Raw genomic sequence first — 57,671 nt, 5'->3', positions numbered from 1 at the left:
GCCCGCCGTCACGGGCTGACCCCCTCGACCGGCCGCAACTCCTCGACCGGCCGCAACTCGACCGGCCGCAGCGTCCTGAGCCCGTATCCGCTCCCCCGGCGGACGTTCACGGCCGCGCCATCACATCCATCACATCCATCACCCCGGCTCAGCGCATCCGCCCCCGTGGTTTCAGGGCCACCGGCGGCAGCTCCGGCGCGGGCAGCGGAACGCCGTCGTAGCCCTTCACCTCGCCGAAGCGGTTGCCCTGCGTCCAGTCCCTCCGCGCCTCCTCGATGTCCTCCTGGGAGCGGCCCACGAAGTTCCACCACATCACCAATTCCTCCTCGAACGGTTCGCCACCCAAGAGCATCAGGGACGCGTCCGACTCGGCGCGCAGCGGAAGGTCGGTGCGGCCGCAGCCCAGGTAGAGCATGGAGCCCGGCAGTACCGGGACGCCGTCGACGTGGGCCTCGCCGGACATGGAGAGGACCGCGTACTCGAAGTCCCGTTCCAGCGGGAGGCTTACGTCGGTGCCGGGGGCCAGGGTGAGATCCGCGCCGACGATCGGCGTGTACGCCGTGCCGGGCGAGCCGGCCCCGTCCAGGTCGCCCAGGATCAGCGTCGCGGTCAGGCCGAGCGCGGTGATCCGGGGCAGCTCCGCGTGGTGCTCGAAGCTCGGCGCCGTGTGGCGGTCGGCGTCGGGCAGGGCGACCCACAGCTGGGCGCCGTGCAGGAGGCGCGCGTGCGGCTTCGGGCTCTCCTCGGAGTGCGAGACCGCCCGGCCCGACGTCATCAGGCCCAGCTCGCGGGGGCGGATGGTCTGGAGGCTGCCGGTGGAGTCGCGGTGCAGGACCTCCCCGTCGTGCAGCCAGCTGACCGTCTGCAGGCCCATGTGCGGGTGGGGCGGCACCTGCATGCCGGGCTCGTCCGCGATGTCGTCGGGGCCGTAGTGGTCGACGAAGCACCAGGCGCCGACCATGCGGCGCCCGAGGTTGGGCAGCAGGCGCCGGACTTCGGTGGACTCGCCGAGCCTGACCCGCCGAGGGCTGAGGAGTTCCCGTACCGGTTCCGCGACGACGAACCCCCGGCCGCCGCACCGGCTCGGAACCGCCTCGCGATCAAGATTGCTCATGCCGCACAACCTATCCCCGGGGACGCCACGCGTCAGTCACCCGTCGGTGCCTCGCCGCATGGCCGTACCAGTCCGGCCATGCGGCGAGGATCCTGGCCGCCGTCGCGTACTCCTTGGCGTCGAAGAACTGCCGCGCGCGCTCCCAGCGCTCCACCGCGTTCCCATGCTCGTAATAGGTCATTTCCATCGCCTGCCCCCCTGTAGTTGAATGTTCCACGGCCGACGCCGCACCACATCTGCGGATGGCCGCCGCGCCGAGCGGAGACTTCACCCAGGTGTGACCTCCTGGTCACCCGGGAGTTCATGGCCGGGTTCCGGCCGACCGCCGGCCCACCGACTGACTAACTAATGCGCATTAGCTCCCCCTCACCCTAGCGATTCGCCGCAACCCCCGTAAGAATTGCGGCGACTTCGACCACAGGGGAGTGATGAGCATGAAGAGGCGCAGCGTTCTGCTCGCGGCACTGGCGTTCACCGCCGCGTCGGGTGGTACGGCGATGGCGGCGGGGAAACCGGCCGCGAAGGGAAAGCGCGTGGTCGTCTATTACCAGACGCAGTACGCGAATGGCACGTATGTGTCACCGCTCGCGCTCACCGAGCACAACACCGGCGTGACGGATGTACTGGTGGCCGCGGTGCATCTCAATGACCTCAACGGGCCTTACGCACCGGTGCATTTGAACGACGATCCGCCGGGCGCGGCCAGGTTCGACCGGATGTGGCGCGCGATCTGAAGACCCTGCGCGGCCAGGGCGTACACGTGCTCGCGATGGTCGGCGGGGCGGCGCCCGGCAGCTTCACCCGGCTCGACAACGAATTCGACACGTATTACCCGCTGCTGCGGGACTTCATCCGGCGGTACCAGCTCGATGGCGTCGACCTCGATGTCGAGGAGCAGATGTCGCTGGGCGGAATCGAGCGTGTCATCAGCGCGCTGCGGGCCGACTTCGGCGCGGATTTCCTCATTACGCTCGCGCCGGTGGGCAGCGCGCTCAGCGGCGGCGGAAATCTCTCCGGTTTCGACTACGACGACCTTTACCGCAGCCGGGGCGGTGACATCGCGTGGTTCAACGCCCAGTTCTACAACGGATGGGGCGGTATGGGATCCACGGCCGATTATGACGAGATCATCGCCCGGGGGCTGATTCCCGCGTCCAAGGTGGTCGCCGGCACGCTCACCTCACCGGCCAACGGCGGCAGCGGCTACGTCGGCATGACCACGCTCAAGTCGACGCTCCACGCGCTCGCCTCGAAGCATCGCGGCTTCGGCGGGGTGGCCGGCTGGGAGTACTTCAACTCCCGGCCCGGTGGCACGGCGGCGCCCTGGCGGTGGGCGGCCGAGGTCTCCTCCGTACTGAAGCGCTGAAGCCTTCAGTGCTCAAGGCGTCATATCCAGAGGGCCTCGGCGACGGCCACCCCCGCGAAGGCCGCGCCGAGGCCCGCGACGACGCTGCCCAGCGCGTTGGCCACGGCGTAGAACCGCGCCCCCTCCTCGGCGAGCCGCAGCGTCTCGTAGGAGAAGGTCGAATACGTGGTCAGGGCCCCGCACAGTCCGGTGCCGAGGAAGAGCTGCGTGGCGGAGGACGCGGCGCCCGCCGTGACGGCACCGGTGAGCACACCGAGGACCAGGCAGCCGACGACGTTGACGGTGAAGGTCCCCCAGGGGAAGACCGTGCCGTGGCGTGTCTGCACGGCGCGGTCGGTCAGATAGCGCAGCGGCGCGCCGATCATGCCTCCGGCGATCACGAGCAGCCAGTTCACGGGTCCTCCGTACGTCGCGTCATGACCGCCTCCACGCCACCAGGCGGCGCGTCGTCCACGCCGCGCCGCACACTGCCGCGAGCGCCATGAGCAGGGTCAGTCCGAGATACGCGAGGCCCGTGCGGGCGTGGCCGCCGCTCACGAGGCGCTCGATGTCCACCGCGTACGTCGAGAAGGTGGTGAAGCCGCCCAGCACGCCCGTGCCGAAGAACGGCCGCACCAGGCGGTGCGCCTCCCACACCTTGGTGATCAGCACCATGAAGACGCCGATCACCGCGCATCCGACGGCGTTCACCGCCAGCGTCGACCAGGGGAAGCCATCGGCGGCGACCGGCCAGACGAGGGACGCGCCGTAACGTGCCGCCGCCCCGATGCCGCCGCCCACGGCCACCGCGGCGAGGATCTGCCCCTGCCCGCGCGTCAGCTCACCGCGCAGCACGGGCGCGGTCGCGGGCACAGGCGTGGGCGCTGAGAAATCGATGTCGGGGTCCGTGGGTTCGTCGACCGCTTCGGACCGCCGGGGCTTCCTTGGCATGCGCCTCCTACTCGCCGTCGCCCGTCGTGGGGCGCACTCGTTCGCAAGTAGGGACCGTTGGCGGCATCCTTCGCCGCGGTTCGGGTACGGCGGGCCCCACCGCCGCGCGACACCCGGAGGGGCCGGGGAGGCCCGGCAGACCCGGGGGAGATCGCCGCTGACACCAGGCTAACCGCCGGGGCGCGCCGCCGCGTCACCGGGCCGTGCCGGGCACGCCCACCCCGCGCTCTCCTTTTGGTCGGTACACGCCTGAGGTGGGCGGGGCCCGCTTCCCGCGCCCCGAGGTGTGTCCTGGCCGGCATGTGGCGCCCGCGCCCCGGGGCGGGCACGGTTCGATGCCGGAGAGCGCCGTGGCCCCGGTGGTGATGGCCGCCGCGGTCGTGCCGCGCCCGCGGACCGTGGTCTCCGCCGGCGGTCTCGCCGCCCTCCGTCGACGTACGGAACCGTCGAACGCCTCACCCTCGACGAGGCCTGGGCGGGCGGGCCACCTGAAAAACCTGGGAAACGTGGGAAACCTGGGAATTCTGGCGTGCGGTGGGCACGGCCACCTCCGGTGGCCACGCCGTCGCGTCGAGGAGGCCCAGTACGTAGGCCCGGGCCACCAGCGCCGTGCGGTTCGGCACCCGTAGTCGACGGCACAGGCGGGTGAGATGGTAGTTGACTCCGTCGACGCCGATTCCGACGGCGCGGGCCACGACCGCCGTCGTGGCGCCGCCCGCGACGAGCCTCAGGATACGGGCCTCCTGCGCGCTCAGCGCCGGATGCGCGGACTCCTCCCCCACGTCGTCGGGTCGCGTCGTCGCGGCTCCGGGCCGCGCCCGTTCCTCCTCGGCCACGCGCAGCGTCACCAGCAGGGGCGGCGTGTCCTCCAGCGGGTCGGTGACCGGCTCGACGGTCAGCTGTCCGTGGTGGGACGTGTCCCCCGCCGTCCAGCTGACTTCGACCGGGTAGCGGGACCGGCGGCCGGAGCGCATGGCCTCGTCGAGCTTGCGGAGCTGCTTCCTGTTGGTGGGCGTGAGCAGGTCGAGCAGCCGCCGGTTCGCGACGCGGCCCGGCCGGAGTCCCAGGGCCCCGGCGAAGGCCGGGTTGGCGACCGCGACCACCCCGTCACTGCTGCTGATGGCGGTCGGCGCCGGGGAGCGGTCGAGCAGGCTCAGGAACCTGCCCCGCCAGACGGTCGCGTCCGCCGCCTTCGGCCTGCCCGGACCCGCGCCCGTGGCACCCGGCGGTCCGCCCTCCGACCGGGCCACGCCCCCACCTCCTCCCCACGCTCACACACGTCGCCCCCGCCCGCGCAAGCGACGGCGGGCAAAAGCCTCCTACAAGATTATGCAGTTCTCGCGGCGGGCCGTCGGCCGGGGCGCGCGACGGTGGAGACGGCGCCCAGCGCACCGGGCGCTCAACTCCCCTGCACCCTTGGGAAGAGGCACTGGACATGAGCGAATCCCCCACCGTCGAGGTCCACGGTCCCCGGAACCACCCGGACCCCGGACTCCCCATCGTCGATGTCACGGCGACCGGCCTGACGAGCACCCCCGTTCAGCAGGCCGTGGAGCTCGCGCGTCGGCACGGCCCGCTCTACGTCCGCCGGTACCACGGGCGGGACAGCGTCTGGGCGTCCTCCCTGGAGCTGGTCGAGGAGCTGTCCGACGAGACACGGTTCGCCAAGGGCGTCGGACCGGCCCTGGAGAACGTCCGCGGCATCGCCGGTGACGGTCTGTTCACGGCGTACGACGACGAGCCCAACTGGGCCAAGGCGCACGACATCCTGCTCCCCGCCTTCGCCATGAACTCGATGCGTACGTACCACCCGCACATGCTGCGCGTGGCCCGGCGCCTCATCGCCTCATGGGACGCCCGGTTCGCGCCGGGCGCGGCCGAGTCCGCGCCGGTGGGCGTCTCGGAGGACATGACCAGGATGACGCTGGACACCATCGGCCTGTCCGGCTTCGGCTACGACTTCGAATCGTTCGGCCGCACCGATCCGCACCCCTTCGTCGAGGCGCTCGTACGGTCGCTGGGGCACAGTCAGGCGAAGCTGGCGCGGGTGCCCGGCGGGGACTACACGGCCGAGGACGCGGAGTTCGCCGCCGACGCCGCCTTCCTGGCGCGCGTCGTCGACGAGGTGATCGAGACCCGCAAGGCGGCGGGCGACGTCTCCACCGACGATCTGCTCGGCCTGATGCTCAACTCCCCGCACCCGGGCAGCGGCGAGATACTGGACGAGGCGAACATCCGCAATCAGGTCATCACCTTCCTGATCGCCGGGCACGAGACGACCTCGGGCACACTGGCCTTCGCCCTCTACCACCTCCTCAAGAACCCGGCGGCCCTGCACCGCGCCCAGGCCGAGGTGGACGCCCTGTGGGGCGACGCCACGGATCCCGAGCCGTCGTACGAGGACGTGGGCAGGCTGCGTTACGTACGCCAGGTCCTCAACGAAGCACTGCGGCTGTGGCCCACCGCCCCCGCGTTCCAGCGCCGGGCGCGCGCCGACACGACGATCGGCGGACGCCACCCGGTCAAGGCCGGCGAGTACGTGGTGGTGCTCACCCCGATGCTGCACCGCGATCCGGTGTGGGGCGACAACGTCGAGGAGTTCGACCCGGAACGCTTCGCCCCCGAGGCCGAGGCGGCCCGCTCCCCGCACGCGTACAAGCCGTTCGGCACCGGCGAACGGGCCTGTATCGGACGGCAGTTCGCGCTGCACGAGGCCACGATGCTGCTCGGCATGCTGGTGCACCGCTACCGGTTCGTCGACCACGCCCGCTACGAGCTGAAGATCAAGGAGACCCTCACCCTCAAGCCCGACGGCTTCAGCATGACGCTGGCCGCCCGCGGGCCCGAGGACCGCGAACGGAGCCGGTCCGCGCTGCGCGAGCTGACCGCCCTCACGGGCCCGGCCGGTTCCGCGGACGGGGTGGGCGCGGCCGACCGGCCGCGGGACGGCCTGCCGGCCCGGGCCCCGGCCGGGACCGCGCTGACGTTGCTGCACGGCTCCAACTTCGGGACCTGCCGCGCGTACGCGGAGCAACTCGGCGAGCAGGCGGCCGACCTCGGCTTCGACGTGCGTGTCGCGCCCCTGGACGAAGCCGCCGGGGCGCTGCCCGCCGACGCGCCGGTGGTGATCGTCGCCGCCTCCTACAACGGTCAGCCCACCGATGACGCGCGTGAGTTCGTCTCCTGGTTGACGGAGGCCGGGCCGCGAGCCGCCGCCGGAGTGCGGTACGCGGTCCTCGGTGTCGGCGACCGGAACTGGGCGGCCACCTACCAGCGGGTGCCCACCCTCATCGACGAGGCGCTCGCCGCATCGGGTGCGAGCCGCCTCCTGGAGCGCGCCGAAGCCGACGCCTCCGGGGACCTGGCCGGTTCGGTGCGGCGCTTCGCCTCGGCGCTGCGGCACACACTGCTGGAGCGGTACGGCGACCCGCGGAGCGTCGGGGCCGCCGACACCGCTCCCCCGGCCGGCACCTACGACGTCGTGGAGGTCACCGGCGGGCCGCTGGACGCGCTGGCCGCCCGGCACGGCACGGTGGCGATGACCGTCGTGGAGAGCGCCGACCTCGTCGACATGACGCACCCACTGGCCCGCCCGAAGCGGTTCCTGCGCGTCGCGCTCCCCGACGGCGTGACCTACCGGACCGCCGACCACCTGAGCGTTCTCCCGGTCAACGGACCGGAGTCGGTCGAGCGCGCGGCGGCGGTGCTCGGTGTCGACCTGGACGCGGTCCTGAACATCCGGGCGCACAGGCACGGACGGACCACCCTGCCACTGGACCGCCCGGTCGCCGTACGCGAACTCCTCGGCCGCTACGTCGAGTTGGGCGACGCACCGACCGCCGAGCAGGTCGCTCTGCTCGCCGAACACAACGAGTGTCCGCCGGAGCGGATCGCCCTGGAGCAACTGGCCGCCGACCACGCGGCGTTGGCGGCGCGGCCCGGCGGTCTGCTCGATCTGGTCGAGGACCATCCCGCGCTGCGGGGGCGGCTGCCCTGGCCCGTGCTGCTCGACCTGCTGCCGCCCATCCGGACCCGCCACTACTCGATCTCGTCGTCGCCCGCCGCCTCGCCTCGCCACGCCGAGCTGATGGTCTCGCTCCTGTCGGCGCCGGACCGCTCCGGCCGCGGGACCTTCCGCGGCACGGGCTCCTCGTACCTCCACCGCGTACGGAGCGGGGACACCGTCCACGCGCGCGTGCAGCCCTGCCGGGACTCCTTCCGCATGCCCGGTGATCCGCGGACGCCGGTCATCATGGTCGGCGCGGGTACGGGCCTCGCGCCCTTCCGCGGAGCGATCGCCGACCGCCTGGAGCTGTTGCGCGGCGGCACCGGACTCGCCCCGGCGCTCTGCTACTTCGGCTGCGACCACCCTGACGTCGACTATCTCCACCGCGCGGAACTGGAGCACGCGGAACGCGCGGGCGCGGTGTCCATGCGCCCCACGTACTCCAGGGCCCCCGAGGGAGAACTGCTCTTCGTCCAGCACCGGATCGCGGCCGAGGCCGAGGAGGTCTGGCGCCTGCTGGAGGCCGGAGCGGTGGTCGTCGTCTGCGGTGACGGCTCCCGGATGGCCCCCGGCGTGCGCGAGGCGTTCCAGCGCATACGTACGAAGTACGCGGGCGGCGACGCCGAGGGGGCCGAGGCCTGGTGGCGGGGCCTGGTCGCCGAAGGGCGCTACGTCGAGGACGTCTACGCGAGCAGCTGACGCACCCCCGCCCGGCCCTACCACCACACCGCTGTCGCCCTTCGGTTCCAGGCCGGTGACGGTGAGCGCCGGGTACAGGGTGGCTCCGGAGTGGACCTCCGCCAGGAAGGCGACGGGGTCGAACGGGGCCGGTGCGGCGCTCGTCCGCCAGATCCCCGGCCCGGACGTGCGCGGTATGTTCTCGGGCCCCACCGGCCCCGAGGTGCTCGCCTTCGTCGCCGAGGAGGTCAAGTCGACGCCGTCGTACGCGAGTGTCCCCCTGCTGTTCGACCACTGCGCGCAGGACTGGCGTGACGTGCTGCCCCGGGTGGACGTGCCGACGCTGGTCATCGGGTGCGGCGGAAGCCATGTGAGCCCCGACTCCCAGTGCTTCGTCGCCCGGCGGATCCCGGACGCGCGGCTCCACGTCTTCCCCACCGGCGTGGCGTCGTCGCACTTCCCCTTCCTGGAGAACCCTCCCGCGTTCAACGCGGTGGTCGAGAAGTTCCTCGCCGCCGCCCAGGACGCCACCAGGTAGCTCTCGATGAACCGGTCGGGCTCCCGGCCGTCCTGATAGAGGCCCCAGGAGAGCGCGCACGCTCGCCGCACCGGCCAGCAGCAGACCGCCGCCCACCAGAAAGGCACCGCTCAGCCCGAGCCATTCGGCCAGCAGCCCCCACAGCGGTCGGGCAGCCGTGCCTGCACGGCGGCGTTGAGGGTGGACAGGACGCGATCCAGGCCAGGCCGGCGGGGAGCAGCGCGGCCGCCGCGAGCCACGGTGAGCGGACGGTGGCCGGCCGAGCCCCAGGGAGCGGCTCGCGACCAGCGGGAGCAGGGATCACAGGGCCGCTCCGCCGGGTATGAACAGGGCGGTGCGCAGCAGGACCCGGCGGACGCCGGGCGCGTTCCGGACGTAGCGGCGGGCGGCCTGCACCGCCGTCAGGAACCTGTCGTTCGCGGCGGTGGGCGCCGTCGTCGCGGGCCGCTTCCACAGCAGCAGTACGGCGGCGATGCGCTGGGCGATCCGCAGGGCGCGGAAGACGCGCGCCGCGAGGGGCGCCGGGCGCCGAAGCGGACTGTCCCGCCGAGGCTGGAAGCGGCGGCGGGGCCGCACTCGCCCGTCGGCGCACGGGGGGCTGGCCCGAGAGTGAACGCCTTGGGGAAGACGTCTCGGGCCGGCCCCGCCGCCGTGCTCAGCCGCGGTACGTCTCCAGGAGCCGCAGCCACACCTCACTGATCGTGGGGTAGGCCGGAACCGCGTGCCACAGGCGGTTCAGGGGGATCTCGCCCGCCACCGCCATCGTCGCCGAGTGGATCAGCTCGCCGACGCCCGGGCCGACGAAGGTGACGCCGAGGAGGATCTCGCGGTCCAGGTCGACGACCATGCGGGCGCGGCCGCGGTAGCCGTCGGCGTAGAGGCCCGCGCCCGCGACGCCCGACATGTCGTAGTCGACGGCGCGGACGCGGTGGCCCGCGGCCTCCGCCTCCGCGAGGGTCAGGCCCGCCGAGGCCGCCTCGGGGTCGGTGAAGACGACCTGGGGGACGGCGGCGTGGTCAGCGGTGGCGGAGTGGGCGCCCCAGCGGTCGGTCTCCAGGAGGGGGACGCCCTGGGCGCGGGCGGCGATGGCGGCGCCCGCGACGCGGGCCTGGTACTTGCCCTGGTGGGTGAGGAGCGCGCGGTGGTTGGCGTCGCCGACGGCGTACAGCCATTCGCTGCCCTTCACCCGCAGGCTCTCGTCGACCCGCAGCCACGAGCCGGGCTCCAGGCCCACCGTCTCCAGGCCGATGTCGTCGGTGCGGGGAGCGCGGCCCGTGGCGAAGAGGATCTCGTCGGCCTGGAGGGTCGATCCGTCGTCCAGGGTCGCCGTGACGGTGCCGTTCTCGCGTTTCACGGCGGTGACCGAGACGCCGGGGCGGACCTCGGCGCCCGCCTCCGTCAGGGCTTCCTTGACCAGCTCGCCCGCGAAGGGCTCCATACGGGCCAGCAGGCCCCCGTCGCCCCGCACCAGCATGGTCACGCTGGACCCGAGTGCCTGCCAGGCGGTGGCCATCTCCACGGCGACGACGCCGCCGCCGACCACCAGGAGGCGGCCCGGCACGTGGTCGGCGGCGGTCGCCTCGCGGCTCGTCCACGGCTTGACGTCGGCGAGGCCCGGCAGGTCTGGCAGGGCCGCGCGGGTGCCGGTGCAGACGGCGACGGCGTGGCGGGCCTTGAGCGGGGTCTCGGTGCCGTCCGTGCCGGTGACGGTGACCTCGCGGGGTCCCGCGATGCGGCCGTGGCCGCGGTACAGGTCGACTCCGACGCCCTCCAGCCAGCCGACCTGGCCGTCGTCCTTCCAGTGCGAGGTGTACTCGTCGCGGTGCGCGAGGACGGCCGCGGTGTCCAGCGGCCCCTGCACGGACGGGCTCAGCCCGGGGACGCGGCGGGCGTCCGCGCGTGCGATGACGGGGCGCAGCAGGGCCTTGCTGGGCATGCACGCCCAATAGGAGCATTCGCCCCCGACGAGTTCACTCTCCACGATCGCGGCGCTCAGGCCCGCCGCGCGGGCCCGGTCCGCGACGTTCTCCCCCACGGGACCTGCACCGATGACTACTACGTCGTACGTCTTGGCATCCGTCATGGGGACAGTCTGGTGGCAGGTGTGCGCCGTGGCCACATGGGTACGCGCGCGGGACACGCCTGTACACGCAGGGACCAGCTCCGTGCGCGTGACGGGCGGAATACGTTCGCACCATCGGCCGTTGTGCACAGCGGCTACGCCCCATAGAGGAAGTAGGGACACACCATGAGCAGCGCGACGCTGGAGCTCACCAAGGAGAACTTCGACCAGACGGTCACGGACAACGAGTTCGTTCTGATCGACTTCTGGGCTTCGTGGTGCGGTCCTTGCCGGCAGTTCGCCCCGGTCTACGAGAAGGCCGCCGAGGCAAATCCCGACCTGGTCTTCGCCAAGGTCGACACGGAGGCCCAGCCGGAGCTGGCCGCCGCCTTCGACATCCAGTCCATCCCGACCCTGATGATCGTCCGCGATCAGGTGGCGGTCTTCGCCCAGCCGGGTGCGCTGCCGGAGGCGGCGCTCACCGACGTCATCGGCCAGGCCAGGAAGCTGGACATGGACGAGGTGCGCAGGCAGGTCGCCGAGGAGCAGGCCAAGGGGCAGGACGGGCAGCAGGAGCAGGACGGGCAGCAGGAGCGGTGAGCCCGCGGTGATCGGCCTGCGCCGCGGCCTGCGCCGCTCAGCTGGACTCGCGGTGCACGACGTCCGCTCCGAGCACGTCGTGCACCTCGGGTGCGGCGCCCGGGTCGCGCACCACGCGGTCGACGAGTTCCGCGAGGCCGCGGCCGGACGGCAGCTCGATGCGGACGGTGCTGAGCCGGGGCCTCAGCAGTCTGCCGAGCACCAGGTCGTCGGAGCCGATGACAGCCGCCTCGTCCGGTATCGCGATGCCTTCGTCCTGGAGGGCCCGCATCAGCAGCATCGCGTACTCGTCGTTGTACGCGAAGACGCCGTCCAGGCCCAGTGAGTGCCAGCGCGCCGCGAGCCGGGCCGCGGACTCCTCTTCGTAGGCGAGGGGCAGTTCCGTGACGGAGGCGCCGGTGACGCGCGCGGCGTCGACCGCTTCGCGGAGTCCCTCGACGCGGGGCCGCGAGAAGATCTCCAGGCCGGGCCCGTCGGGGACGATCGCGCCGATCCGACGCCGCCCGCGGGCCAGCAGGTGCAGGGCCGCGGCCTCTCCGACCCGGCGTCCGTCCATCAGGAGCGCGTGCGCGCCCTCGACGCGGTGCGGTCCGAGGGTGAAGACGGCCTTGGCGCCGGACCGCTTCAGGACCGTCACGCCGCGCGGTCCGAGCGCGGAGGCGTCGGGGGCCAGGACGGCCACGGGGCGCAGCTCGGCCCAGGCGCGTGCGGCGTCCTCGCCGGTCATGCCGAGGCTCGCGTACTGCACGACGGTGTAGTCGAGGCGGCTGAGCGCCCACTGCAGTTCGTTGAAGAACCGGCTGAAGAGCGGGCCCATCGGGATCTCCGATGTCGGCATGAGGACCATGCGGCTGTGTCCGGCGCGCAGGCTGCGGGCGGCGGCGTGCGGGACGTAGCCGAGCTCCCTCGCGGCGTCGTGGACTCGGCGGCGTGTGGGCTCGCTGATCCGCACGGCGCTCGTGTTGTTGAGGACGTAACTGACCGTCGCGCGGGAGACGCCCGCCAGGCGAGCGACGTCGGCGCTCGTCGGCACGGGGCGCTGCGCGGGCTGCTGGTTCGGTATCTGCACCATGACATCGGCATCCTCGCAGACGGTGGCGCGGCCCCGGCAGGCGGGCGCCGGAGCGCGGCCGGGCGCTCTTGAACCTCCTTGCGCCTCTTGCGTCCTGACTCATCCGCTGTCGTTCCGCGGCCGCCTACTCGCCGGTTAACGTGCGGGCACGTGTCCTCGACCGAAGGTGCCCCCACATGACTGCCGACCGTGCCGAAGGCCTCGTGCGCACCGCTCGCGCGCTGGCCGAGGGAGAGGTGTCCTCGCGTGCGCTGACCGAGCGGACGCTGGCCGGGATCGAGGCGGCGCAGCCCGTCCTGAACGCGTTCAAGCGGGTGCGGGCCGAGGCCGCGCTCGCCGAAGCGGACGCCTCCGACCGGGAGTTGGCTGCGGGCGGGCCGTTCGAGGGGCGGCCGCTGCTGGGGGTGCCACTGGCCGTCAAGGACGACATGGACGTCACGGGTGAGCCGACCGCGTTCGGCTGCCGGGGCGACTTCCCGCCGAAGTCCGAGGACTGCGAGGCGGTACGGCGGCTGCGGGCGTCCGGCGCCGTGATCGTCGGCAAGACCAACACGTGCGAGCTGGGGCAGTGGCCCTTCACGGAGGGGCCAGGCTTTGGCGACACGCGTAATCCGTGGAACACCGGTCATACACCGGGTGGTTCGTCGGGTGGCTCGGCGGCCGCGGTCGCCGCGGGCCTGGTCCCCGCCGCGCTCGGCTCGGACGGCGCGGGGTCGGTGCGCATCCCCGCGGCCTGGACGCATCTGGTCGGCATCAAGCCGCAGCGCGGCCGGATATCGACGTGGCCGTGGCCCGAGGCGTTCCAGGGCATCACCGTGAACGGACCGCTCGCCAGGACCGTCGCCGACGCCGCGCTGCTCCTCGACGCGGCGAGCGGCAGCCACGCGGGCGACCTGCACCGCCCACGCGCCGTGCGCGCCGCCGACGCGGCGACCCGTGACCCGGGGCGGCTGCGGATCGCGCTCTCCCTGCGCATGCCGTTCACGGCGACGCCCAAGCGGCTGCACCCGGCGGTGCGGCAGCGGGTCGTCGCGCTGGCGGACCGGCTCACCGCGCTCGGGCACGACGTGGAGGAGGCCGATCCGGATTACGGCCGGATCGGCCTGGCGTTCGTGCCGCGGGCCACGGCGGGCATCGCGGAGTGGACGCGGCACGTCCCCGACCCGGCGCTCCTGGACCGGCGTACGCGCGAGGCGGCGCGCATGGGGCGGCTGCTGGGCGGCGCCCCGCTGCGGCTCGCGCGGCGCTCGGAGGCCGCGCTGCACCGTCGGGTGGGCGCGGTCTTCTCGACGTACGACGTGGTGATCGCGCCGACGACGGCCGCTCCCCCGCCCCGGATCGGCGCGCTGGCCGCCATGAGCGGCTGGCGCACCGACCAGGCGATGATCGCCGCCTGCCCCTACGCCTGGCCGTGGAACGTCCTCGGCTGGCCGGGCGTCAACGTCCCCGCCGGGCACGTCGCGGGCGGCCTCCCCGTCGGCGCCCAGCTGCTCGGGCCCGCGGGCAGCGAGCCGCTCCTGGTGTCGCTGGCCGCGCAGTTGGAGGCGGACCAGCGGTGGTACGAGCGGTGGCCCGCGCCGGTCCCGGACGCGCGACCGGCACCGTAGGGCGGCGTACGACACCGTCAGCGTCCGCCGCAGCGCCTGATCCGTGGTTGAGGCAACGCCGGACGAGAGCACGGTTCGTTACGGGTTGTTCGAGCAGCGGGGCTGTGACGCTCATGACCACCCGGGCATCCGATGCCTCACCGTAGATCGGTGCGCGGTCCTGGTGCTCAGGGGGGTGGCGGTCTCGTGGGCGCCGGGCAGAACGCCTGCTCGAACGCCCCGCGCGTCACCGTGCCCTTCGTGCGGTCCAGCACTCCGAACACGACGTGGGTGAACTGTCCGGCGAACCGGCCGTCTTCAGCGAGCAGCGTCCGGAAGGCGCCGGCGACGTGCGCGGGGTCGTTCATGAAGACCCCGCAGCCCCACGCGCCGAGCACCAGGCGGTGGTAGCCGCGGGCGAGCGCCGTCTCCAGGACGCGTTCGGCGCGTGCCGTCACCGCCTGCGGGATGTCGGCGGCGCGCTCCGGGACGCGGCGGCGGATCACGCCGGCGTTCGGGGCCGCCGAGGTGAGGAAGCCGACGCGGTAGGGCGCGTCCAGCAGGCGTCCGCGGTCGTCGCGGAAGACGGGGACGCCGGGCGAGTATATGACGCGGTCGCTGTAGAAGGGGTCGCGGTCGGCGCGGTGGTGGTCGTAGAACGCGCGGGCCTCCAGGAGGCAGGCGTAGAGCGCGGAGGCGCGGCACAGCGCCTCCTCCTGCGCCTGGGCACCATTCAGATAGCCGCCGCCGGGATTGCGCGCGGAGGAGAAGTTGAGCACCGCCACGGCAGAGCGCCCCGCCGGGGAGCCCTCGCTGCCGGCGGGGCTGTGAGCGGGGCTTCCGGTGAGCCTGCGCGCCGCCTCCAGGCTGCTCTCGCCCGTGACCTCGAAGACGGTCGGGACGGGCTCGCGCCGGGGCGCCTCCACGGGCCCCGGTCCGTACACGCGGGTGCCGGCGCGGGCCGCGGCCACCGCGTCGGCGATCCCCGCCTCGTGGCCGCCCGGCGCGCTGTACACGCCCGCGGCGACGATCCGCTCGGTCTCCTGCGCCACTGTGCGCAGCCGGGCGCTCATGCCCGCACCCCCGTGTCGTTCATGAACGCATGGTGAGCCGTGCGCGTCGTACGGCGCAACAGGAATTCCCGGTGCGAGAACAGCTTCAAGGGCACTCTTGTGCGAACGCCCTTGAGGGTTTTGGGTGTGACGAGCACTCTCGACTGGAAGGATCCCCCGCATGCCTGAGGGAGACTGTACGAAACACCGCACGCCGCCCGGCACGAAGGCACCGGACACGGTGACCGAGGCGGAAGTGGAGGCCCTGGTCCGCGGCATCTGCTTCAAGACAGGACCACCCCGCACCACCGGTGTCGAACTGGAATGGCTCGTCCACGAGCCCGGACTGGCCCATCTGCCCGTCCCCGCCGCCCGCCTCGAAGCGGCCTACGCCGCACTGCGGGCCCTGCCCCTGAACGCGTCGCTCACCGTCGAACCCGGCGGCCAGCTGGAGCTCAGCTCGCTGCCCGCCGCTTCCCTGACGGAGTGCGTATCGGCCATGCGAGCCGATCTCGACCTCGTCCGTGACGTGTTGGGCTCCCACCGTCTCACCCTCAGCGGAGTCGGCGCCGACCCGTGGCGCCCGCCGTCGCGGATCCTGCGCGAGCCGCGCTACGACGCGCTGGAGGCCTCCCTCGACCGCGGCGGCCCCGCCGGGCGCCGCATGATGTGCTCGACGGCGTCCGTGCAGGTCTGCCTGGACGCCGGGTACGAGGAGCCGGGCCCGCTCGGCTACGCGCGCCGCTGGCGCCTCGCCCATCTGCTGGGGCCGGTCCTGGTCGCCGCGTTCGCCAACTCCCCGCTCCAGGACGGCCGTCCGACCGGCTGGCGGTCCACCCGGCAGGCCGTGTGGGCGGGCATCGAGCCGGGCAGATCCGGCGCCCCGCCGCTCGACGGGGAAGCGCGCGAGACCTGGACACGGCACGCCCTCGACGCGCCGGTGATGTGTGTCAAGGGCGCGCCGGACGAGGGTCCCTGGACCGTCCCGGAGGGGCTCACCTTCCGCGCCTGGACCCGTTCGCGTCTGCCGCGGCCGCCGACCCGCGACGATCTCGACTACCACCTCACCACGCTGTTCCCGCCGGTCCGCCCGCGCGGCCACCTGGAGCTGCGCATGGTCGACGCCCAGCCGGGCGAGGACGGCTGGATCGTGCCGCTCGCCGTGACGAGCGCGCTGTTCGACGACCCGCAGGCGTCCGAGACCGCCTACCGGGCCGTCAAGCCGCTCGCCGAGCGGGACGGGCGGGACGGGCGGCAGGGGTCCGCCACAGCGCCGCACAGCACGCTCTGGCTGGACGCGGCGCGCCACGGCCCGGCCGACGACGAGCTGCGCGAGGCCGCCGTCACCTGCTTCGCCGCCGCCGTCGACGCGCTGCCCCGGATGGGCGCGGACGCCTTGACGCGGGACGCCGTCGCGACGTACGCCGAGCAGTATGTCGCGCGGGGCCGCTGCCCGGCGGACGACCTGCTGGACGGCCTGGGCGACGCACTTCGACACCAGGACACCACGGGGAAGGACGCCCGCCGATGAACGGCTCGACCACCGACCCGGAAGCCCTGCGCGAGCGCGCGCTCGCCGCGCTCCTCGCCGCCCGGGACCGCACCACCCTGCTCACCACATGTGTCGAGGACACCGAACTGACGGCGCAGCACTCGCCGTTGATGTCGCCGCTGGTCTGGGACCTCGCGCACATAGGCAACCAGGAGGAGCAGTGGCTGCTGCGCGCGGTCGCGGGCCGCGACGCCATGCGGCCCGAGATCGACTCGCTCTACGACGCCTTCGAGCATCCCCGCGCCGAGCGGCCGAGCCTTCCGCTGCTCGCGCCCGCCGAGGCCCGCGGCTACGCGGCCGAGGTGCGGGGCCGCGCGCTCGACGTGCTGGAGAGGACGCCGCTGCACGGGAGCGCGCTCACCGACGCCGGTTTCGCGTTCGGGATGATCGCGCAGCACGAGCAGCAGCACGACGAGACCATGCTCATCACACACCAGCTGCGCTCGGGTCCCGCCGCACTCACCGCGCCGGACCCGGCGCCCGGCCCGCCCTTCACCGGGCCCGACGAGGTCCTCGTACCGGGCGGCCCGTTCACGATGGGCACCTCCACAGAGCCGTGGGCCCTGGACAACGAACGCCCCGCGCACCGCCGCACAGTCCCGCCGTTCTTCATCGACACCACGCCGGTGACGAACGCCGCGTACCAGCGTTTCATCGACGACGGCGGCTATGAGGAGATGCGCTGGTGGGCTCCGGCGGGCTGGGCGACGGTCCGTCAGAACGGACTGCGCGCCCCGCTCTTCTGGCGCCGCGAGGGCGGGCAGTGGCTGCGGCGTCACTTCGGGACGGTCGAGCCGGTGCCCGCCGACGAACCGGTGCTGCACGTCAGCTGGTACGAGGCCGACGCGTACGCGCGCTGGGCGGGCCGGCGCCTGCCCAGCGAGGTGGAGTGGGAGAAGGCCGCCCGGCACGACCCGGTGGCCGACCGCTCCATGCGCTACCCGTGGGGCGACGCGGACCCCACGCCCGAGCGGGCGAACCTGGGGCAGCGGCATCTGCGTCCGGCCCCCGCGGGCAGCTATCCGGCGGGCGAGTCGCCGTTGGGCGTACGGCAGTTGATCGGCGACGTGTGGGAGTGGACGTCAAGCGACTTCCTGCCCTACCCCGGCTTCGCCGCCTTCCCCTACCGCGAGTACTCGGACGTCTTCTTCGGCGGCGACTACAAGGTGCTGCGCGGCGGGGCGTTCTCCGTGGACGCGGTGGCCTGCCGGGGCACGTTCCGCAACTGGGACCATCCGGTGCGGCGGCAGATCTTCTCCGGGTTCCGCACGGCGCGGGACGCGGGACCGTCCGAGGCGGTCCCGGCACCGGAGGTCTCCTGATGTGCCGCCACTTCGCCTACCTCGGCCCACCGGTGGCGCTGGGCAGCCTTCTCGTGGAGCCCGCGCACGGCCTGTACCGCCAGTCGTGGGCGCCGCGCCGCCAGCGGTACGGCACGGTCAACGCCGACGGCTTCGGAGTGGGCTGGTACGCGGACGGGGACCCCGCTCCCGCCCGCTACCGCCGCACCGGGCCGATCTGGGGCGACCAGTCCTTCGCCGACCTCGCCCGGGTGGTGCGCTCCGGGGCGCTGCTCGCGGCGGTGCGCGACGCCACGGTGGCGGGCGCGGACGGGGAGGCCGCGGCCGCGCCGTTCGCCGCCGGGCCCTGGCTGTTCAGCCACAACGGCGCGGTGACGGGCTGGCCCCGCTCGCTCGCCGCGCTCGCCGAGGGCCTGCCGCCCGCCGAACTGCTCTCGATGGAGGCGCGCTGCGACTCCGCGCTGGTGTGGGCGCTCGTCCTGCACCGGCTGCGGCGCGGCGACGAGGCCGGGCAGGCCCTGGCCGACACCGTCCTTGAGGTCGCCGAGGCGGCCCCCGCATCGCGCCTGAACCTCCTGCTGACCGACGGCGACACGATCACCGCGACCGCCTGGGGCGACACCCTCTGGTATCTCGCGGAGCCCGGCCGCCGCACCCTGGTCGCCTCCGAGCCCTACGACGACGACCCGCACTGGCGCGAGGTGCCCGACCGCACCCTGCTCGCCGCAAGCCACACCGACGTACTGCTGACACCGCTCAAGGAGCCTCCCGCGTGAGCCCGTTCCTGCTGACCCGCACCCTGCCCGAGGACGCCACCGGCGCCGCACTGCGCGCCGACGTACTGCACGGCCTGACCCGCACCCCGAAGTCGCTGCCGCCCAAGTGGTTCTACGACGCGCGCGGCAGCGCCCTCTTCGAGGAGATCACCACCCTTCCCGAGTACTACCCGACCCGCGCCGAGCGCGAGATCCTCCTCTCCCGTGCCGCCGAGATCGCCGGGATCACCGGTGCGCGCACCCTGATCGAGCTGGGCTCGGGGTCCTCGGAGAAGACCCGCCACCTGATCGACGCCATGACCACCCTGCACACCTACGTCCCCGTGGACGTCAGCGAGAGCGCGCTGACCGGCGCGGCCAACACCCTGCTCGCTCAGCGGCCCTCGCTCGACGTGCACGCCCTGATCGCCGACTTCACCCGGGGTCTGGCGCTGCCGGGCACGCCGGGGCCGCGCCTGGTCGCGTTCCTCGGCGGCACGATCGGCAATCTGCTGCCCACCGAACGCGCGGCGTTCCTCTCCTCGGTGCGCGACCTCCTCTCCCCCGGTGACGCGCTGCTCCTCGGCACGGACCTGGTGAAGGACGAGTCGGTGCTCGTCTCGGCGTACGACGACGCGTCGGGTGTGACCGCCTCGTTCAACAAGAACGTCCTGTCGGTGATGAACCGCGAGCTGGACGCGGACTTCGACCCGGCGGCCTTCGAGCATGTCGCTGTCTGGGACCGCGGACAGGAGTGGATCGAGATGCGGCTGCGCTCCACGGCCGACCAGACGGTGAAGGTTCCCGCGCTCGATCTGGCCGTCGACTTCGCCGCCGGTGAACAGATGCGCACGGAGATCTCGGCGAAGTTCAGGCAGGACGGGGTGCGGGCCGAACTGGCGGGCGCCGCGCTGGAACTGACGCACTGGTGGACGGACGAGCGGGGCCGCTTCGCGCTGTCGCTGAGCACCCCGGTGTGAGGCGGGCCCGGCGCCGTACGGACGTGTGCGGCGCCGGGCCGTGCGTCACAGTCCGCCGATGCTCAGCGCCCTGGTGATCTCGCGGGAGGCCTTGCGGGCCTCGGTCGCCGGGTCACCGCCCGTCAGGACCGCGGTCATATAGCCCTTGATGGGGTTGTCGGCCTCGACGGCCGCCCAGCGCGGGGAGTTCGGGGTCGCCCGGCCGTTGGCCGCGCCGACGGCCATCGCCGCGGCGCCCTCCTCGCCCGCGACGGCGGGGGCCAGCTTCGCCTTGTTGGGTACGTAGTTCATGGTCCTGGCCAGATCGGTCTGCCACTTCTTGCCCGCCAGGGCCTCGATCACCTCGACGGCGCCCTTGTGGTCGTCGCTGTGCTCGGGCACGACGAGGTCGGAGCCGCCGGTGAAGACGGCGCCGGGCTTGCCCGCCGTCCTGCCGGGGATCGGGAAGTAGCCGAGCTTGCCCTTCAGGTCGGGGTTCTTCTCCTCGATGGCCCGCGCCGCGCCGGGCACCGCGACGATCTGGGCGACGTCGCCGCCCGCGAAGACGCCGGCCTGCGCCGGATGTTCCTCGTCGGCGTCGCGCGGGCCCTGCCCGAGGGCCTGGAGGCGCTGGTAGAACGCCATGCCGCGCAGCGCGGCCGCCGAATGGAGGCTGCCGCGCCAGTCGCCGGAGGACTCCTTGGTCTCCTTGGCGAGGTCGCCGCCCTCGTCCCAGATGAATCCGGCGAGCGTGTACCAGTCCTGGCCCGCGAGGTAGATGCCCTGGTTCCCGCCGGTGTTGAGCTTCTCGGTGTCCGCCGTCCACTCCTCGCGGGTGCGGGGCGGCCGCTTGATGCCCGCCTTCGCGAAGAGGTCCTTGTTGTAGATGACGACGCGGTTGGCGGCGTACCACGGGATGCCGTACTGGGCGCCGTTGTAGCGGCCCGGCTCGGCGAGGCCCGGCAGCCAGTCGTCCATGCCGAGGTCGCGCGCGGACTCCAGGGTGAGGTCGTACAGGCCGCCCTCGTCGACGTACTGGGCGACCTGGGTGTTGCCGACCTCGATGACGTCGGGTCCGTCGCCGTCCTTCTCCTTGAGCGCCTTCTTGACCTTGGCGCCGATGCCCGTCCACTCCTGGACCCGGATGTCCAGGTCGATGGCGTCGTGCTCCTTCTCGAACTCCTCGGTGAAGCGCTCGACGAACTCCGGTGAGGCGCTGCCCCGCATCAGCCAGACGGTGACGGTCCCGCGCTCGTCTCCCCCGGGCAGCAGGCCGCACCCGGCGAGCAGGACGGCGGAGGAGAGGGCGAGCGCCATGGGCATGACGGCGCGGCGGTGCGGCTTCACGTGGGTCACTTTCTGCCTGCGGACAGGGAAGGTCAGCCCGACGCGGGGGGGGGGTGAGCGGGTGGCTCGAACGGGTACTGGCTGGATTTTGGTCCGTACCAATGGACTGGTCAAGGGGCTGAGCCGGCGGACACGCCGACGGACACGCTGACGGACACGCCGACAGGCACCCGTTGGATACGCCATCTCGCGCGCGGGCGCGCGCTGGTGCACGGTGGAGTGACGCACTCCATGACGTCACCCACGGCCGGGAGGAACCCCCTCATGTCGGACCACACGTACCGCGTCACCGAGATCGTCGGCACCTCGCACGAGGGCGTCGACCAGGCGATCCGCAACGGCATCGCGCGGGCCTCGCAGACGCTTCGTTCCCTGGACTGGTTCGAGGTCACGCAGGTGCGGGGGCACATCGAGGACGGGCAGATCCAGCATTACCAGGTGGGGCTGAAGGTCGGGTTCCGCCTTGAGGACGGCGACGAGGCGTAGGCGCTCCGCGGAACCGGGCCCCCGCTCACCCCGAACCGGGCCCCCGCTCACCCCTCCTGCGGACCGAGGCCGAGGTCCGTGAACGCGGCTCCCAGCCGACGTGCGCCCTCCTTCAGTTCGGCGTGGTCGGCGGCCGCGGCGAACCCGATCCGCAGGTGAGCCGCCGGCGGCTCGGCGGCGAAGTAGTGGCCGCCGGCGCTGACGGTGACGCCGCGCTGCCGGGCGGCGCCGGTGAGGACGGTGTCGTCCACGCCCGACGGCAGGCGAACCCACAGGTGCAACCCGCCCGCCGGCAGCCCGGTCAGGGTCGCGCCGGGCATCTCCCGGGTGAGCGCGGCGGCCAGCACCGCGCACCGCTCCCGCAGCGCCGTACCGAGAGAGCGGACGTGCCGGTCCCAGGACGGGGAGCTGAGCACCTCAAGCGCGGCTTCCTGGAGCGGGCGGGTGACGAAGAAGTCGTCGACCAGGCGCACCGCCCGCATGCGCTCCATGACCGGCCCGCGGGCCACCAGCGCCCCGATCCGCAGGCTCGGCGCGGCGGGCTTGGTGAGTGAGGTGACGTGGACGACCGTGCCGTCGCGGTCGTCGGCGACCAGCGGGCGCGGCACGGCGCCGCCGTGTCCCAGGTGCCGCGCGAAGTCGTCCTCCAGCACGAACGCGCCCGAGGCGCGCGCCACATCGAGGATCTGGCGGCGCCGTTCGGGCGCCAGCACGGTGCCGGTCGGGTTCTGGAACGTCGGCTGGCAGTACAGCAGCCGCGCGCCGGTCATCGCGAACGCGTCGGCCAGCATGTCGGGCCGCAGGCCGCCGGCGTCGAGCGGTACCGGAACAGGCCGCAGGCCCGCGGCGCGGGCCGCGGCCAGGGCCCGGGGATAGGTGGGGGACTCCACCAGGACCGGGCTGCCGGGCCCGGCGATGCCCCGGAACGCGATCGACAGAGCGCTCTGCCCGCCGGCGGTGACCAGCACGTCCCCGGGTGCCACGCTGCCGCCGACGATCCGGGCGAGCACGGTGCGCAGCGCCATCAGACCGCCGGAGGGGGCCCTGTCCCAGGCGTCCGGACGGCGTGCCGCCCGCGCCAGCGCCGCGCCAAGGACCCGGGTGGGCTGGAGCGAGCGGTGCACATAGCCGCCGTCCATGGTGATCGTCCCGGCCGGTGGCGGGCCGAGCGGGTCGGCGATCAGGTGGGTGTCGACGGTGCGGTCGGTGAGAGCGACCGTCTGCCAGCCGGTATCCGTGCCGCCGCTGGCGGCTTCGCCCCCGAGCCGGTCGCGCGGCGCCGCGAACGTCCCGCTGCCCGGACGGGTCACCACCGCGCCCTCGGCGGCCAGTGCGGCGATGGCCCGCGCCACCGTCGCGGGGCCGACCCGGTACTCCTTGATCAGCTCCCGGCTGCTCGGCAGCCGGTCGCCCGGCGACAGCCGGGAGACCAGCAGACGGAGACTGTCGGCCAACTCATCAGAAGTGCTACTGTCATTCATGAGAGATCACAATAGCGCTACTGATTCGGGTCGGGAAGCACTTCAGCTCGACGTCGCCGCACTGCGGTCCGACACTCCGGGGTGCCGCCAGGTCATCCACTTCAACAACGCGGGCTGCGGACTGCCGCCCACGCCCGTGACCGACGCGATGGTCGGCCATCTGAACCTCGAGGCGCGGATCGGTGGTTACGAGGCGTCGGCCGCCCGAGCCGCCGAAGTCCGCGAGTTCTACACGGAGATCGCCGCCCTCATCAACACCACGCCCGACAACATCGCCTTCGCGGGCAGCGCCACCCACGCCTACGCCAACGCCCTGTCCTCGATCCCGTTCGAGCCCGACGACACCATCCTCACCACCCGCGACGACTTCGTCTCCAACCAGATCGCCTTCCTCTCCCTGCGCAAGCGGTTCGGCATACGTGTCATCCACGCGCCCAACACCCCCGACGGCGGGGTCGACGTGGAGGCGATGGCCGCGCTGATGCGGACCCACCGCCCCCGCCTGGTGTCCGCCACCCATGTCCCCACCAACTCGGGCCTCGTCTCGCCCGTCGCCGAAATCGGCCGCCACTGCCGCGAGTCGGAGCTGCTCTACCTGGTCGACGCCTGCCAGTCGGTGGGCCAGTTCGTCATCGACGTGGAGGAGATCGGCTGCGACCTCCTCACCGCCACCTGCCGCAAGTTCCTGCGTGGTCCGCGCGGTTCCGGATTCCTGTACGTGTCCGACCGCGTCCTGCGCGCGGGGTACGAACCGCTGTTCATCGACATGCACGGCGCCCGCTGGACCGAGCCGGGCCGCTACGAACCCGTGCGGACGGCGGCCCGGTTCGAGGAGTGGGAGGTCCCCTACGCCACGGTCCTCGGCAGCGCCGCCGCCACGCGCTATGCCCGCGAGGTCGGTATCGAGGCCATAGAGCGGCGCACCCCGGCGCTCGCGGCCCGGCTGCGCGAGCGGCTCGCACCGATCCCCGGGGTGCGGGTGCTGGACCGCGGCCCGCTCCTCGCCGCGCTCGTCACCTTCGCCGTGGCGGACCGGCAGCCGCAGCCGTTCAAGGCGGCCATGGACGCCCGCGGCATCAACTCGGCGCTCAGCTTCCGTGAGTTCGCCCAGTTCGACTTCGGGGACAAGAACGTCGACTGGTGCCTGCGCCTGTCGCCGCACTACTACAACACCGAGGAAGAGGTGGACCACGTCGCCGACGCGGTCGCGGAGCTCGTCGGCCGGGGACGGCGATGACGGCCACCGCGACGCACACCCCAGAGGCGCACCCGGAAAGCCTCTGGCGCAACGGCGACTTCCTCAAGTTCTGGCTCGGCGAGACGCTCTCGCTCCTCGGCACCCAGGTCACGAACCTCGCCCTGCCGCTGACCGCGATCATCGCCTTCGACGCCACCGACGAGCAGGTCGGTGTCCTGCGGTTCCTGCAACTCGTCCCGTATCTCGGTCTCGCCCTGGTCTTCGGGGTGTGGGTGGACCGGGCCCGGCGGCGGCGCATCATGCTCGGCGCCAACCTCGTCCGGATGCTCCTGCTGGCGCTCGTGCCCGTCCTGTACTGGACGGACGCGCTCAGCATGGTCTCGCTGCTGGTGATCGCCTGCGCGGTCGGCGTCGCCTCGGTGCTGTTCGACGTGAGCTGGATGTCGTACGTACCCACTCTCGTACGCGACCCGAAGCACTATGTCGAAGCCGGCGCCAAGATGGGGGTCAGCTCATCGGCGGCCGATGTGGCGGGGCCCGGACTCGCCGGTGTCCTGGTCGGCGCCCTGACCGCGCCCGTGGCACTGATCCTCGACGCCTTCTCCTATCTGGTGTCCCTGATCTCGCTGCTGCTCATCCGCACGGCCGAGCCCCGTCCCGAGGCGCCGCCCGTACGACGGCACTGGCCGACCGAGCTGCGGGACGGCCTGCGCTGGGTGCTGAAGAACCCGGTCCTGCGGTCGCTGGCCCTGATCGGCTTCTGCTGCAACTTCTCCATGGTGACCGTGTGGACCATGTTCCTGCTGTACGGGACGCATGACCTGCATCTGGACTCGACGGCCCTCGGCGGCATCTTCGCCACCGCCTCCGTGGGCGGCCTCATCGGCGCGGCGATCTCCCGCAGGGTCATCCGGCGCTTCCGGCTCGGTCTTGTCTACCTCGTCGCCCAGTCGGCCCTTCTCATCGGCCCGACGCTGATCGTCCTGGCCGCCGGCCCACGTCCGGTGATGGTGGGGATGTTCGTCCTGTCCTTCTTCACCACCTACCTCGGACTCGGCGTCGCCGGCGTCATCATCGTCAGCCTGCGCCAGTCCAGTACCCCGCGGTCGATGATGGGCCGGATGACGGCGGTCTTCCGCACCCTGCTGTTCGGCGGCGGCGCACTCGGCGGCCTGTTCGCGGGCCTGCTGTCCGGCCGGATCGGCGCCCATGGCGCGCTGACCGTGGCGGCGACCGGTTCCGCCGCCGTGGTGATCGCGCTGTTCCTGTCCCCGGTGAGCCGACTCCGTGGCCTGCCGTCGGTACCGGACGGATGAAGTCGAGCTGTCAGGTGCGGCCCTCTCGTTCCTGGGCGTCCTTCAGGGCCTCGGACGTGTCCGCCCAGTCGGCCCGTACGACCCTGAATCCCGCGCGCCTCGCCTCGTCGCAGACCAGTTCGTCGTCGTCCACGAGCACGCGGACCTCGCGGTCTCGGGCCATGTTCCGCAGGATCTCCAGCTTTGTGCGGCGGGCGGGGCGCCGGTCGTTGTCACGGCGCATCCAGACGCGCCCGGCCGGCAGGCCGTGGCACTCCAGCCAGGCCACGGTGTCCGCGCGGCAGCGCTCGGGGCGGCCGGTGAGGTAGACGACCTCACACTCCCGCGCGCTCTCCAGGGCCAGTGTGACGCCGCGCGCCAGCGGCGGGTCCTGGGGCGCCGCGGCGAAGAAGGCGTTCCAGTCGCGGGGCCCGCGCTCCAGGTACCGCTGCCGGTGGGCGGTGTCCGCGAGGGTGTTGTCCAGGTCGAACACGGCCAGAGGTCTGTTGTCGTCGCTCACGTCATCAGCGTAGTCAGGGCGACAGGAATCGACGGGAATCGAGGGGGGGCGACGGGAATCATGGCGGCTGCCGGACGTTGAAGCTGATGTGAGCTCAGTGATCGCGGCAACCCGGTTCTCCGTCCTCGACCGTTCGCGCACCCGTGAGGGGCACGACGGTCCCGAGGCCCTGCGCGACACCGTGCGCCTGGCCCAGGAGCTGGAGGCGCTCGGCTACCACCGCTTCTGGGTCTCCGAGCACCACGGCGTGCCGGGCGTCGCGGGCTCGGCGCCCACGGTCCTGGCCGCGGCGGTCGCGGCGGCCACCCGCACCATCCGGGTCGGCACGGGCGGCGTGATGCTGCCGAACCACCAGTCGCTGGTCGTGGCGGAGCAGTTCGGGGTCCTGGAGTCGCTCTTCCCGGGGCGGATCGACATGGGTCTCGGCCGTTCCGTCGGGTTCACCGACGGCGTGCGCAAGGCGCTGGGCCGCGACAAGCACGACGCGGAGGACTTCGCCGCGCAACTGACCGAGCTGCTCGGCTGGTTCCGCGGCACGTCCGGGACCGGTGTGCGCGCCCGCCCGGCGGAGGGGCTCACCGTCCCGCCGTACGTCCTCGCCGTCGGCGAAGGCGCGGCGATCGCCGCCGACGCGGGTCTCCCGCTGGTCATCGGGGACATCAGGGGCCGCGAGAAGATGCTGCGCGGCATCGACGCGTACCGCGCCTCGTTCCGTCCCTCCCCGTGGCTGGCGCAGCCGTATGTCGTGATCGCGGGCACGGTCGCCGTCGCCGGGAGCGAGGAGGCGGCGCGCCGACTGCTGATACCGGAGGCCTGGTCGATGGCGTACTCCCGTACGCACGGGACGTTCCCGCCGCTTGCGCCGGCCGAGCGCGTGGAGTCGCTGACGATGACGGAGAAGGAGCGCGGTTTCTACGAGTCGGGGCTGCGCGGCCATGTGTACGGCACGCGCGAGCAGGTCGCCGACGAGCTGGAGCGCGTGATCAAGGAGAGCGGCGCGCGGGAGGTGCTGGTGACGACCAGTACGTACGACCGTGAGGGCCTCCTGGACTCCTTCCGGGGCCTGGCCGAGGTCGCCGGGCTGGCGTCGGCCTGAGGTCCCGTCCGCGCCGCCGGCCGGGATCGGCCCGGGGTGACACGGACGGGCGCGGTGCCCCCGTGGCACGGGGGACGGTTCCAGCGGAAGCACCGCGGTCTCAGGTGGTGGCCAGTGCCTCGGTCGGGGGCAGCCGGGCGGCTCGTACGGCCGGATAGAACCCGGCGAGGCCGCCGATGACCAGCGTGGCGCCCACCCCGCCCGCCATCGCCCAGACCGGGACGACCGACGGCCAGCCCTGGTAGGAGGCGTATCCGCCGGTGACAGCTATGCCGAGGAGGACTCCGCCGAGGCCGCCGAGGGCGGACAGCAGCAGGGCCTCGGCCAGGAACTGGGTGCGGATCTGGCCGCGGGTCGCGCCCTGTGAGCGGCGCAGGCCGATCTCGGAGCGGCGTTCGAGTACGGAGATGACCATGGTGTTGGCCACCCCGACACCGCCCACCAGGAGGGCCACGCCGCCGAGGCCGAGCAGCAGTCCGCTCAGGGCGTCGTCGGTGGCTTCCTTGGCGGCCAGCGCGTCGGAGGGCCGGGAGACGGTGGTCTCGCTGGGGGTCTCCGGGTTGGCGGTGGCGCCCAGGACGCTCTGGACGTCGCCCACGGCGGATTCCTCGGCGCGAGTGTAGATGCTGGTCGGGTAGCCGTCGAAGTCCAGTTGCTCCTTCGCGTTCTCCCAGCCGACCAGGACCGAGGAGTCCAGCGAGGGCACCAGTTCGTTGGCGGCGAGCAGGCCGACGACGGTGTACCAGCGCCCGTCGAGCCATACCTTCACGTCCGGCCCCGCCCGGTGCACACCGAGCTGCTCGGCGGCCTTCGGGCCGAGGACGGTGGCGGGGTAGCGGCTGTTGGCGGCGTTCAGCCAGCGGCCGTCGACGATCTCCGCGCCGACGGACTTCGGCAGGTCGGTCCGGGCGGCGGCGACGGAGAGGCCGCCGGTCTCCTGCTTGGGCGTGTGGTCGTTGCGGTAGACCTTCGCACTGGTCTTGCCGATGGCGGAGACCGACTCCACGTCCTTCATGTTGCCGATCATCTCGACCGACTCGGCGGGCAGATGGGCCGCGTCGCCCGCGAAGGACTGACCGGGCGTGACGGTCAGGAGGTTGGTCCCGAGCGCCTGGAGGCGACGGTCGAGGTCCTCGGTGGACGAGGTGGAGATGCCGACCACGCCGACCATGGCGGCGATGCCGATGGCGATGCCGAGCGCCGAGAGGAAGACCCGCATCGGGCGTGAGCGCAGTCCTGAGCCGCCGACCCGCAGCACGTCCGCCGGGCTCATCCGGGCCGGCCTGGGCCGCCGTGGCGGCTCGGGGCTCACCGGCCGCTCCAGCTCCCCGATCGTGTTCGTCGCGCTCATCGCACGGCCTCCTGGGGCACGAGGGAAGTGGACGGCCCGCCGCCGGTGCCGCCCGAGTCGTGCTCGATGCGGCCGTCCTTGACCCGCACCTCGCGGGGCAGGGTCGAGGCGATGTCCCGGTCGTGCGTGATGACGACCACCGTCGTCCCGGCCTCGTGCAGCTCGTGCAGCAGCTCGATGACGACCGCGCCGGAGCGCGAGTCGAGCGCCCCGGTGGGCTCGTCGGCAAGGAGCAGCGGCGGGTCGCCGAGCACGGCCCGCGCGATCGCCACGCGCTGCTTCTCGCCGCCGGAGAGCTGGTGCGGCTGGTGGTAGAGGCGGTGGCCGAGGCCGACCCGGCGCAGCGCCCGCTCGGCGAGGCGGCGCCGTACGCCGCGCGGCCTGCCGCTGTACAGCAGCCCGTCCGCCACGCTGTCCAGCGCCGGTACGCCGGAGGAGAGATGGAACTGCTGGAAGACGAAGCCGATGGTGCCGGCCCGCAGCGCGGACAGCTCCCGGTCGCTCAGCTCGGCCACGTCGTGCCCGTCGATGTGCACCATGCCCGCCGAGGGGCGGTCCAGGGTGCCCATGATGTTGAGCATGGTGGACTTGCCCGACCCCGAGGGGCCGACGATGGCGAGGAGCTCACCGCGCCCGATGACCAGGTCGGCGCCGCGCAGCGCGGCGACGTCCCCGTACGTCTTGGAGACCCCGGCCAGTTCGACCACAGGGCGGGTGGCCATGGGCGACTCCGGTTGTGGTGCGGTCACTTGGGGACCCCCACGACGGTGCCTTCCTTGATGCCGGACCCGGACACCTCGACCTTGCTGTCGGCGAACATGCCGAGCTCGACCGGGCGGTACTCGGTGCCGTCCGCCGTGACGACCTCCAGGGCGTAGCCGCCTCCCTGCCGCGCCACCAGGGCGTTGACGGGGACCACGAGTACGTCCTTGCGGGTCTCGTCCTTCAGGGTGACCTCGACGGCGGCGGCCTGGTACCGGCCGAGCCCCTTCTGGTCCTTCACCGTCAGCTCGACGGGCAGGGTGGGGTCTTCGTTGCCGCCCGACCCGCCGGAGTCGGACTCGCCCGATCCGCTCTCGGAGTCCTCGCCGGTGGAGGTCGAGGGTGTGCCGATGTCCGTCACCTCGGCCTGGACCGTGCTGTCGTCCGGGAGCCTGACCGTGGCCTTGGTGCCGTTGTCGACCAGGTCCTCGAACTGCACGTCGAGGTCGACGCCGACGGTGCGCTGGGTGCCGGTCCAGGAGAGCAGGTTCCCGCTCAGCGCGGCGCCGGGGGTGGCGTTGGTCTTCGCGACGCGCCGGGCGTCCGGGGCCACGAGGGCGTCGCCGGGCCGGACCGTGCCGGTCTCCTCGCGGTTGAGGTCGTCCTGCCAGTTGCGCACGGCCTCGGCCGTGGCGGAGTCGTACGTGTCGTCGACGGTGAAGCCGGTGTAGTCGAGGGCGCGGAGGTTCTTCTCCAGCATCTCGACGTCGGCGCCCTCGGTGCCCGGCTCCAGGGTCCGGTAGAGCGGGAAGGAGCCGTACAGGAGCGGGACCTTCTGCTGGTCGACGCGGTAGACGGTGTCGCCGCGTTTGATGACCTTGCCCTCTTCGGGGAGCCAGGTGAGGATGCCGTCGCCCCCGTCCCCGCCCGAGCCACCGCCCTGTCCGGAGCGGTCGGTTCCGGTGTCGGTGTCGGCCGAGGTGGCGGGAGCCTGCACGGTCTGTGCGTCGCCGTAGCCGAGGTTGCCGTCCACGGTCTCGGAGTCGGTCAGCGTGGTCCGCTCCACCTTCGCGGTGGCGGGCGGCCCGGCGGGGGCGGCGCTCGCGGAGCCCTCGCCGTCGCCGCCGAGGGTCCCGGTGGCGGCGATGCCCGCGGCCGCGGCGACGGCTGTCGCGGCGAGCACGATCAGTGAGGTGCGCAGCGGGCGGCGCCTGCGGGCGGCGCCCTGTGCCTCCGCGTCCTTGGCCGGGTCCTCCTGGACGGCCGTGTCCAGTTCCTTGGCGGGCTCTTCCTCGACGGCCGTGTCGAGGTCCTTGGCCGTCTTGGTCGACACCTGGCCGGAGGTGTGGCGCTCCAACGCCCCGGAGGACCGGCCCGGCGCGGCCAGCTCGTCGGTCTCGTCCGGAGTCACTGGCCACCCCCGGCGGGCCCGAACATGACGCCCCCGCCCGGGTACTTGCTCTGGCAGGTCTGCATGGCTTCGGTGAACTCGGAGCTCTGCGGGTCGACGCCGGCGGCGACAAGGTCGATGTTCATGCTGGAACCGTTGATCTCGGGGTCGGGGAACTTCGGTACGCCGTTCTTGCGCAGGCACTTCGCCCAGGCCGCGACCTTGGCGGAGTCGATGGTGTCCCCGCCGCCTCCACCGCCTCCGCCGACGCCCTGCGGTGCCTTGTCCTTGCAGGCCTCCTGCGCCTTCTTGAACGCGTCGGAGTTCGGGTCGGCGCCGCCGTCCGGTGTCAGCTTGACGCCCCCGCTGTCCTGCTGCGGGTCCGGGAAGTCGGGGACTCCGTTGCCCCGCATGCACTCGGAGTAGGCGAGCGCCCGGTCGAAGGCGCTCGTAGGTGACGGCTCCTTCTCCGACGACGCGGCGGAGGAGTCCCCGGAGCAGCCCGTCAGGGTGGCGCCCGTGACGAAAACGGAGGCGGCGAGGAGGGCGGGGGCGATGATTCGCTTGGATGCGACTCGACTGTGCGCGGTCGCTCGCTTGTGTGTGAGGAACATGGACCAAACTTCTACGCGGCGGGCGGTCACACGGCGGGCACAGAGACGGGCGTACGCACAGTGCGCTCACCACCGGCGGTTTCGCGGGCGGGCATGCCGGACGGCCACGTGCCGATGGCGCGTGGCCGTCACTGCTCCGGGGTGTGGTCCCCGGTGTCCTACGCGTCCTGCGCGTCCCGCGCGTGCAGGGTGATCGCGCCGGTCGGGCACCTCGCGACCACGCCCCGCACGGCCCCCGCCGCGTCGGCGCCGGGCAGCGGTGTCCTGAGCAGCACCTTGCCGTCGTCGTCCGACTGGTCGAAGACATCGGGCAGGTAGCTCATGCACAGACCGGAACCGGCACAGCGGTCGCGGTCCACCCGTATTTCCCTCTCCATCCCGTCTCTCCCTCCTCTCTCCGGTTCACCAGGTGACCGGCAATCGTTCCACCCCATAGGCGGTCGACCGGACCCTGAACGACACGTCCTCGGCAGGCGTCGCGAGGCGCAGACCGGGGAAGCGGCGCAGCAACTCCCCGTAGCCGATGCGCAGTTCCATGCGGGCCAGCGCCGCGCCGAGGCAGTGGTGGATACCGTGTCCGAACGCGACGTGCGGCACGGGATCACGGGTGACGTCGAGCCGGTCGGGCCCGTCGATGAGCGCCGGGTCGCGGTTGGCCAGCGGGATCGAGCAGACGAGGGTCTCGCCGGCTCTGATCCGCTTGCCGCCGAGCGTCATGTCCTCCAGCGCGGTGCGGGGCGTGGGGGCGTGCGGCACGGACAGATAGCGCAGCAGTTCCTCGATGCCCCGGTCGAGGGCCGCGGGGTCGTCGCGGAGCAGAGCGAGCTGGCCGGGGTTCTCCAGGAGCGCCAGCGCGCCCAGACCCAGCATTCCGGAGATGTTGTCGAGGCCGGCGAGCATCAAAAGCACGCAGATTCCCCGGAGTTCCTTGTCGGTGAACTCGTCGCCGTGGTCGCGCACCAGCATGCCGAGGAAACCCTCGTCGGGGTCCTTGCGCTGGCGGGCCACGAGCGCGGCGAGGTAGCGGGTGAACGCCGTCCCGGCGGCCGCCCGCTCCCCTCGCGCCTTTCCGGTCTCCAGGTGGGCGTGGCAGCGGCGCAGGAAGTCGTCGCGGTCGTCGCGCGGCACTCCGATCAGCTCGCACAGCACAGGGCCCGGGACGGCGGACGCGAACAGCTCGACGAGGTCGGCGGGTTGCCCGGCGCGTTCCACGGCGTCGAGGCGTTCCGTGACGATGGCCTCGATCCGGGGCTGGAGTCTGCGCATCCGCCGGACGGTGAACTCGGGTGTCAGCATCTTCCGCAGCCGGGTGTGCTCGGGCGGGTCGTAGTCCATGAGCAGCCCGATGCCGTCGTCGGGCCGCTGGGCCGCGGCCCGTCCCGGTGTCCGGGGGCCGAAGCGGCTGGTGGAGAACCGGACCTGGTCGCCGAGGACCTGGCGCACCTCGTCGTAGCCGGTGACCAGCCACAGGGGCCGGTCCCCGGTGCCGGGTGCCAGGCTGACCCTGGTGACGGGGCCGTCGGCCGACAGCCGGCGCAGTTCGTCGGCCGGATCGAAGCGGGTGCGGCGGGTGTGCAGGGGGACGGGTGCTGGCTCGTGCGGCATGTGACTCCTCCCCTACCAGGTCACCGGGAGCGTCTCCACGGTCCTGGCCGTGAAGCGGAGCTCGTCGCGCTCCACCGCGAGCCGCACCTTGGGGAAGCGGCGCAGCAGCTCCGAGATGGCGATCCGCAGCTCCATGCGGGCCAGTGACGCGCCCATGCAGTAGTGGAGGCCGTGTCCGAAGGCCATGTGGTGGCTGTTGTCGCGGGTGATGTCGAGGGTGTCCTGCGGCTCTCCGGGCAGCCGGGTCCCGTTGGCCTCCAGCAGGGAACACGCCACGAACTCACCGGACCTGATCACATGGTCCCCGACGGTCACGTCCTGCGTGGCGGTGCGGGGCGAGGCGTGCGGGATGATCGACACGCTGCGGATCACTTCCTCCACCGCGTGGTCGATCAGTTCGGGGCGTTCGATGAGCAGGGCGAGCTGGTCCGGGTTCTCCAGGAGCCCGACGAGGCCGAGGCCCAGGGTGCCGCCGGTGATCGGGACGAGGGAGGCCAGGAGGGTCGCGGCGGTGCCGGTCAGCTCCGCGTCGGTGAGGCTCGCCCCGTGGTCGCGGATCAGCCTGCCGAGCAGGTCGTCACCGGGGTTGCGGCGCCTGTGCCGCATGAGCTTGTCCAGGTAGGCCAGGTACGCGGTCCCAGCCATGTCCCGCTGTTCCCGGTCGGGGTTGTCGAGGCGGTTGGTGTCGAGGTGGCGGACCAGCTCCGCCTGGTCGTCGCGCGGGATGCCGAGCAGGCCGCAGCCGATCAGGCTGGTGGTCGGCCAGACGAAGTGGGCCACGAGGTCGACCGGCTGCCCGGCGCCTTCCATGGCGTCCAGGCGGTCCTTCACGACGCCCTCGACGAGGGGTTCGAGAGCGCGGACCCGCCGGAGTGTGAACTCCCCCGTCAGCATCCTGCGCAGCCGGGTGTGCTCGGGCGGGTCGTACTGGAGGAGATTGCCGGGCTGGATCAGCCGCCGGGAGGCCTCGGGGGTCTTCGCGGGCGGCATGGTGCTGAACCTGTCGTCACTGAGGATCGCCCGCACCTCGTCGTAGCCGTTGGCGATCCAGGCACGGTCCGAGGTCCCCGGCACGACGGTCCTGACGAGCGGCGCTTGATCGGGGTCCTTCAACGGCTTGGGCATGGACGGCTTTCCCTTCTCGTACGAGTCCTGTAGGGGCCTGTGTTCACCAGGCCACCGGCAGCTCTTCCACCCCGTAGTTGGGCGTCCAGGTCCGGTAGCGGACCTCCTCCGGCGGCACGGCGAGCCGGAGTTCGGGGAACCTGTGCAGCAGGGCCGGAAGCCCGATCCGCAGCTCCATCCTGGCCAGCGAAGCGCCCAGGCAGTGGTGGATGCCGTGCCCGAAGGCCATGTGGCCGCTGTTCTCGCGGGTGATGTCGAGGGTGTCCCTCGGCACCCCGGGCAGCTGGGAGCGGTTGACCGCGAGCAGGGAGCACATCACGAGCTCGCCCGTCCTGATCAGCTGCCCGCCGACGCGGAGGTTCTCGCTGGCATAGCGAGGGATGGAGTTCGGTACGGACGAGAGGTAGCGGATCAGTTCGTCCACCGCCCGGTCGATCAGCTCCGGCCGGTCCAGGAGGAGGGCGAGCTGGTCGGGGTACTGGAACAGGGCGAGAGGGGCGAGCCCCAGCATGCCGCCGACGTTCTCGATGCCGGAGCCCATGAGGGTCGCGGCGGTGCCCGTCAGTTCCTCGTCGGTGATGTCCGCGCCGTGGTCACGGATCAGCATGCTGAGCAGGTCGTCTCCGGGAGCGCGGCGCTTCTGCCGGACGAGCCTCCTCATGTACGTCACGAACGCGTTGCCCGCCGACCGCTGCCGCTCCCGCTCGCGGTCGTCGATGCGGTTGCCGAAGTTGGCGACGGCGCGGCTGGAGTTGAAGTTGCGCGCCAGATCGGCCGCGTCGTCGCGGGGCACGCCGAGCAGGGCGCAGCCGACCAGGCCGGGGATGGGCACCGCGAAGGTGCGCATCAGGTCGCCGGGCTGCCCGGCGCTCTCCAGGGCGTCCAGGCAGTCCGACGCGATCTCCGCCACGAAGGGTTCGAGGCGGCGTATCCGCCGGAGCGTGAACTCGGGCGTCAGCATCTTCCGCAGCCGGGTGTGGTCGGGCGGGTCGTACTGGAGGAGATTGCCGACCTCGACCTGGCCCCCGCCGCCGAGCTTGGCCTGCGCGGGCGGCAGCATCTTGAACCTGTTGTCGCCGAGGATCGCCCGCACCTCGTCGTAGCCGGTGGCGAGCCAGTGCCGGCCCGAGAACAGCAGTCCTTCGGCCTCCACCTGCACGATCGGCGTCCGCGCGCTGATGTCCGCCAGTTCGGGCGGGGGTTCGATGCCGTTCCGGCGTATGTGCGCGGCGGTGTTCAGTGGCTTGGACATTCAGAGGTTCCTTTCGCCGTCGGTGTCGTCGGCCCGGAGTTTCGCCGAGACGATGTCCCCGATGTGCGACGACGGCACGGGCTGGAGCATCGTGAAGTGGCTCGCGGCGATCTCGTGCGACTCGACGTCCCCCTCGACGAAGGGCTCCCAGCTCTCGCGGGCGGCCGACGCGGGCCGTTCCGCGGACCGGTCCTCGGCCGCGATGAAGAGCAGCAGGTCGCCTCGGAAGCGGCGTGGCGTGTGGTGCGGGGTGAAGCGGCCCATGTTGTCGATCACGTCGCGCATGTTCGACCGGACGCCTTCGTCCATGCCCTCGCCGACGTCCTGGCTCATCGGCATCCGCCGGTCTCCCGGCTTCGGCGTGAACTCGCCGTCCTGGGCGGCCCCGGGTGACACGTCGCGGTAGTCGGCTCCGCCGGTTCCCTCGGGATAGCCGTCGACCACCGCGAGCAGCCGTACCTCCGCGCCCTCCTCTTCGAGGTGGGTGGCGACCGCATGTGCGATCAATCCGCCCAGGGACCATCCGAGGAGGTGGTAGGGGCCGGTGGGCTGCACGGACCTGATCTGCTCGGCGTAGTCGGCCGCCATCTCCTCCATGCTCCGCGGCATGGGCTCCGGTCCCGCGAGACCGCGCGCCTGTACGCCGTGGACGGGCAGGTCCTGGGGCAGGTGCCGCAGGAGCGCCGCGTAGGCCCAGCTCAGTCCCGTACCGGTGTGGAGGCAGAACAGCGGGGGGCGGCTGCCCGTCGGACGCAGCGGCAGCAGGATCTCCAGGTCGCCGTGGTCCCCGCCGGCGCGGCGGACCGTACGGGCGCCTTGCTTCCCGTCGTCCCTCTTGCCGCGCAGGGCGAGCAGGCCCGTGGCCGTGCGCCTCGCCCGCTCGCCGGTGCGGAGCATGCGCTCTCCGTCGGCGCCGAAGGGACAGGCGACGAACCGTTCACCGGTCGGGCCCGGACCGTCCGCGTACCCGCGCGCCAGGGAGGATCCCGCGACGTACAGGTCGCCGGTGCCGCCCGGCGGGACCGGGCGCAGGAAGTCGTCCAGGACGAAGGCCCGGGTGTGGGGCACCGGGCTGCCCGCGGGCGCCTGGGCGGGGAGAGGTTCGCCGGGCGCGGTCCTGTGGTCGAGCCAGGCGCCGGCGGTCTCGGCCGTGCCGTGGACGCTGGTCAGCGCGGCCATCGGGTGGCGGCCCAGCCAGTCCCGGGTCTCGGTCACGGTGGTCGCTCCGGTGTCGTCCACGACCATGACGCCGGCGAACGGCGGTAGGCCGGCCGCCGGTTCGGGGACCGTCGGCAGCAGCTCGCGGGCGGTGACGAGCAGCGGTGTGCCGTCCGTCGCCGCTGCCGTCGTCATGTCCCCGCTCACGCCGAGCCGGACGCTGCCGCCCTGGCACAGGGTGGAGAGCAGCGGTGTCAGGAGGGCGGAGAGGGGGGCGCGTACGTCGAGCACGGTCATCCCGTGCCCGGCCGGTGAGACGCGCGTCCGGTGCGCCACCTGACCGAGCAGCGTGCGGTGCTCGACGACCGCTCCCGCGACGGAACCGACGGTGCCGTCGGGTGCCGTGGTGTTCAGCACGAGCGCCGCCTGTCCGGGCAGCGGCAGCCGCCCGCTGTTGACCACGACGGTCTTCGTGTCGTCGAGCGGCACCATCGGCACCGTGATGCCGTCGGCGAGCAGCGGGGCCATGGCCGGGTCGCAGACCAGCGCGGCCGGGGTGGCCCGGCGCAGGCCGGAGGCGATGTCCTCCATGGGCCGGTTCGGGTCGGCGAAGAGGCAGGCGGCACCGGCCCTGAGCACACCGAGCAGCGCGACGACGAGTCCGGCCGTGGGCGGCAGCGCCACGAGGACCACGTCCTCCGCGCCGACCCCCTGCTCGGTGAGCCGGCGGGCGAGCCGCCCGGCCGCGGCGTCCAGCGCGCCGTGCGTGAGCGGACCGTTCCGGTCCACCACCGCCGGCGCGTCGGGGCGCAGTGCGGCCTGCTCGGCGAGGAGTGCGACGACGGTGCCGTCCGACACCTCCGCCGCCGTGTCGTCCGCGGCCTCAAGCACCTGGTGGCGCTCGGCCGGGTCGAGGAAGACGTCCACCTCACTGAGGTGCAGCCCCGGGTCGGCCGCGACCTGCTCCAGGACGCGGCCGAGCCGCCGCGCGAGCGCGGTGACGGTGGACCGGTCGAACAGCTCGGCCGCGTAGCGGATGGTGCCGTCTACGCCGTTCAGGCTGCCCCCGGACCCGTGCCGCTCGGTGAGGCCGACCACCAGGTCGAGTTCGCCGGCCGGTTCACCCACCGGCAGGCGGGTGGTGCTCAGGCCCGGCAGCTCCGGCGACTCCCACACCTGGGCGGCGTCACTGTGGAGATCGAGCAGGACCTGGAACAGGGGGTGCCGCGTCGCGGAGGGCGGCGGCGACAGGACGTCCACGAGGCGTGCGAACGGTACGTCCGGATTCTGCACCGCCCGCTGGAAGGTGTCCCGTGCCCGCACGAGGAGCTCGCGGAAGGTGGGGTCGCCGGAGACGTCCGTACGCAGGATCATCGGGCCGGCGAAGGGGCCCACCAGGCCGTCCAGGTCCCCTTCCTCGTCGCGGTGCGGCAGCACGGTGCCGAGGGTGACGTCGGGGCCGGCGCCGAGCGTTGACAGGAGCAGCGTGAGCGCGGCCTGTACGACCGCGAAGAGCGTCGCTCCGTCGGCTTCGGCGGCCTCCATCAGCCGGGCGTGCGTGTCGGTGTCGATGGCCAGCGGCACGGAGTCGGTGCGGTGCGAGGCGACCGGTGGCCGCGGCCTGTCGGCCGGCAGTTCCAGCTCCGCTCCCGCGTCCGCCAGGGCCTTCTTCCAGTAGGAGAACTGCTCGCCGATCAGGCTGTCCGGGTCCTGCTCGTCCTGGAGCATCTCGCGTTCCCAGAGCGCGTAGTCCGCGAACTGCAGGGGCAGCGGAGCGCGTTCGGGGGTCCGTCCCTCCCGTCGTGCTCCGTAGGCCGCCGCCAGGTCACGGACCAGGACGATCAGTGACGCGTCGTCCGTCGCGATGCGGTGCACCACCATCAGCAGGACGTGCTCGGTGTCGGAGAGCGCGAACAGGCGGCTCGTCCACGGCGTCTCCCGGGTGAGGTCGAACTCGTACCCGGCGTGGTCGGCGAGGAGACCCGGCAGCTCCTCCTCGGTCGCCGGCGTCACCGGCAGCGCGGGCCGGGCCGCGTCGACGTCCAGGACGTGCTGGTGCAGCTCGCCGTCCTCGGAGCAGGTGAAGGTCGTACGGAGCAGGTCGTGCCGTGCGGCGACGTCGCCGAGGGCCGCCTGAAGTGCCGCGCGGTCCAGTGTGCCGCGCAGGCGCAGCGCGATCGGGGCCCGCCGGACCGGCGAGCCGGGGTTCTCCCGCTCCAGGCGCCAGGTGCGTGTCTGGCTCGCCGTCGCGGGGATCTCGTCGGGGTGGTCGACCGGCCGCAGCTCCGGCAGCTCCTTCGACGTCAGCAGCCTGGCGACGCCGAGTGGGGTGGAGGAGCCGAAGAAGCGCCGCATGCTCAGCTCGATGCCGAACTCCTCGCGGATCCGCGCGGCGAGCCGCATCGCGAGGCCCGAGTCGCCGCCCAGGTCGAAGAAGTTGTCGTCGATGCCTACGCGTTCGAGGTCCAGGATCTCGGCGAACAGCGCGCAGAGGGTCGCCTGGGTCTCGTTCTCCGGTTCCCGTCCCGAGACCCGACCCGCGAAGTCCGGGACGGGCAGCGCCCTGCGGTTCACCTTGCCGTTGCGTGTGAGCGGCAGCTTCTCCAGAACCACCACCGAGGCGGGGACCATGTACTCCGGCAGGGAGCGGGTCAGGTACTCGCGGACCGCCTCGACGTCCATGTCGACGTTCGTGTCCTTGGCGTCCTTGTCCTTGGCGTCCGGGGTGGTGGGAACGACGTAGCCGACGAGGCGCTTGTCGCCGGGCCGGTCCTCGCGGAGCACCACCACGGCCTGGCGGACCTCCGGATGGGAGGCGAGCACGGCCTCGATCTCGCCCAGCTCGACACGGAATCCGCGGATCTTGACCTGCTCGTCCGCGCGCCCCACGAACAGCAGCTGTCCGTCGGTCGTCCAGCGGGCCAGGTCCCCGGTCCGGTACATCCGTGCGGCGTCACCGAACGGGCAGGCCACGAACCGCTCCGCCGTCAGGTCGCGGCGCCCGACGTAGCCGCGCGCCACACCCGGCCCCGCGATGTACACCTCGCCGGCGACGCCCGGCGGCACCGGGTGGAGGAAGCCGTCGAGGACGTACGTCCCGATGTTGCCCAGCGGGCGGCCGATCGGCGGGGGCCCGTCGTTCGACCTGATCTCCTCGTCCACGGGCCCGGCGGTGGCCATCACGGTCGCCTCGGTGGGGCCGTAGGTGTTCCACACCCGTGCCTGGGGGGTCCAGCGGCTCGCCAGGTCGGCGGTCAGCAGCTCGGCGCCGAGGACCCAGTTGTCCACGCCGGTGACCGCGTCGGGATCCAGCAGGTTCAGCAGCGACGGCACCACGCTCGCCGTGCTGACACCCGAGTCCTGGATCATCTCGGCCAGCGCTCCCGGCTCGGCCCGCTCCTGCCCCGAGGCGATGACCAGCGTGCCGCCGCCCGCCAGGGTGACCGCCACGTCGAGGACCGCCGCGTCGAAGCTGAACGACGCGAACTGCAGGACGGCCACGCCCTCGGCGACGCCCAGTGCGGGCCGCATCACCTCGGCCAGGTTCGCCACGCCGCCGTGCGCCACGGCCACGCCCTTGGGGCGGCCCGTCGAGCCTGATGTGTAGATGACGTAGGCGAGCTGGTGTGGTGTCAGGACAGTGCCGAGCGGTTCGGCGGACTCCGCCGCGAGCGCCTGATCGGTCTCCACCTGGTCGAGCAGGACCGCCCGCGCCGCTCCCGGCGACAGGCCGTCCAGGGTGTCGCCGGAGCCCAGCACGATCTGCGCGCCGCTGTCGTCGAGCACATAGTCCAGACGGTCCGCCGGATACTCCGGGTCGAGCGGTACGAAGGCGCCGCCCGCCTTCCAGACCGCCAGCTCGCCGACGATCATGTCGATCCCGCGCGGCAGGCACAGGCCCACCAGTGACTCACGACGCACACCGAGCCGGGCCAGATGGCGCGCCAGCCGGTTCGCGCGGGCTTCCAACTCCCCGTACGACAGCGCGTCGTCGCCGCACCGCACCGCCACCGCCCCCGGTGAACGCTCCGCCCGCACCCGGACCAGGTCCGGCACCAGCGCGTCCGGTACCGCCACCGCCGACGCGTTCCACCGCTCGGTCACCAGAGACCGCTCGGCGTCGTCCGACAGCTCGATCCGGCCGACGGGAAGCCCGGGGTCCGCGGCCATCTGCCGCAGGGCCCGCACCAGGCGGTCGAGCAGGGCGCGGGCGGCCGGCTCCTCGAAGGCGTCCGACCGGTAGGTGAGCCGCATCCGCAGCCCGCCGAGCGGGTCCACCACGAGCCCGAGCGGGTAGTTGATCGACTCGCGCATCACGGCCTCGGTGAAGCTCAGTCCGGCCGGTGCCGCCTCCCGGGAACCCTCGCCCGACTCCGTCGGCGCGTCCATCCCGGTGGGGAAGCTCTCGAACGCCATGAGGGAGTCGAAGGTCGCCCCCGGCCCGGCGATCCGCTGGACGTCCCCCAGACTCAGATACTGATGGTCCATCAGAGCCGACTGCCTGGCCTGCGTCTCGGCGAGGACCTCGGCGACGGTCCGCGCCGGTTCGCAGCGCACGCGTACGGGCACGGTGTTGATGAACAGGCCCAGCATGTTCTCCATGCCCGGCAGTTCGGCGGGCCGGCCCGCGACGGACGCGCCGAACACCACGTCCTTGCGCCCCGCCAGCTGGCCGATGACCAGCGCCCACGCGGCCTGGACCACCGTGTTCAGCGTCACGTCGTGGGCGCGGGTCAGCTCGCCGAGCGCGGCGTCCAGCGCCTCGCCCGCGACCGCGAAGACCTCGCCCGACGCGCCGGCCGCCTCGACCGTCGCGCCCGGGGTCACGGGCACGACCAGCGTCGGCTCCTCCGCGCCGGACAGCTCCGTCCCCCACGCTTCCTGCGCCGCCTCCTTGTCCTGGCGCCCCAGCCAGGACAGGAACTCGGAGTAGGGGGTCACCGGAGGCAGGCCGTCGGCGGTGCTCCCGGCTTCGTAGCAGGCCCACAGCTCGCGCCGCAGCACCGGCAACGACCAGCCGTCAAGAATGATGTGATGGAGTGTCACCATCATCCGGTACCGCTCGTGGCCCGTCTTGACGAGCAGCACCTTCAGCAGCGGCGGCTTCTCCAGCTCGAAGCCCTTGTCCCGTTCCTCCGCCCCGATCCGGTCCGACTCCTCCTTGGCCGCGTCCGCGTCGAGTTCCGACAGGTCCTCCTCGCGCCACGGCAGGACGACCCGCGGCATGACGATCTGGACGGCCTGGCCGGACCCCGCCACCTGCCGGAAGCCCACCCGCAGGCTCGCGTGCCGGTCGAGGACCGACTGCCAGGAGGCCCTGAGGACTTCGGTGTCCAGCGGCCCTTCAAGGCCTACGATCATCTGCTCCACGTACACGTCCGGACCCTCGTCCGCGAACATCGAGTGGAAGAGCAGGCCTTCCTGGAGCGGCGAGAGCGGCCAGATGTCCGCCAGGCCCGGCGCCGCCTCCTCCAGCTTGTCGACCTGTGACTGAGCGAGCGTGACCAGCGGGAAGTCGGAGGGGGTGTGGCCGCCCGCGGCGGGGTCGGCGGCGTGGGTGGCCAGGCCGGTCAGCATCGCCGCCCAGCTCTCGACCAGGGCGCGCGCCGCCGTCTGAGCCAGGAGGTGTTCCGGGCAGGCCAGGCTCAGCGTGAGCCGCGGTCCCTCAGCGAGGTCGTGGACGACGCCGACCACCTCCAGGGGGTGGGTGACCGGGAGTTGTCCGTCCGCCCGCTCCCCCGCCGTCGCCCGGTCGTCGTCCGCCGGGGCGCCGGGGACGCGGCCCAGGTAGGTGAAGCCGATGCGGGCGGCGGGCAGGGCCGCGAGCTCCTGGGCGGTCTCGGGGTTGAGGTGGCGCAGCAGGCCGTAGCCGAGTCCGTCGCCCGGCACCGCGCGCAGTTGTTCCTTGACGCGCTTGACGACTCCGCCTGCGGCCGGGCCGCCGTTCCGGATCTCGTCGAGGTCGGCCGTGCCCGTGTCGAGCCGCACCGGGTGGGTGCCGGTGAACCAGCCGACGGTGCGCGACAGGTCCATGCCGTCGGAGAGCGGGACCCGGCCGTGGCCCTCCACGTCGACCAGGAAGCCGCCGATCGGTTCGTCGCCGTCGGCGTCGCGCCACTGGGCGACCGCCGCGGCCAGGCCGGTCAGGAGTACGTCGTCGATGCCCGCGTGGAACGCCGCGGGGACGCCGGTCAGCAGGGCCGACGTCACCTCGGCGGGCACGGTCACCGAGACCCGCCGGACCGTGGCGGCCACGTCGCGCGCCGGGTCGGCCGGCACCGCGGTCAGCTGGGGGTCGGGCCCCTGGAGCAGCTGTGTCCACTCGGGCAGCTCCGCCACCCGTGCCGCGCTGCCCGCCTGCTCGGCCAGAGCGCGCGCCCAGTGCCGGAACGACGTGGGGACCGGCTCCAGTTCGGGTTTGCGGGCGGCGGCGAGTGCCGCGCACGCCTGCTCCAGGTCGGGCAGCAGGACCCGCCACGACACCGCGTCCATCACGAGGTGGTCGACGACCAGCAGCAGCCGTCCCTCGGTGTCCGGGCCGAGGTCGAGCCAGACCACCTGCAGCATGACGCCGGACCGCGGATCGAGCCGCGCCACCGCCGCCCGCGTCTGCTCGGCGACCGTCCGCGGCAGGTCTTCGGAGGCCACCGCGGTCGCGTCGAAGCGGCGTACGAGCGTTCCGGCGGGCAGCGCGCCGGGTGCGGCGATCAAAAGCCGCCGTTCCGGTTCCGTCTCGAACCGTGCGCGCAGTACGTCGTGGTGGTCCACGACCGCCTGCACGGCGTCGGCCAGGGTGTCGGACCGCAGCCCTGCCGGGGCCGCCACCACGGCGGACTGGACGACGCGGCCCACCATGTCGGGGCCGACGCGTTCGACCAGTTCGTGCATCACCGGTGTCAGCGGCACGTCTCCGACCCCGGAGTCGCCGACGGCGACGGCCGCGCCGTCCGTCGGAACGGCCACCAGCGCCAGGGCCGCCGGGGTGCGCTGCTCGAAGACCTGCCGAGCGGTGATCCTCAGGCCGGCGCGCCGGGCTCCGGACACCAGCATCATCGACAGGATCGAGTCGCCGCCGAGGGCGAAGAACGAGTCGTCGGCGCCGACCCGGTCGACGCCGAGCGCCTCGGCGAACACCTCGCACAGGAGCGCCTCGACGGGCGTCCCGGCGTCCCGGCCGCCCGCGACGGCCAGCTCGGGCGCGGGCAGGGCGGTCCGGTCGAGCTTGCCGTTCACGGTGAGCGGCAGGGCGTCGAGTGCGACCACGGTGGCCGGGACCATGTACTCGGGGAGCCGGGCGGCCGCGTACGCGCGCAGCGCTTCGGCGTCGATGCCGCCGTCGCCGTCCGCGCCGTCCGCCGCTTCCTGGGTGGGAATGGCGTAGGCGACCAGGCGCTTGTCGCCGGGGCGGTCCTCGCGCGCGACCACCGCCACCTGGGCCACCGACGCGTGCCCGGCGAGCACCGCCTCGACCTCACCCGGCTCCACGCGGAATCCGCGCAGTTTCACCTGGTCGTCGGCGCGCCCGGCGAACACAAGACGGCCGTCGTCCGTCCACCGGGCCAGGTCCCCGGTCCGGTACATCCGTCCGCCGTCGCCGAACGGGCAGGCCACGAACCGCTCCGCCGTCAGGTCGGGCCGCCCGGTGTAGCCCCGTGCCACACCGGGCCCGGCGACATACAGCTCGCCTGTGATCCCGGGCGGCACCGGACGCAGGAAGCCGTCGAGCACGTACGTCCGCATGTTGGCGAGCGGACGCCCGATCGGCGGCGGCTCGTCCTGCGCCCCGATGCCGGAGTCCACCGGTCCGACCGTGGCCATCACGGTCGCCTCGGTGGGTCCGTACGTGTTCCACACGTGTGCCCGTGAGCTCCAGCGTGCGGCCAGGTCGGCGGTGAGCAGCTCGCCGCCGAGCACCCAGTTCCGTACGCCGGGCACGTCGGCCGGGTCCAGGACGCGCAGCACGGACGGCACGACGCTGGCCGCGTCGACGCCCGCCTCGCGGATCATCCCGGTCAGCGCGGCGGGCTCGGTGCGCTCCTCGGCCGACGCGACGGCCAGGGTGCCGCCGGCCGCCAGGGTGACCGCCACGTCGAGGACGGACCCGTCGAAGCTGAACGACGCGAACTGCAGCATGACGGCGCCCTCGTGGAGGCCGAGCGCCGGGCGCATCGCCTCCGCGAGGTTGGCCACGCCGTGGTGCGCGACGGCCACGCCCTTGGGGCGGCCGGTCGATCCGGATGTGTGGATGACGTACGCGAGTTGGTCCGCCAGGACGGTCACGCCCAGCGGCTCGGCGGACCGGTCCGCGATGGCCCGCGCGGTCTCCGGTTCGTCGACGCGCACGGCGCGTGCCGTCCCGACCGGCACTGCGGCCAGCGACTCGCCGGTGCCGAGCACCACGTCCGCGCCGCTGTCCGCGATCACGTGGCCGAGCCGGTCCGCCGGGTACTGAGGGTCGAGCGGGACGAAGGCTCCGCCCGCCTTCCACACCGCAAGCTCCGCCACGACCATGTCGATGCCGCGCGGCAGGCACAGGCCGACCCTGCGTTCGCGGCCGACGCCGAGACCGGCCAGGTGCCGGGCCAGGCGGTTGGCGCGCGCGTCCAGCTCGCCGTACGACACCGCGTCGGCGCCGCACCGCACCGCCACCGTGTCGGGAGAGCCGAGCGCCCACTCCTCGAACGCCGCCACGACGGAGTCCGTCGACGCCGCGTGGCCGGTGGCGTTCCACCGCTCCACCACCCGCGACCGCTCATCCCGGTCCAGGACGTCGATGTCGCCGATCCGCGCCGACGGGTCGGCCGCGACGCGCTCCAGGACCCGGAGGAACCGCTGGACGATCGTCTCCGCGGTGGCGTGGTCGAACAGGTCCGGCCGGTAGTCCAGTTTGAACCGCATCCGGTCGCCGCCGGGGACGGCGACCAGCGTCAGCGGGTAGTGGGAGGCATCGCGCGACGCCCCCGCCGGGCTGAGGGAGACGGTGTCGGGGCCGGGGGCGGGCCCGGCGGGCGGCAGCGGGTAGTTCTCGTACAGCACGAGGGTGTCGAAGACGGCCGCGGCCCCCGCGAGCTTCTGGACTTCGGCGAGCCCCACGTGCTGGTGGGCGATGAGTGCGGACTGGCGCTCCTGGAGCCGCGTCAGCATCTGGTCCACCGACTGCCCGCCGTCGAGGCGCACGCGCACCGGCAGCGTGTTGATGAACAGGCCGACCATCGACTCCACCCCGGGCAGTTCGGCGGGCCGTCCCGCGACGGTCGCGCCGAACACCACGTCCGTACGCCCCGCGAGCCGCGCCAGGACCAGCGCCCAGGCCCCCTGCACGACCGTGTTGAGCGTCAGGCCCTTGCCGCGGGCCAACTCGGCGAGGGAGTCGGTGAGTTCCTTCGAAGCGGACAGGTGGACCTGGTCGGGCAGCAGAGGGGTGCGGCCGGGGTCGGCCGGTGCCACGAGCGTCGAGCCGTCGACGCCGGCCAGCTCCGCCCGCCACGCGGCCGAGGCCGCCTCCTTGTCCTGGCGGCCCAGCCAGGCCACGTACTCGCCGTACGGCGCCACGCGTTCGAGCGCGGAGGTGTCACCGCCCGCCGCGTACGCCGCCGACAGCTCACCCAGCAGAACGGGCATCGACCAGCCGTCCAGGAGGATGTGATGGAGCGTCATGACAAGGCGGTGCCGGTTCTCGCCGAGCCTGACCAGCAGGAGCCGCAGCAGTGGCGGGACCGCGAGGTCGAAGCGCTCCGCCCGCTCCCGCGCCGAGAGCCGGTCGATCTCCGTAAGGGCCTCGGCCTCCGTGAGGCCGGAGACGTCCGCCTCCTGCCAGGGCAGCACGACCTCGCGCGGGATGACCTGCACCATGTGCGCTCCGGTGACCGGCCTGAAGCAGGCCCGCAGAGCGGCGTGCCGGGTCAGCAGGGCCTCCCACGAAGCCCGCAGCCGATCCGGGTCCAGGGGGCCGTTGACGTCCACCGCCGACTGCACGGTGTAGACGTCCGGACCCCGGTCGTCGAAGGAGGCGTGGAAGAGCATCCCCTCCTGCAACGGCGAGAGGGGCCACACATCCTCGACGAGGGATCGGGGTCGGGTCATCGGTCTGTCTCCTCACAACGGCTTGTGCCTGACGGTTACGGCTTCTCGCCGGCGAATCCGGCTTCGAGTTCGTCGATCTGGTGTTGTGCGAGGTCGAGGAGGTGGAAGTCGGACGGGGTGTGTCCGCCTGCCGTGGGGTCGGCGGTGTGGGCGGCGAGGCCGTCCAGCATCTTCAGCCAGGTGCCCCCGAGCCGCTGCGCGTCGGCCTCCTCCAGCAGCCGGCTCGCCCAGCTCAGGGTGATCGTCAGTTCGGGCCCGTCGGGGGTGTCCCGGACCACCGCGCCCGCGTCCATCACATGTGTGGCGGGCATGCCCGGGTCGACCGAGCCGCCGATCGCTGTCTCGCCGGCCAGATGCCACGGCCCGACCGGGCCCGTGCCGCCGCCCGCCGCGAACCGGCCCAGGTAGTTGAAGCCGATCTGCGCGGTCGGCGCGGCCTGGAGGACCGGCCCCGCGAGGGGGTTCAGATGACGCAGCAGCTCGTGACCGAGGCCGTCGCCGGGCACCGCACGAGCCTGTTCCTTGACGGCCTTCACCAAGCTACCGGCAGCCCTGCCACCGGCCATAGCGCCGTCCAACTGCGCACCGCTCACGTCGAGGCGCACCGGTCGCACGCTGGTGAACCAGCCGACCGTCCGCAGCAGATCCACGCCTTCCAGGGGTTCGCGGCCGTGTCCCTCGATGTCGACGAGGAGCGCCGCCGCGTTGCCCGGCCGCCAGTGCCCGACGGCGCCCGCCAAGGCGGCGAGGAGCACGTCGTCGACTCCGCAGTGGAAGGCGACGGGGGCCCGGCCCACGAGGGTGGCCGCCTGCTCCTGCGGGACCACCCACGTGCGGTGGAGCAGGGTGCGTACGGTGTCGACGTCCCGGTCCAACTCGCGCTGTCCAAGAGCGGGTTGTGGTTTGCCGAGCAGGGCAAGCCAGTCGTCCAGCTCGGCGGTCCGCTCCTCGCCGGTCGCCTGCGCCGCGAGGAGTTCCGCCCAGCGCCGGAACGACGTCCCCACCGGTTCAAGCTCCGGTGCGCGCCCGGCGGCCGCCGCCTCGCAGGCGGCCCGCAGGTCCGGCACGAGCACGCGCCAGGACACTCCGTCCACCACCAAGTGGTGCACCACGAACACGACGCGCCCCGTGCGCCCGGGGCCCGCGTCGACCCAGACGGCCCGCGCGAGCACGCCGGACGCCGGGTCGAGGCGCTCCACGGCCTCGCGCGCCGCCCGTCCCGCGATCTCGTCCAGGTCCGCGTCGGTGTCCGCGTGCGTCGCGTCCACGCGCGTGACCAGGCTCCCGGCGTCGACCGATCCCCGCTCGCCGACGACGAGCTTCGGCTCGCCGGGGACCGTGCGGGCCCGCAGCATGTCGTGGGTGTCGAGTACGGCGCCGAGACCGGCCGCCAGTGTCTCCAGGCCGAGCCCGGCGGGGGCGCCGAGGACCATCCACTGCGCGAACCCGGGGCGCGCGGCCCGCTCCCCCAGCGCCCGCATCACCGGCGTCCACGGCACCTCGCCGACGCCCACGTCGTCGACGGCCGCCTCGGGCTCGGCGGCCTGCGCCACCTGTGCGAGACGCTCGGGGGTCTTCTCCTCGAAGACCTGGCGCGATGTGAGCAGGAGCCCTGCCCTGCGCGCCCGGGACGCGAGCTGCATCGACATGATCGAGTCGCCGCCCAGCTCGAAGAAGCCGTCCGCGACACCGACCATCTCCAGGCCGAGCACCTCGGCGAACAGTTCGCACAGGACCCGCTCGGTCTCCGTGCGCGGCCCCCCGTCCGTGACCCGCTCGGCGAAGTCGGGGGCGGGCAGCGCGGCCCGGTCCACCTTGCCGTTGGGGGTCAGCGGCAGCCGGTCGAGCGGCACGAACACCGTCGGCACCATGTGGTCCGGCAGTCGCTCCCGCGCGTACGAGGGGAGCGCGTCGACCGCGCCACCGACCGCACCGGCGGCCGCACCGGCGGCCGCACCGGCGGCCGGCTCGTCGCCGCTTTCCCGCGCGGGGTCCCCGACGGCGTACATGACGACGTACGCGACGAGGCGGCTGCCGTCGGCGTGGTCCTTGCGCGCGACGACCGCGGCCTGCACGACGTCCGGGTGAGCGGTCAGGACCGCTTCGATCTCGCCGGGCTCGATCCGGTGTCCGCGGACCTTGATCTGGTCGTCGGCGCGGCCGACGAAGAGCAGTTCGCCCTCGCTCGTCCACCGCGCGACGTCCCCGGTGCGGTACATCCGCTCGCCCGCGCCGAACGGGCAGGCCACGAACCGCTCCGCCGACAGCGCCGCCCGCCCCAGATAGCCGCGCGCGAGCCCGGCACCGGCGACGTACAGCTCACCGGCCACGCCGGGCGGCGCGGGCAGCAGGAACTCGTCCAGGACGTACACCCGTACGCCGTCCATCGGGCGACCCATGGGCACCATGTCGCGGCCCGGCGACAGCGGCTCGCTCATCGCCGCGCAGACCGTCGTCTCCGTGGGTCCGTACGCGTTCACCATCCGCCGCCCCGGCGACCACCGGTCCACGAGTCCCGGCGCGCACGCCTCGCCCGCCACGACCAGGGTCTCCAGCGTCCGGGGCAGTTCCTCCTCGGCCGCGAGGACGCTCGGCGGCACCGTCACATGGCTCGCTCGCGCCCGGCGCACGGCCTCGTCGAGCGACACGCGCGGCGGCAGTTCGTCCGGGTCCGCCACCACCAGTGACGCGCCGGACAGGAGTGCCATGCAGAGTTCGGAGACGGCCGCGTCGAAGCTCAGCGACGCGAACTGCAGCACCCGCGAGTCCACCCGCACGCCGAAACGGTCGATCTGCGCCCGCGCGAGGTTGCCGAGTCCCGCGTGGGTGACCACGACGCCCTTCGGGGTCCCCGTCGACCCCGATGTGTAGATGACGTACGCGGCGTTGGCCGCCCCCGGGCGCACCGGCCGCTCCTCGTCCCGGACCGGGCCGCCCGCGCACCGCCGCACCTCGTCCGCCACGCGCGGGTCGTCCGTCACCACGACCCGGCCGGGGAACCCGGCGGGCACCGCGCCCCGCGACCGTTCGGTGCAGAGCACCACCGCCGGGGCCGCGTCGGCCAGCACGTACGCGATGCGCTCCGCCGGGTAGCCCGCGTCCACCGGGACGAACACGCCACCGGCCATCGACACCGCGAGGAGCGAGCGCACCATGGCCGCCGACCGCTCCCCGACCACGGCCACCCGGCACTCCGGGCCGACCCCGGCCCGCGCCAGATACCGCGCGAGCCGCCCGGCGTCCTCCGCCAACTCCGCGTAGGCCAGCGTCTGTTCGCCGGAAACGAGCGCCACCGCGTCAGGTGTCCGCCGCGCCTGCCGCGCGAACAGTTCGGGCAGCGGCGCCGGCGCCGCGTCGGCCGCCGGCCCGCGCGTCCCGTTCCACTCCCGTACGACGAGGTCGCGTCCGGCGGCGGCCACGGCGTCCACGCGGCCCACGGGCGCCGACGGGTCCGCGACCAGCTGTTCGAGGATCCGCACCAGTGACGCGACCAGGCTCTCGGCACGGGCGCGGTCGCACACGTCCGGCCGGTACACGAAGTCGCCGTGCATGCGCTCCCCGGGTGACACGACGAAGGTCAGCGGGTAGTGGCCCATGTCCTGCGGGGCCCCGTCGGGGCGGATGCGCAGGGAGCCGGGGGCCTTCGCCGCGGCGGGCGGGTGGGGGTAGTTCTCGTAGACGACGAGCGTGTCGAAGACCGCGCCGGGACCCGCGAGTTGACGAACGTCGGACAGCCCCATGTGCTGATGGGCCATCAGAGCGACCTGCCGCTCCTGCAGTTCATGGAGCATCTCGGCGGCCGGCTGTCCGGCCTTCAGGGGCACGCGTACGGGCAGGGTGTTGATGAACAGGCCGATCGCGGACTCCGCGCCGGGCAGATCCGGGGGCCGGCCCGCCACGGTGGCGCCGAACACCACGTCCGTACGCCCGGCGAGCCGCGCCAGGAGCAGCGCCCACGCGCCCTGCACCACGGTGTTGACCGTGAGGCCGTGGCTGCGGGCCAGCGCCGCGACGCCGTGCGACACGTCCTCCGAGAACGCGAACCGGATCCGGTCCGGCACGACCGGCACCCGCACGGAGTCCGCGGGCACCACCAGCGTCGGCTCGTCGAGACCGGCCAACTCCGCCCGCCAGGCATCCCGAGCCACCTCCTTGTCCTGCCGACGCAGCCACGCCAGGTAGTCGCGGTAGGAGGTCGCCGGCGGCAGGTTCGATGTCGAGTGCGGCGGCAGGTTCGAGGGTGAGTGCGGTGACAGGTTCGAGGGTGAGTGCGGCGGCAGGCCCGATGTCGGGTGCGGCGGCAGGTCCGACGGTGAGTCCGACGGCAGGCCCGACGCCGAGCCCGACGGCAGGCCCGACGGCAAGTCCGACGCCGAGCCCGACGGCAGGCCCGACGGCAAGTCCGACGCCGAGCCCGACGGCAAGTCCGACGCCGAGCCCGACGGCAAGTCCGACGTCGAGCCCGACGTCGAGCCCGACGCCGAGCCCGGCGGCAGGTTCGCCCGGAGGGCCCGCGTATCGTCGCCGGCGGTGTGCGGCTCGTACGCCGCCTGGAGGTCTCCGATGAGGACCGGCAGGGACCAGCCGTCCATCGTGATGTGGTGGCTGGTGATGACCAGTCGGTGCAGGTTCTCGCCGAGGCGGATGAGGAGCAGCCGCAGCAGCGGGGCCCGCGTCACGTCGATCCGTTCCGCCCGCTCGTCCTCGGCCAGGCGCCGGGCCTCGGCCAGTGCCGCGTCCGCCGTGAGACCGCTCACGTCGGCTTCCCGCCACGGCAGTTCGACGTCCCGTGCCACGACCTGAACGGCTTCGCCCGACGCGAGGCGATGGAAGCTCGCCCGCAGGATCGGATGCCTGCGCAGGACCGTCTCCCATGCCGCGCGCAGCCGGCCCGCGTCCAGCGCCCCTTCCAGCGCCAGGGACCGCTGGCCCTCGTAGACATCCGGCGCGGCCTCGTCGAAGGTGGCGTGGAAGAGCATGCCGGACTGCAACGGCGACAGCGGCCATACATCGGTCAGGCTCGGGACCGCCGACTCCAGCTCCTCGACGCCGTCCTGCGACAGGATGTCCAGGAGGGGGAAGTCGGAGGGGGTGTGTCCGCCGGCGCCGGGTTCGGCGGTGTGCGCGGCCAGGCCGCCGAGCAGCTCGGTCCAGGTCCGGCCCAGCCGCTCGGCCTCGGCCTCCGTCACCAGCAGGCCGGGCCAGCTCAGGGTGATCGTCAGCTCGGGCCCCTCCGGGGTGTCCCGCACCGCCGCCACCGCTTCGACGACGTGGGTGGCGGGCATGTCGGGGTCGACGGAGCCGCCGATCGCGGTCTCACCGGCCGGCTGCCAGGGAGCGGCCGCATCGGGGGCGGTGCCAGTGCCGCTGCCGGCGAAGCGGCCTAGGTAGTTGAAGCCGATCTGCGGGCTGGGCGCGGCTTCGAGGACCGGGCCGGTGTCGGGGTTGAGGTGACGCAGCAGTCCGTGGCCGAGGCCGTCGCCGGGCACCGCACGCGCCTGCTCCTTGACCGCCTTCAGCAGCGCACCGGCGGCGGGGCCACCGGCCTGCGCCTGGATGAGATCCACCCCCGACGTGCTCAGTCGCACCGGGCGGGCACTGGTGAACCAGCCCACCGTACGCGACAGGTCCACGCCGTCCAGCGGTTCACGGCCGTGTCCTTCGATGTCGACCAGCAGCCCTGAGGCGGCACTCGGCCGCCACCGCGCGACCGCGCCCGCCAGCGCGGCCAGCAGTACGTCGTCCACACCGCAGTGGAAGGCGGCCGGGGCCCGGCCCACCAGCGCGGCCGACTGCTCCGGCGGCACCACCCACGACGTGCGCCGCAGGGTCCGCGCGGTGTCCACCTCGGGGTCCAACCGGCGTTTCCCCAAAGGCGCTTGGGCCTCTCCCAGCAGGGCCAGCCAGTCGTCCAGTTCGGCGACCCGCTGCTCGTCGGTGGCCTGCGCGGACAGCAGCTCCGCCCAACGGCGGAACGACGTGCCCACCGGGTCGAGCACCGGTGCGCGTCCGGCGGCCACCGCCTCGCACGCGGCCCGGAGGTCGGGGAGCAGCACCCGCCAGGACACTCCGTCCACGGCCAAGTGGTGGGCGACCAGTACCAGTTGACCTGGCCGGTCCGGTCCGGCGTCCACCCACACCGCGCGCACCATCACGCCGGAGGCCGGGTCGAGGCGCCCCGCTGCCTCCCGCGCCGCCCGCTCCGCGACTTCGGCGACCTCGCCGGCCGCCGCTTCGACACGGGACACCAGCGTCGACGCGTCCACCGACCCCGGTTCGCCGACGATGAGCCTCGGCTCGCCGGGGACCGTGCGGGCCCGCAACATGTCGTGGGTGTCGAGTACGGCGCCGAGACCGGCCACCAGTGTCTCCAGGCCGAGCCCGGCGGGGGCGCCGAGGACCATCCACTGCGCGAACCCGGCACCCGTGGCGCGGTCGCCGAACGCCCGCATCACCGGCGTCCACGGCACCTCGCCGACACCCACGTCGACCGTCGTGGCCTCCTGCCCGACCGCCGCCACGACCTGCGCGAGCCGCTCCGGCGTCTTCCCCTCGAAGACCTGCCGGGGCGTCAGCACCAGGCCCGCCTGCCGCGCCCGGGAGGCGAGCTGCATCGAGCTGATCGAGTCGCCGCCCAGCTCGAAGAAGCCGTCCTCCGCGCCGACCTGTTCCAGGCCCAGCACCTCGGCGAAGAGGGCACACAGGGTCCGCTCGGTCTCGGTGCGCGGCTCCCGCCCGGTCGTCCGGGCTGCGAAGTCCGGCGCGGGGAGCGCGCCGCGGTCCACCTTGCCGTTGACGGTCAGCGGCAGCGCGTCCAGGCAGACGACTGCCGCCGGGACCATGTACTCCGGCAGCCGGTCGGCGACGTACGCACGTAGCTGCCTCGGATCGGCGTCCTGCACGTCCGCGTCCGCATTCGTGTCCGTGTCCGTGTCCGTGACCACGTAGCCGATCAGCCGCTTGTCGCCGGGACCGTCCTGGCGGGCCACCACCACGGCCTGGGCGACCGCCGGGTGTGCGGCCAGGACCGCCTCGACCTCGCCCAGCTCCACGCGGTACCCACGGACCTTGACCTGCTCGTCCGCACGCCCCGCGAACAACAACTCGCCCTCGGTCGTCCACCGGGCCAGGTCGCCCGTCCGGTACATCCGGCCCGTGCCGCCCGGGATCCGGAAGGGACTGGCCACGAACCGCTGTGCCGTCAGGTCCGGCCGATGGAGGTACCCGCGTGCCAGGCCAGGACCCACGACGTACAGTTCGCCGACCGTACCGGGGGCGACCGGCTGCAGGAAGTCGTCCAGGACGTAGGCCCGGCTGTTGATGAGCGGACGGCCGACCGGCACGGGGCCTTCGGCCGCATGGCCCTTCGCCGCCGGGCCCTTCGCCGCCGGGCGCAGCGGCTCGCTCATCGCGGCGCAGACGGTCACCTCCGTCGGGCCGTACGCGTTGACGAGGCGGCGGTCCGACCAGCGCTCGGCCAGCCACGGCGGGCACTCCTCACCGGCCACGATCAGCGTTTCCACGGTGTCCGGCAGCGCGTCCACCGTCGCGAGGACCGACGGCGGCACCGTCATGTGCGTCACCCCGAACTCGGCGGCGACGTCCGCGAGCGAGCCGTGCGGGGGCAGCCTGTCCCCGGCCGCCACCACGAGCGCCGCGCCGGAGAGCAGCGCCATGCACATCTCGGAGACCGCGGCGTCGAAGCTCCAGGACGCCAGTTGCAGGACGCGTGAGTCCGGTCGTACGGCGAACCGCTCGATCTGGCCGGCCGCCAGATTGCCGATGCCGCCGTGGGTGACCACGACGCCCTTCGGCGCTCCCGTCGAACCGGACGTGTAGATCACATACGCCGGGTCGGCGACGCGGCCCCTGCTGTTCTCGGCCTGGTGCGTCCTTTTCGTGGGAGTGGGGGGCGCGGTCGGCTCGGCGGGCACGGTGGGCGCCGCGGGGGCGTCGTGTGCCCACCGGGGCACGCCCGACGGGATCGTCGGTTCGGTCGTGGCCGTGCAGACCACGAGCGCGGGGGCGGCGTCGGCCAGCACGTGTGCGATCCGCTCCGTGGGATACGCCGGGTCCACCGGCACGAAGGCCGCTCCGGCCTTGGCCACGCCCAGCAGGACCGCGACCACGTCGGCCGACCGTTCCATCACGACGCCGACCAGGTCCCCGCGGCGCACCCCGCGCCCCAGCAATCCGTGCGCCACGCGGTCGGCGGCCCGGTCCAGCTCGGCGTACGACCACCGCCGGTCCGCCGCGAGCACGGCCATCGCGTCCGGGGAGCGGCGCGCCTGCGCCTCGAACAGTTCCCCCAGCGTGCCGGTGGGGACAGGCCGGTCGGTGGCGTTCCACCGCTCGACCACCGAGACGCGCTCGGCCGTCTCCAGTACGTCGATGTCGCCGACCCTGAGCGCCGGATCCGCCGCGAGCCGGTCCAGGACGCGCGCCAGCTGCCTGCCGATCTGGAGGACCCGACGCTCCTCGAACACGTCCGGCCGGTAGGTCAGGCGGACTCCTAGGCGGTCGTCGGGGACGACGCCGACGGCCAGCGGATAGTGGGTCCCGAGCCGGCTGCCCACCTGGGCGATCGCGACTCCCCCGCCGTCCTCATGGGAGGAATCGGATCCGCGCCCGGGGCCGGAGAGCAGCGGCGCGTTCCGCGGGTAGTTCTCGAACATCAGCATGGTGTCGAAGGTCGCGCCCGCCCCGCCGACGGCCTGGATCTCCGTCAGACCGGTGTGCTGATGCGCCATCAGCGCGGTCTGGCGCTCCTGCAGCCGCGTCAGCATCGCGAGCACCGGCTCCCGGGCGTCGAGTCGTACCCGCACCGGCAGGGTGTTGATGAACAGGCCGATCATCGACTCGACGCCGGGGATCTCGGGGGGCCGCCCGGCCACGGTGGTGCCGAACACCACGTCCGTGCGCCGGGCGAGCCGCGCGAGGACCAGCGCCCACGCACCCTGGAGCACCGTGTTCACGGTCAGTCCCCGCGCGCGGGCCAGTTCGGTGACGGCGCGCGTCGTCTTCCTGGAGAGGCGCAGTGAGCGTTCCTCGGGCAGGACGAGCGCGCCGCCCAGGTCCGCCGGGGCGACGAGGGTCGGCTCGTCGGCCCCCGCGAGCTCGGCCCGCCATGCGTCGCGGGCGGCCTCCTTGTCCTGCCGGTCGAGCCACGCCAGGTAGTCCCCGTACGAGGCCGCCCGCGTAGGTACGGGGGCGTCGCCGTCACCCGCGTACGCCTCGGACACCTCGCTCAGCAGGACCGGTGTCGACCAGCCGTCCGCCACGATGTGGTGGCTGGTGACGACCAGGTGGTGCCGCTCCTTGCCGAGGCGGATCAGGAGCAGCCGCAGGAGCGGTGCCGCCGACAGGTCGAGGCGCTCCGCCGCGTCGCACGCGGCGAGCCGCTCCGCCTCGGCGACGGCCTCGGCCTCCGTACGGTCCGACAGGTCGACCTCGCGCCAGGGGAGTTCCACGTCGCGCGCCACGACCTGAACGGCCTCGCCCGACGCCAGGCGGTGGAAGCTCGCCCGCAGCGCGTCATGCCGCGCCAGCAGCTGCTGCCACGACGCGCGCAGCCGGTCCGCGTCCAGCGGCCCGTCCACGGCGAGCACGCGCTGGCTCTGGTACGCGTCCGGGCCGTCGCCGTCGAAGGCGGCGTGGAACAGCATGCCTTCCTGTAGCGGCGACAACGGCCATACGTCGGTCAGGCCGGGGACCATCGACTCCAGCCGTTCGACGCCGTCCTGCGACAGGGTGTCCAGGAGAGGGAAGTCGGAGGGCGTGTGTCCGCCGGCGCCGGGGGCGGTGGTGTGCGCGGCCAGCCCGCCGAGCATCGCCACCCAGTCGCTGCCGAGCTGCTCGACCTGCGCTTCCTCCAGCAGGTCGCCGGGCCAGCTCAGCCTGATCTCCAGTTCGGGGCCGTCCGCGGTGTCCCGGACGGTGACGTTCGCCTCCAGCGCGTGCGGCAGGGGCATGTCGGGGTCGACGGAGCCGCCGATCGCGGTCTCACCGGCTGTCTGCCAGGGAGCCACCGCATCGGGGGCGGTGCCAGTGCCGCTGCCGGCGGCGGCGAAGCGGCCGAGGTAGTTGAAGCCGATCTGCGGGGTGGGCGCGGCTTCGAGGACCGGGCCGGTGTCGGGGTTGAGGTGACGCAGCAGTCCGTGGCCGAGGCCGTCGCCGGGCACCGCACGCGCCTGCTCCTTGACCGCCTTCAGCAGCGCACCGGCGGCGGGGCCACCGATCAGGGCCTGGGCGAGATCCACCCCCGACGTGCTCAGTCGGACGGGGCGGGCACTGGTGAACCAGCCCACCGTGCGCGACAGATCCACACCGTCCAGCGGCTCACGGCCGTGTCCTTCGATGTCGACCAGCACATCAGCGTGGGCGTCGGTGCCGGTTCCGACGTCGGTGCCGGTGCCGGTGCCGGTGCCGGTGCCGATGGCCGTGTCAGTGTCGGTGGCCGTGTCAGTGTCGGTGGCTTTGTGGCGGCGCGCGACCGCACCCGCCAGGGTGGAGAGCAGGATGTCGTCGACGCCGCAGTGGTACGCGGTCGGCGTGCGGCCCACCAGCGTGGCCGCCTGCTCCGGCGGCACCACCCAGGAGCGCTGGCGCAGGGTCCGGGCGGTGTCGACCGCCGGGTCCAACGGCCGTTCCCCCAGGGTGGGTTGACCCTCACCGAGGAGCGTCAGCCAGTCCGCGAGCTCGCCGCCCCGCTGCTCGCCGGTGGCCTGCGCGGACAGCAGCTCCGCCCAGCGGCGGAACGACGTCCCCACCGGGTCCAGCCGCGGCCTGCGCCCGGCGGCCACCGCCTCGCACGCGTCCCGCAGGTCCGGGACAAGCACCCGCCAGGACACCCCGTCCACCACCAAGTGGTGTGCCACGAACACCAGTCGGCCCACTCGCCCCGGTCCGGCGTCCACCCACACCGCCCGGGTCATCGCCCCGGAGGCCGGGTCGAGCCTCTCCGAGGCGTCCTGCGCCGCACGTCCCGCCATCTCGTCCAAGGCGTCGTCCGACACGTGCACCGCGTCCACGCGCGAGACCAGCTCCCCCGCATCGACCGAACCTCGTTCGCCCACCCGCAACGTCGGCTCGCCGGGGATCGTGCGCGCCCGCAGCATGTCGTGGGTGTCGAGCACGGCATCAAGACCGGCCGTCAGAACGTCGATCCCGAGCCCGGCCGGGGCACCGACCACCACCCACTGCGCGAACCCGGGCCGCGCGGCCCGCTCACCCAACGCCCGCATCACCGGCGTCCACGGCACCTCGCCGACACCGTCGTCGTGCGCCGTGACCGTCTTCCCCGCGACCTCCGCCACCGCGGCGAGGCGCTCCGGGGTCCTCTCCTCGAAGACCTGCCGGGGCGTCACCACCAGGCCGGAACGGCGGGCCCGCGACGCC

At 73.2% G+C, this 57,671-nt stretch carries 37 protein-coding genes (1 of these 37 running past the window's edge); 15 read left to right on the top strand and 22 right to left on the bottom strand.

Features of this window, described 5'->3' with window-relative positions; all coding sequences use genetic code 11:
* Positions 1–19: the 3' end of a PucR family transcriptional regulator gene (locus ACWDZ7_RS34395; protein ID WP_451802488.1), read on the top strand. The gene continues 1,223 nt to the left of window position 1, outside the view; 19 of the gene's 1,242 nt are visible here — the last part of the coding sequence; its start codon lies beyond the left edge, outside the window; the stop codon is at positions 17–19.
* Positions 20–148: 129 nt separating this feature from the next.
* Here the strand turns inward: ACWDZ7_RS34395 and ACWDZ7_RS34390 are convergent, their stop codons facing one another.
* The gene (locus ACWDZ7_RS34390) at positions 149–1,114 is read right to left on the bottom strand and encodes a pirin family protein (protein WP_451802486.1); all 966 of its coding nucleotides are present in this window, start codon (positions 1,112–1,114) and stop codon (positions 149–151) included.
* 10 nt (positions 1,115–1,124) lie between these two features.
* Complete coding sequence (locus tag ACWDZ7_RS34385) at positions 1,125–1,301, bottom strand: hypothetical protein (protein ID WP_451802484.1); 177 nt, start codon at positions 1,299–1,301, stop codon at positions 1,125–1,127.
* 247 nt (positions 1,302–1,548) lie between these two features.
* On the opposite strand from ACWDZ7_RS34385, the gene ACWDZ7_RS34380 reads away from it, so the two are divergent.
* Together ACWDZ7_RS34380 and ACWDZ7_RS34375 are read left to right on the top strand one after the other, a co-directional pair.
* Positions 1,549–1,848, top strand: coding sequence for a hypothetical protein (locus ACWDZ7_RS34380; RefSeq protein WP_451802482.1), 300 nt, complete (start codon positions 1,549–1,551; stop codon positions 1,846–1,848).
* Positions 1,849–1,874: 26 nt separating this feature from the next.
* Positions 1,875–2,480: a hypothetical protein gene (locus tag ACWDZ7_RS34375; RefSeq protein WP_451802480.1), complete on the top strand. Its 606-nt coding sequence runs from the start codon at positions 1,875–1,877 to the stop codon at positions 2,478–2,480.
* A gap of 20 nt (positions 2,481–2,500) precedes the next feature.
* Here the strand turns inward: ACWDZ7_RS34375 and crcB are convergent, their stop codons facing one another.
* From crcB to ACWDZ7_RS34360, 3 genes are all read right to left on the bottom strand, one after another.
* Complete coding sequence (crcB, locus tag ACWDZ7_RS34370) at positions 2,501–2,875, bottom strand: fluoride efflux transporter CrcB (protein WP_451802478.1); 375 nt, start codon at positions 2,873–2,875, stop codon at positions 2,501–2,503.
* A gap of 19 nt (positions 2,876–2,894) precedes the next feature.
* Positions 2,895–3,410, bottom strand: coding sequence for a fluoride efflux transporter FluC (locus ACWDZ7_RS34365; RefSeq protein WP_451802476.1), 516 nt, complete (start codon positions 3,408–3,410; stop codon positions 2,895–2,897).
* A 455-nt stretch (positions 3,411–3,865) separates the two neighbouring features.
* Positions 3,866–4,660: a PAS domain-containing protein gene (locus tag ACWDZ7_RS34360; protein WP_451802475.1), complete on the bottom strand. Its 795-nt coding sequence runs from the start codon at positions 4,658–4,660 to the stop codon at positions 3,866–3,868.
* A 185-nt stretch (positions 4,661–4,845) separates the two neighbouring features.
* Here ACWDZ7_RS34360 and ACWDZ7_RS34355 point away from each other — a divergent pair, with 185 nt between their 5' ends.
* A complete protein-coding gene (locus tag ACWDZ7_RS34355) occupies positions 4,846–8,115 on the top strand; it encodes a cytochrome P450 (protein WP_451802473.1) in 3,270 nt (1,089 codons plus the stop codon).
* A gap of 61 nt (positions 8,116–8,176) precedes the next feature.
* A complete protein-coding gene (locus ACWDZ7_RS34350; protein WP_451802472.1) occupies positions 8,177–8,632 on the top strand; it encodes an alpha/beta fold hydrolase in 456 nt (151 codons plus the stop codon).
* Positions 8,633–8,932: 300 nt separating this feature from the next.
* On the opposite strand, the gene ACWDZ7_RS34345 is transcribed toward ACWDZ7_RS34350, so the two are convergent.
* Positions 8,933–9,208 (bottom strand): hypothetical protein, encoded by a 276-nt coding sequence (locus tag ACWDZ7_RS34345; RefSeq protein ID WP_451802470.1) that lies wholly within the window; start codon positions 9,206–9,208, stop codon positions 8,933–8,935.
* A 79-nt stretch (positions 9,209–9,287) separates the two neighbouring features.
* A complete protein-coding gene (locus ACWDZ7_RS34340) occupies positions 9,288–10,715 on the bottom strand; it encodes a dihydrolipoyl dehydrogenase family protein (protein ID WP_451802469.1) in 1,428 nt (475 codons plus the stop codon).
* Positions 10,716–10,880: 165 nt separating this feature from the next.
* Here ACWDZ7_RS34340 and trxA point away from each other — a divergent pair, with 165 nt between their 5' ends.
* Positions 10,881–11,294: a thioredoxin gene (gene trxA, locus ACWDZ7_RS34335; protein ID WP_451802467.1), complete on the top strand. Its 414-nt coding sequence runs from the start codon at positions 10,881–10,883 to the stop codon at positions 11,292–11,294.
* A 37-nt stretch (positions 11,295–11,331) separates the two neighbouring features.
* Here trxA and ACWDZ7_RS34330 read toward each other — a convergent pair whose 3' ends face one another.
* Positions 11,332–12,366: a LacI family DNA-binding transcriptional regulator gene (locus ACWDZ7_RS34330; protein WP_451802466.1), complete on the bottom strand. Its 1,035-nt coding sequence runs from the start codon at positions 12,364–12,366 to the stop codon at positions 11,332–11,334.
* Between the two features lie 176 nt (positions 12,367–12,542).
* On the opposite strand from ACWDZ7_RS34330, the gene ACWDZ7_RS34325 reads away from it, so the two are divergent.
* Entirely contained in the window at positions 12,543–13,973 is a 1,431-nt protein-coding gene (locus ACWDZ7_RS34325; RefSeq protein WP_451802464.1) for an amidase, read from the top strand.
* A 167-nt stretch (positions 13,974–14,140) separates the two neighbouring features.
* Here ACWDZ7_RS34325 and ACWDZ7_RS34320 read toward each other — a convergent pair whose 3' ends face one another.
* Positions 14,141–15,025 (bottom strand): TIGR02452 family protein, encoded by an 885-nt coding sequence (locus ACWDZ7_RS34320; RefSeq protein WP_451802463.1) that lies wholly within the window; start codon positions 15,023–15,025, stop codon positions 14,141–14,143.
* A 160-nt stretch (positions 15,026–15,185) separates the two neighbouring features.
* Here ACWDZ7_RS34320 and egtA point away from each other — a divergent pair, with 160 nt between their 5' ends.
* The 4 genes from egtA to egtD are packed head-to-tail and all read left to right on the top strand — an operon-like array spanning position 15,186 to position 19,592.
* Positions 15,186–16,535 (top strand): ergothioneine biosynthesis glutamate--cysteine ligase EgtA, encoded by a 1,350-nt coding sequence (gene egtA, locus ACWDZ7_RS34315; protein ID WP_451802462.1) that lies wholly within the window; start codon positions 15,186–15,188, stop codon positions 16,533–16,535.
* Positions 16,532–17,878 (top strand): ergothioneine biosynthesis protein EgtB, encoded by a 1,347-nt coding sequence (gene egtB / locus ACWDZ7_RS34310; protein ID WP_451802460.1) that lies wholly within the window; start codon positions 16,532–16,534, stop codon positions 17,876–17,878. The genes egtA and egtB overlap by 4 nt, the downstream gene beginning before the upstream one ends.
* Complete coding sequence (gene egtC, locus ACWDZ7_RS34305) at positions 17,878–18,633, top strand: ergothioneine biosynthesis protein EgtC (protein ID WP_451802458.1); 756 nt, start codon at positions 17,878–17,880, stop codon at positions 18,631–18,633. Before egtB ends, egtC begins: the two co-directional genes overlap by 1 nt.
* Complete coding sequence (gene egtD, locus ACWDZ7_RS34300; RefSeq protein ID WP_451802456.1) at positions 18,630–19,592, top strand: L-histidine N(alpha)-methyltransferase; 963 nt, start codon at positions 18,630–18,632, stop codon at positions 19,590–19,592. The genes egtC and egtD overlap by 4 nt, the downstream gene beginning before the upstream one ends.
* Positions 19,593–19,637: 45 nt before the next feature.
* Here egtD and ACWDZ7_RS34295 read toward each other — a convergent pair whose 3' ends face one another.
* The gene (locus ACWDZ7_RS34295; RefSeq protein WP_451802516.1) at positions 19,638–20,894 is read right to left on the bottom strand and encodes an extracellular solute-binding protein; all 1,257 of its coding nucleotides are present in this window, start codon (positions 20,892–20,894) and stop codon (positions 19,638–19,640) included.
* Between the two features lie 288 nt (positions 20,895–21,182).
* On the opposite strand from ACWDZ7_RS34295, the gene ACWDZ7_RS34290 reads away from it, so the two are divergent.
* Entirely contained in the window at positions 21,183–21,404 is a 222-nt protein-coding gene (locus ACWDZ7_RS34290; protein WP_451517735.1) for a dodecin, read from the top strand.
* 47 nt (positions 21,405–21,451) lie between these two features.
* Here the strand turns inward: ACWDZ7_RS34290 and ACWDZ7_RS34285 are convergent, their stop codons facing one another.
* Entirely contained in the window at positions 21,452–22,885 is a 1,434-nt protein-coding gene (locus ACWDZ7_RS34285; protein ID WP_451802454.1) for an aminotransferase-like domain-containing protein, read from the bottom strand.
* On the opposite strand from ACWDZ7_RS34285, the gene ACWDZ7_RS34280 reads away from it, so the two are divergent.
* Together ACWDZ7_RS34280 and ACWDZ7_RS34275 are read left to right on the top strand one after the other, a co-directional pair.
* Positions 22,884–24,122, top strand: a complete 1,239-nt coding sequence (locus ACWDZ7_RS34280; RefSeq protein WP_451802453.1) for an aminotransferase class V-fold PLP-dependent enzyme — start codon at positions 22,884–22,886, stop codon at positions 24,120–24,122. The two genes, ACWDZ7_RS34285 and ACWDZ7_RS34280, sit on opposite strands and share 2 nt — an antisense overlap.
* Positions 24,119–25,399 (top strand): MFS transporter, encoded by a 1,281-nt coding sequence (locus ACWDZ7_RS34275; protein ID WP_451802451.1) that lies wholly within the window; start codon positions 24,119–24,121, stop codon positions 25,397–25,399. Before ACWDZ7_RS34280 ends, ACWDZ7_RS34275 begins: the two co-directional genes overlap by 4 nt.
* A 10-nt stretch (positions 25,400–25,409) precedes the next feature.
* Here the strand turns inward: ACWDZ7_RS34275 and ACWDZ7_RS34270 are convergent, their stop codons facing one another.
* A complete protein-coding gene (locus ACWDZ7_RS34270) occupies positions 25,410–25,898 on the bottom strand; it encodes a phosphatase domain-containing protein (protein WP_451802450.1) in 489 nt (162 codons plus the stop codon).
* 88 nt (positions 25,899–25,986) lie between these two features.
* Between ACWDZ7_RS34270 and ACWDZ7_RS34265 the strand changes: the two genes are divergently transcribed.
* Positions 25,987–26,994 carry an LLM class flavin-dependent oxidoreductase gene (locus ACWDZ7_RS34265; protein WP_451802449.1) on the top strand — a complete coding sequence of 336 codons (1,008 nt, stop codon included), beginning with the start codon at positions 25,987–25,989 and terminating at the stop codon, positions 26,992–26,994.
* Positions 26,995–27,094: 100 nt separating this feature from the next.
* On the opposite strand, the gene ACWDZ7_RS34260 is transcribed toward ACWDZ7_RS34265, so the two are convergent.
* The 10 genes from ACWDZ7_RS34260 to ACWDZ7_RS34215 all read right to left on the bottom strand — a co-directional run.
* Positions 27,095–28,345 (bottom strand): ABC transporter permease, encoded by a 1,251-nt coding sequence (locus tag ACWDZ7_RS34260; protein WP_451802448.1) that lies wholly within the window; start codon positions 28,343–28,345, stop codon positions 27,095–27,097.
* Complete coding sequence (locus ACWDZ7_RS34255) at positions 28,342–29,067, bottom strand: ABC transporter ATP-binding protein (protein WP_451802447.1); 726 nt, start codon at positions 29,065–29,067, stop codon at positions 28,342–28,344. Before ACWDZ7_RS34255 ends, ACWDZ7_RS34260 begins: the two co-directional genes overlap by 4 nt.
* A gap of 23 nt (positions 29,068–29,090) precedes the next feature.
* Positions 29,091–30,458, bottom strand: coding sequence for a peptidoglycan-binding protein (locus tag ACWDZ7_RS34250; protein WP_451802445.1), 1,368 nt, complete (start codon positions 30,456–30,458; stop codon positions 29,091–29,093).
* On the bottom strand, positions 30,455–31,051 hold the full coding sequence (locus ACWDZ7_RS34245; RefSeq protein ID WP_451802444.1) for a hypothetical protein: 597 nt from the start codon (positions 31,049–31,051) through the stop codon (positions 30,455–30,457). Before ACWDZ7_RS34245 ends, ACWDZ7_RS34250 begins: the two co-directional genes overlap by 4 nt.
* 158 nt (positions 31,052–31,209) lie before the next feature.
* Positions 31,210–31,428, bottom strand: coding sequence for a ferredoxin (locus ACWDZ7_RS34240; protein ID WP_451517745.1), 219 nt, complete (start codon positions 31,426–31,428; stop codon positions 31,210–31,212).
* 25 nt (positions 31,429–31,453) lie between these two features.
* Entirely contained in the window at positions 31,454–32,656 is a 1,203-nt protein-coding gene (locus tag ACWDZ7_RS34235; protein ID WP_451802442.1) for a cytochrome P450, read from the bottom strand.
* Positions 32,657–32,668: 12 nt separating this feature from the next.
* Complete coding sequence (locus ACWDZ7_RS34230; RefSeq protein WP_451802440.1) at positions 32,669–33,781, bottom strand: cytochrome P450; 1,113 nt, start codon at positions 33,779–33,781, stop codon at positions 32,669–32,671.
* 43 nt (positions 33,782–33,824) lie between these two features.
* Entirely contained in the window at positions 33,825–35,033 is a 1,209-nt protein-coding gene (locus tag ACWDZ7_RS34225) for a cytochrome P450 (RefSeq protein ID WP_451802438.1), read from the bottom strand.
* A complete protein-coding gene (locus ACWDZ7_RS34220; protein ID WP_451802436.1) occupies positions 35,034–46,274 on the bottom strand; it encodes an amino acid adenylation domain-containing protein in 11,241 nt (3,746 codons plus the stop codon).
* A 35-nt stretch (positions 46,275–46,309) separates the two neighbouring features.
* Positions 46,310–57,671, bottom strand: an 11,362-nt coding sequence (locus tag ACWDZ7_RS34215) for an amino acid adenylation domain-containing protein (protein WP_451802435.1), incomplete at its 5' end; no start/stop codon positions are given.

This window comes from Streptomyces sp. NPDC003032 (genome assembly GCF_053591415.1).
Note: the sequence above shows the minus strand (reverse complement) of the source record. Positions and strands in the feature narration are given on the sequence as shown.

Coding starts and splice junctions, on each gene's coding strand:
- ACWDZ7_RS34235 (WP_451802442.1), bottom strand. CDS start 32,656: ATGCCGCACGAGCCAGCACCCGTCCCCCTGCACACCCGCCGCACCCGC.
- egtA (WP_451802462.1), top strand. CDS start 15,186: ATGCCTGAGGGAGACTGTACGAAACACCGCACGCCGCCCGGCACGAAG.
- ACWDZ7_RS34220 (WP_451802436.1), bottom strand. CDS start 46,274: ATGACCCGACCCCGATCCCTCGTCGAGGATGTGTGGCCCCTCTCGCCG.
- ACWDZ7_RS34255 (WP_451802447.1), bottom strand. CDS start 29,067: ATGGCCACCCGCCCTGTGGTCGAACTGGCCGGGGTCTCCAAGACGTAC.
- ACWDZ7_RS34295 (WP_451802516.1), bottom strand. CDS start 20,894: ATGCCCATGGCGCTCGCCCTCTCCTCCGCCGTCCTGCTCGCCGGGTGC.
- ACWDZ7_RS34320 (WP_451802463.1), bottom strand. CDS start 15,025: ATGAGCGCCCGGCTGCGCACAGTGGCGCAGGAGACCGAGCGGATCGTC.
- egtB (WP_451802460.1), top strand. CDS start 16,532: ATGAACGGCTCGACCACCGACCCGGAAGCCCTGCGCGAGCGCGCGCTC.
- ACWDZ7_RS34225 (WP_451802438.1), bottom strand. CDS start 35,033: ATGTCCAAGCCACTGAACACCGCCGCGCACATACGCCGGAACGGCATC.
- ACWDZ7_RS34330 (WP_451802466.1), bottom strand. CDS start 12,366: ATGGTGCAGATACCGAACCAGCAGCCCGCGCAGCGCCCCGTGCCGACG.
- ACWDZ7_RS34385 (WP_451802484.1), bottom strand. CDS start 1,301: ATGGAAATGACCTATTACGAGCATGGGAACGCGGTGGAGCGCTGGGAG.
- ACWDZ7_RS34325 (WP_451802464.1), top strand. CDS start 12,543: ATGACTGCCGACCGTGCCGAAGGCCTCGTGCGCACCGCTCGCGCGCTG.
- ACWDZ7_RS34390 (WP_451802486.1), bottom strand. CDS start 1,114: ATGAGCAATCTTGATCGCGAGGCGGTTCCGAGCCGGTGCGGCGGCCGG.
- ACWDZ7_RS34230 (WP_451802440.1), bottom strand. CDS start 33,781: ATGCCCAAGCCGTTGAAGGACCCCGATCAAGCGCCGCTCGTCAGGACC.
- ACWDZ7_RS34290 (WP_451517735.1), top strand. CDS start 21,183: ATGTCGGACCACACGTACCGCGTCACCGAGATCGTCGGCACCTCGCAC.
- ACWDZ7_RS34260 (WP_451802448.1), bottom strand. CDS start 28,345: ATGAGCGCGACGAACACGATCGGGGAGCTGGAGCGGCCGGTGAGCCCC.
- trxA (WP_451802467.1), top strand. CDS start 10,881: ATGAGCAGCGCGACGCTGGAGCTCACCAAGGAGAACTTCGACCAGACG.
- ACWDZ7_RS34365 (WP_451802476.1), bottom strand. CDS start 3,410: ATGCCAAGGAAGCCCCGGCGGTCCGAAGCGGTCGACGAACCCACGGAC.
- ACWDZ7_RS34245 (WP_451802444.1), bottom strand. CDS start 31,051: ATGTTCCTCACACACAAGCGAGCGACCGCGCACAGTCGAGTCGCATCC.
- egtC (WP_451802458.1), top strand. CDS start 17,878: ATGTGCCGCCACTTCGCCTACCTCGGCCCACCGGTGGCGCTGGGCAGC.
- ACWDZ7_RS34285 (WP_451802454.1), bottom strand. CDS start 22,885: ATGAATGACAGTAGCACTTCTGATGAGTTGGCCGACAGTCTCCGTCTG.
- ACWDZ7_RS34380 (WP_451802482.1), top strand. CDS start 1,549: ATGAAGAGGCGCAGCGTTCTGCTCGCGGCACTGGCGTTCACCGCCGCG.
- ACWDZ7_RS34240 (WP_451517745.1), bottom strand. CDS start 31,428: ATGGAGAGGGAAATACGGGTGGACCGCGACCGCTGTGCCGGTTCCGGT.
- ACWDZ7_RS34275 (WP_451802451.1), top strand. CDS start 24,119: ATGACGGCCACCGCGACGCACACCCCAGAGGCGCACCCGGAAAGCCTC.
- ACWDZ7_RS34355 (WP_451802473.1), top strand. CDS start 4,846: ATGAGCGAATCCCCCACCGTCGAGGTCCACGGTCCCCGGAACCACCCG.
- ACWDZ7_RS34280 (WP_451802453.1), top strand. CDS start 22,884: ATGAGAGATCACAATAGCGCTACTGATTCGGGTCGGGAAGCACTTCAG.
- ACWDZ7_RS34340 (WP_451802469.1), bottom strand. CDS start 10,715: ATGACGGATGCCAAGACGTACGACGTAGTAGTCATCGGTGCAGGTCCC.